At 37.8% G+C, this 57,671-nt stretch carries 57 protein-coding genes, 5 tRNA genes and 1 pseudogene (2 of these 63 only partly in view); 45 read left to right on the top strand and 18 right to left on the bottom strand.

Annotation, left to right across the window (positions count from 1 at the left end; genetic code table 11):
* Positions 1 to 511: the 3' portion of a lactonase family protein gene (locus ACJYYY_RS10020; RefSeq protein WP_035314879.1), read on the top strand. The gene continues 539 nt to the left of window position 1, outside the view; only the last 511 of its 1,050 coding nucleotides appear in the window; its start codon lies beyond the left edge, outside the window; it ends in the stop codon at positions 509 to 511.
* A 12-nt stretch (positions 512 to 523) separates the two neighbouring features.
* Entirely contained in the window at positions 524 to 997 is a 474-nt protein-coding gene (locus ACJYYY_RS10015; protein ID WP_035314878.1) for a hypothetical protein, read from the top strand.
* Positions 998 to 1,115: 118 nt separating this feature from the next.
* Here the strand turns inward: ACJYYY_RS10015 and ACJYYY_RS10010 are convergent, their stop codons facing one another.
* Positions 1,116 to 2,750, bottom strand: coding sequence for a LysM peptidoglycan-binding domain-containing protein (locus tag ACJYYY_RS10010; RefSeq protein ID WP_408868895.1), 1,635 nt, complete (start codon positions 2,748 to 2,750; stop codon positions 1,116 to 1,118).
* 282 nt (positions 2,751 to 3,032) lie between these two features.
* On the opposite strand from ACJYYY_RS10010, the gene ACJYYY_RS10005 reads away from it, so the two are divergent.
* Positions 3,033 to 5,441 (top strand): DEAD/DEAH box helicase, encoded by a 2,409-nt coding sequence (locus ACJYYY_RS10005; protein WP_408868894.1) that lies wholly within the window; start codon positions 3,033 to 3,035, stop codon positions 5,439 to 5,441.
* A 204-nt stretch (positions 5,442 to 5,645) separates the two neighbouring features.
* Here ACJYYY_RS10005 and ACJYYY_RS10000 read toward each other — a convergent pair whose 3' ends face one another.
* Positions 5,646 to 6,029: a hypothetical protein gene (locus ACJYYY_RS10000; protein WP_035314930.1), complete on the bottom strand. Its 384-nt coding sequence runs from the start codon at positions 6,027 to 6,029 to the stop codon at positions 5,646 to 5,648.
* A gap of 240 nt (positions 6,030 to 6,269) precedes the next feature.
* On the opposite strand from ACJYYY_RS10000, the gene ACJYYY_RS09995 reads away from it, so the two are divergent.
* The 9 genes from ACJYYY_RS09995 (at position 6,270) to ACJYYY_RS09955 (ending at position 17,300) form a co-directional block, all read left to right on the top strand.
* Positions 6,270 to 7,994, top strand: a complete 1,725-nt coding sequence (locus ACJYYY_RS09995) for an ABC transporter ATP-binding protein (protein ID WP_035314929.1) — start codon at positions 6,270 to 6,272, stop codon at positions 7,992 to 7,994.
* Complete coding sequence (locus ACJYYY_RS09990) at positions 7,991 to 9,805, top strand: ABC transporter ATP-binding protein (protein ID WP_035314928.1); 1,815 nt, start codon at positions 7,991 to 7,993, stop codon at positions 9,803 to 9,805. The genes ACJYYY_RS09995 and ACJYYY_RS09990 overlap by 4 nt, the downstream gene beginning before the upstream one ends.
* Before the next feature lie 132 nt (positions 9,806 to 9,937).
* Positions 9,938 to 10,648 (top strand): MurR/RpiR family transcriptional regulator, encoded by a 711-nt coding sequence (locus ACJYYY_RS09985; RefSeq protein WP_035314927.1) that lies wholly within the window; start codon positions 9,938 to 9,940, stop codon positions 10,646 to 10,648.
* A 155-nt stretch (positions 10,649 to 10,803) separates the two neighbouring features.
* Positions 10,804 to 12,126, top strand: coding sequence for a PTS sugar transporter subunit IIC (locus ACJYYY_RS09980; RefSeq protein WP_035314926.1), 1,323 nt, complete (start codon positions 10,804 to 10,806; stop codon positions 12,124 to 12,126).
* 79 nt (positions 12,127 to 12,205) lie between these two features.
* A complete protein-coding gene (locus ACJYYY_RS09975; protein WP_035314925.1) occupies positions 12,206 to 12,940 on the top strand; it encodes a MurR/RpiR family transcriptional regulator in 735 nt (244 codons plus the stop codon).
* A 285-nt stretch (positions 12,941 to 13,225) separates the two neighbouring features.
* Complete coding sequence (locus ACJYYY_RS09970; protein WP_035314924.1) at positions 13,226 to 14,674, top strand: glycoside hydrolase family 1 protein; 1,449 nt, start codon at positions 13,226 to 13,228, stop codon at positions 14,672 to 14,674.
* A 52-nt stretch (positions 14,675 to 14,726) separates the two neighbouring features.
* Positions 14,727 to 15,032 (top strand): PTS sugar transporter subunit IIB, encoded by a 306-nt coding sequence (locus ACJYYY_RS09965; protein WP_408868893.1) that lies wholly within the window; start codon positions 14,727 to 14,729, stop codon positions 15,030 to 15,032.
* Between the two features lie 39 nt (positions 15,033 to 15,071).
* Positions 15,072 to 16,409, top strand: coding sequence for a PTS sugar transporter subunit IIC (locus ACJYYY_RS09960; protein WP_035314923.1), 1,338 nt, complete (start codon positions 15,072 to 15,074; stop codon positions 16,407 to 16,409).
* A 15-nt stretch (positions 16,410 to 16,424) separates the two neighbouring features.
* Complete coding sequence (locus ACJYYY_RS09955) at positions 16,425 to 17,300, top strand: ROK family protein (RefSeq protein ID WP_035314922.1); 876 nt, start codon at positions 16,425 to 16,427, stop codon at positions 17,298 to 17,300.
* A 21-nt stretch (positions 17,301 to 17,321) separates the two neighbouring features.
* Here the strand turns inward: ACJYYY_RS09955 and ACJYYY_RS09950 are convergent, their stop codons facing one another.
* Entirely contained in the window at positions 17,322 to 18,170 is an 849-nt protein-coding gene (locus tag ACJYYY_RS09950) for an alpha/beta hydrolase (RefSeq protein ID WP_035314921.1), read from the bottom strand.
* A 20-nt stretch (positions 18,171 to 18,190) separates the two neighbouring features.
* On the bottom strand, positions 18,191 to 18,853 hold the full coding sequence (locus ACJYYY_RS09945; RefSeq protein WP_269479279.1) for an alpha/beta hydrolase: 663 nt from the start codon (positions 18,851 to 18,853) through the stop codon (positions 18,191 to 18,193).
* A 249-nt stretch (positions 18,854 to 19,102) separates the two neighbouring features.
* On the opposite strand from ACJYYY_RS09945, the gene ACJYYY_RS09940 reads away from it, so the two are divergent.
* Positions 19,103 to 19,726 (top strand): copper homeostasis protein CutC, encoded by a 624-nt coding sequence (locus ACJYYY_RS09940; protein WP_035314919.1) that lies wholly within the window; start codon positions 19,103 to 19,105, stop codon positions 19,724 to 19,726.
* Between the two features lie 43 nt (positions 19,727 to 19,769).
* On the opposite strand, the gene ACJYYY_RS09935 is transcribed toward ACJYYY_RS09940, so the two are convergent.
* The gene (locus ACJYYY_RS09935) at positions 19,770 to 20,774 is read right to left on the bottom strand and encodes a Gfo/Idh/MocA family protein (RefSeq protein ID WP_408868892.1); all 1,005 of its coding nucleotides are present in this window, start codon (positions 20,772 to 20,774) and stop codon (positions 19,770 to 19,772) included.
* A gap of 234 nt (positions 20,775 to 21,008) precedes the next feature.
* On the opposite strand from ACJYYY_RS09935, the gene ACJYYY_RS09930 reads away from it, so the two are divergent.
* From ACJYYY_RS09930 to ACJYYY_RS09895, 8 genes are all read left to right on the top strand, one after another.
* Positions 21,009 to 21,545, top strand: coding sequence for a YceI family protein (locus ACJYYY_RS09930; RefSeq protein ID WP_035314918.1), 537 nt, complete (start codon positions 21,009 to 21,011; stop codon positions 21,543 to 21,545).
* A 148-nt stretch (positions 21,546 to 21,693) separates the two neighbouring features.
* Positions 21,694 to 22,332 (top strand): response regulator transcription factor, encoded by a 639-nt coding sequence (locus ACJYYY_RS09925; RefSeq protein WP_051456976.1) that lies wholly within the window; start codon positions 21,694 to 21,696, stop codon positions 22,330 to 22,332.
* A 166-nt stretch (positions 22,333 to 22,498) separates the two neighbouring features.
* A complete protein-coding gene (gene pssA, locus ACJYYY_RS09920) occupies positions 22,499 to 23,020 on the top strand; it encodes a CDP-diacylglycerol--serine O-phosphatidyltransferase (protein ID WP_035314917.1) in 522 nt (173 codons plus the stop codon).
* Between the two features lie 43 nt (positions 23,021 to 23,063).
* Positions 23,064 to 23,864, top strand: coding sequence for an archaetidylserine decarboxylase (gene asd / locus ACJYYY_RS09915; RefSeq protein ID WP_051456975.1), 801 nt, complete (start codon positions 23,064 to 23,066; stop codon positions 23,862 to 23,864).
* Positions 23,836 to 24,387, top strand: a complete 552-nt coding sequence (locus ACJYYY_RS09910) for a DJ-1 family glyoxalase III (protein WP_035314916.1) — start codon at positions 23,836 to 23,838, stop codon at positions 24,385 to 24,387. Before asd ends, ACJYYY_RS09910 begins: the two co-directional genes overlap by 29 nt.
* Positions 24,388 to 24,649: 262 nt before the next feature.
* A complete protein-coding gene (locus ACJYYY_RS09905) occupies positions 24,650 to 26,380 on the top strand; it encodes a pyruvate oxidase (protein WP_035314915.1) in 1,731 nt (576 codons plus the stop codon).
* Positions 26,381 to 26,715: 335 nt separating this feature from the next.
* Positions 26,716 to 27,312: a TetR/AcrR family transcriptional regulator gene (locus ACJYYY_RS09900; protein WP_035314914.1), complete on the top strand. Its 597-nt coding sequence runs from the start codon at positions 26,716 to 26,718 to the stop codon at positions 27,310 to 27,312.
* A complete protein-coding gene (locus ACJYYY_RS09895) occupies positions 27,309 to 28,634 on the top strand; it encodes an MATE family efflux transporter (RefSeq protein ID WP_051456974.1) in 1,326 nt (441 codons plus the stop codon). The genes ACJYYY_RS09900 and ACJYYY_RS09895 overlap by 4 nt, the downstream gene beginning before the upstream one ends.
* 73 nt (positions 28,635 to 28,707) lie before the next feature.
* On the opposite strand, the gene ACJYYY_RS09890 is transcribed toward ACJYYY_RS09895, so the two are convergent.
* Complete coding sequence (locus tag ACJYYY_RS09890; RefSeq protein WP_156921189.1) at positions 28,708 to 28,881, bottom strand: hypothetical protein; 174 nt, start codon at positions 28,879 to 28,881, stop codon at positions 28,708 to 28,710.
* A 104-nt stretch (positions 28,882 to 28,985) separates the two neighbouring features.
* Here ACJYYY_RS09890 and ACJYYY_RS09885 point away from each other — a divergent pair, with 104 nt between their 5' ends.
* Positions 28,986 to 29,327: a hypothetical protein gene (locus ACJYYY_RS09885; protein ID WP_035314913.1), complete on the top strand. Its 342-nt coding sequence runs from the start codon at positions 28,986 to 28,988 to the stop codon at positions 29,325 to 29,327.
* A gap of 21 nt (positions 29,328 to 29,348) precedes the next feature.
* Positions 29,349 to 30,299 (top strand): NAD(P)-dependent oxidoreductase, encoded by a 951-nt coding sequence (locus tag ACJYYY_RS09880; protein ID WP_035314912.1) that lies wholly within the window; start codon positions 29,349 to 29,351, stop codon positions 30,297 to 30,299.
* Between the two features lie 14 nt (positions 30,300 to 30,313).
* On the opposite strand, the gene ACJYYY_RS09875 is transcribed toward ACJYYY_RS09880, so the two are convergent.
* Positions 30,314 to 30,802, bottom strand: coding sequence for a GNAT family N-acetyltransferase (locus tag ACJYYY_RS09875; protein ID WP_035314911.1), 489 nt, complete (start codon positions 30,800 to 30,802; stop codon positions 30,314 to 30,316).
* A gap of 193 nt (positions 30,803 to 30,995) precedes the next feature.
* Between ACJYYY_RS09875 and ACJYYY_RS09870 the strand changes: the two genes are divergently transcribed.
* The 12 genes and pseudogenes from ACJYYY_RS09870 to ACJYYY_RS09815 form a co-directional block, all read left to right on the top strand.
* A tRNA-Glu gene (locus tag ACJYYY_RS09870) sits at positions 30,996 to 31,067 on the top strand.
* A gap of 21 nt (positions 31,068 to 31,088) precedes the next feature.
* Positions 31,089 to 31,161: transfer RNA gene (locus ACJYYY_RS09865), tRNA-Val, on the top strand.
* Positions 31,162 to 31,203: 42 nt separating this feature from the next.
* A tRNA-Tyr gene (locus tag ACJYYY_RS09860) sits at positions 31,204 to 31,284 on the top strand.
* A gap of 9 nt (positions 31,285 to 31,293) precedes the next feature.
* A tRNA-Gln gene (locus ACJYYY_RS09855) sits at positions 31,294 to 31,368 on the top strand.
* Between the two features lie 6 nt (positions 31,369 to 31,374).
* Positions 31,375 to 31,447 (top strand) — tRNA-Lys (locus tag ACJYYY_RS09850).
* Positions 31,448 to 31,596: 149 nt separating this feature from the next.
* Positions 31,597 to 32,403, top strand: coding sequence for a diadenylate cyclase CdaA (gene cdaA / locus ACJYYY_RS09845; protein ID WP_035314910.1), 807 nt, complete (start codon positions 31,597 to 31,599; stop codon positions 32,401 to 32,403).
* The gene (locus ACJYYY_RS09840) at positions 32,400 to 33,521 is read left to right on the top strand and encodes a YbbR-like domain-containing protein (protein ID WP_408868891.1); all 1,122 of its coding nucleotides are present in this window, start codon (positions 32,400 to 32,402) and stop codon (positions 33,519 to 33,521) included. Before cdaA ends, ACJYYY_RS09840 begins: the two co-directional genes overlap by 4 nt.
* 42 nt (positions 33,522 to 33,563) lie before the next feature.
* Complete coding sequence (gene glmM, locus ACJYYY_RS09835; RefSeq protein WP_035314909.1) at positions 33,564 to 34,913, top strand: phosphoglucosamine mutase; 1,350 nt, start codon at positions 33,564 to 33,566, stop codon at positions 34,911 to 34,913.
* Positions 34,914 to 35,076: 163 nt separating this feature from the next.
* On the top strand, positions 35,077 to 36,261 hold the full coding sequence (deoB, locus tag ACJYYY_RS09830; protein ID WP_035314908.1) for a phosphopentomutase: 1,185 nt from the start codon (positions 35,077 to 35,079) through the stop codon (positions 36,259 to 36,261).
* Positions 36,262 to 36,615: 354 nt separating this feature from the next.
* Positions 36,616 to 38,421, top strand: coding sequence for a glutamine--fructose-6-phosphate transaminase (isomerizing) (gene glmS, locus ACJYYY_RS09825; protein ID WP_408868890.1), 1,806 nt, complete (start codon positions 36,616 to 36,618; stop codon positions 38,419 to 38,421).
* 152 nt (positions 38,422 to 38,573) lie between these two features.
* The gene (locus ACJYYY_RS09820) at positions 38,574 to 39,413 is read left to right on the top strand and encodes a heteromeric transposase endonuclease subunit TnsA (protein ID WP_035314907.1); all 840 of its coding nucleotides are present in this window, start codon (positions 38,574 to 38,576) and stop codon (positions 39,411 to 39,413) included.
* A pseudogene (locus ACJYYY_RS09815) lies at positions 39,410 to 40,486 on the top strand (transposase); the annotation flags it as partial. The gene ACJYYY_RS09820 and the pseudogene ACJYYY_RS09815, both read left to right, overlap by 4 nt.
* A 203-nt stretch (positions 40,487 to 40,689) precedes the next feature.
* Here the strand turns inward: ACJYYY_RS09815 and ACJYYY_RS09810 are convergent.
* From ACJYYY_RS09810 to ACJYYY_RS09800, 3 genes are all read right to left on the bottom strand, one after another.
* Positions 40,690 to 41,523 carry a Rep protein gene (locus tag ACJYYY_RS09810; protein WP_408868889.1) on the bottom strand — a complete coding sequence of 278 codons (834 nt, stop codon included), beginning with the start codon at positions 41,521 to 41,523 and terminating at the stop codon, positions 40,690 to 40,692.
* A 207-nt stretch (positions 41,524 to 41,730) separates the two neighbouring features.
* Positions 41,731 to 42,234, bottom strand: a complete 504-nt coding sequence (locus tag ACJYYY_RS09805) for a hypothetical protein (protein ID WP_035314906.1) — start codon at positions 42,232 to 42,234, stop codon at positions 41,731 to 41,733.
* The gene (locus tag ACJYYY_RS09800) at positions 42,231 to 42,560 is read right to left on the bottom strand and encodes a hypothetical protein (protein WP_035314905.1); all 330 of its coding nucleotides are present in this window, start codon (positions 42,558 to 42,560) and stop codon (positions 42,231 to 42,233) included. The genes ACJYYY_RS09805 and ACJYYY_RS09800 overlap by 4 nt, the downstream gene beginning before the upstream one ends.
* A 214-nt stretch (positions 42,561 to 42,774) precedes the next feature.
* Here ACJYYY_RS09800 and ACJYYY_RS09795 point away from each other — a divergent pair, with 214 nt between their 5' ends.
* The gene (locus tag ACJYYY_RS09795; RefSeq protein ID WP_035314904.1) at positions 42,775 to 43,629 is read left to right on the top strand and encodes a helix-turn-helix domain-containing protein; all 855 of its coding nucleotides are present in this window, start codon (positions 42,775 to 42,777) and stop codon (positions 43,627 to 43,629) included.
* A gap of 524 nt (positions 43,630 to 44,153) precedes the next feature.
* Here ACJYYY_RS09795 and ACJYYY_RS09790 read toward each other — a convergent pair.
* The 7 genes from ACJYYY_RS09790 to ACJYYY_RS09760 all read right to left on the bottom strand — a co-directional run bounded on the left by ACJYYY_RS09790 (position 44,154) and on the right by ACJYYY_RS09760 (position 50,190).
* Positions 44,154 to 44,291 (bottom strand): bacteriocin, encoded by a 138-nt coding sequence (locus ACJYYY_RS09790; RefSeq protein WP_156921188.1) that lies wholly within the window; start codon positions 44,289 to 44,291, stop codon positions 44,154 to 44,156.
* A 172-nt stretch (positions 44,292 to 44,463) separates the two neighbouring features.
* Positions 44,464 to 45,192: a LytR/AlgR family response regulator transcription factor gene (locus ACJYYY_RS09785; protein WP_408868888.1), complete on the bottom strand. Its 729-nt coding sequence runs from the start codon at positions 45,190 to 45,192 to the stop codon at positions 44,464 to 44,466.
* 1 nt (position 45,193) lies between these two features.
* Positions 45,194 to 46,441 (bottom strand): sensor histidine kinase, encoded by a 1,248-nt coding sequence (locus ACJYYY_RS09780; RefSeq protein ID WP_408868887.1) that lies wholly within the window; start codon positions 46,439 to 46,441, stop codon positions 45,194 to 45,196.
* Positions 46,442 to 46,575: 134 nt separating this feature from the next.
* On the bottom strand, positions 46,576 to 48,741 hold the full coding sequence (locus ACJYYY_RS09775; RefSeq protein ID WP_035314903.1) for a peptide cleavage/export ABC transporter: 2,166 nt from the start codon (positions 48,739 to 48,741) through the stop codon (positions 46,576 to 46,578).
* A 186-nt stretch (positions 48,742 to 48,927) separates the two neighbouring features.
* Positions 48,928 to 49,449, bottom strand: coding sequence for a PedC/BrcD family bacteriocin maturation disulfide isomerase (locus ACJYYY_RS09770; protein ID WP_198015744.1), 522 nt, complete (start codon positions 49,447 to 49,449; stop codon positions 48,928 to 48,930).
* 312 nt (positions 49,450 to 49,761) lie between these two features.
* A complete protein-coding gene (locus tag ACJYYY_RS09765; protein WP_035314902.1) occupies positions 49,762 to 49,944 on the bottom strand; it encodes a Blp family class II bacteriocin in 183 nt (60 codons plus the stop codon).
* Positions 49,945 to 49,956: 12 nt separating this feature from the next.
* A complete protein-coding gene (locus tag ACJYYY_RS09760; RefSeq protein ID WP_035314901.1) occupies positions 49,957 to 50,190 on the bottom strand; it encodes a Blp family class II bacteriocin in 234 nt (77 codons plus the stop codon).
* A gap of 542 nt (positions 50,191 to 50,732) precedes the next feature.
* Between ACJYYY_RS09760 and ACJYYY_RS09755 the strand changes: the two genes are divergently transcribed.
* Positions 50,733 to 51,074, top strand: coding sequence for a hypothetical protein (locus tag ACJYYY_RS09755; RefSeq protein ID WP_051456970.1), 342 nt, complete (start codon positions 50,733 to 50,735; stop codon positions 51,072 to 51,074).
* Here the strand turns inward: ACJYYY_RS09755 and ACJYYY_RS09750 are convergent.
* Positions 51,064 to 52,143, bottom strand: a complete 1,080-nt coding sequence (locus ACJYYY_RS09750) for an IS30 family transposase (protein WP_408868886.1) — start codon at positions 52,141 to 52,143, stop codon at positions 51,064 to 51,066. The two genes, ACJYYY_RS09755 and ACJYYY_RS09750, sit on opposite strands and share 11 nt — an antisense overlap.
* Before the next feature lie 82 nt (positions 52,144 to 52,225).
* On the opposite strand from ACJYYY_RS09750, the gene ACJYYY_RS09745 reads away from it, so the two are divergent.
* The 8 genes from ACJYYY_RS09745 to ACJYYY_RS09710 form a co-directional block, all read left to right on the top strand.
* Complete coding sequence (locus tag ACJYYY_RS09745; protein WP_408868885.1) at positions 52,226 to 52,678, top strand: hypothetical protein; 453 nt, start codon at positions 52,226 to 52,228, stop codon at positions 52,676 to 52,678.
* Positions 52,675 to 52,881, top strand: coding sequence for a hypothetical protein (locus ACJYYY_RS09740; RefSeq protein WP_035315676.1), 207 nt, complete (start codon positions 52,675 to 52,677; stop codon positions 52,879 to 52,881). The genes ACJYYY_RS09745 and ACJYYY_RS09740 overlap by 4 nt, the downstream gene beginning before the upstream one ends.
* Before the next feature lie 88 nt (positions 52,882 to 52,969).
* Positions 52,970 to 54,099 (top strand): IS3 family transposase gene (locus ACJYYY_RS09735; RefSeq protein WP_408868884.1). Its coding sequence is split into 2 segments (ribosomal slippage): positions 52,970 to 53,216 and positions 53,216 to 54,099, totalling 1,131 coding nucleotides; the frame shifts between segments, so codons are not numbered across the junction.
* A 240-nt stretch (positions 54,100 to 54,339) separates the two neighbouring features.
* Entirely contained in the window at positions 54,340 to 54,852 is a 513-nt protein-coding gene (locus tag ACJYYY_RS09730; RefSeq protein WP_408868883.1) for a hypothetical protein, read from the top strand.
* 10 nt (positions 54,853 to 54,862) lie between these two features.
* Complete coding sequence (locus ACJYYY_RS09725; protein WP_035314977.1) at positions 54,863 to 55,132, top strand: hypothetical protein; 270 nt, start codon at positions 54,863 to 54,865, stop codon at positions 55,130 to 55,132.
* A 121-nt stretch (positions 55,133 to 55,253) separates the two neighbouring features.
* Positions 55,254 to 55,940, top strand: coding sequence for a response regulator transcription factor (locus tag ACJYYY_RS09720; RefSeq protein WP_035314976.1), 687 nt, complete (start codon positions 55,254 to 55,256; stop codon positions 55,938 to 55,940).
* A gap of 4 nt (positions 55,941 to 55,944) precedes the next feature.
* A complete protein-coding gene (locus ACJYYY_RS09715) occupies positions 55,945 to 57,213 on the top strand; it encodes a sensor histidine kinase (protein WP_408868882.1) in 1,269 nt (422 codons plus the stop codon).
* 99 nt (positions 57,214 to 57,312) lie between these two features.
* A protein-coding gene (locus ACJYYY_RS09710; protein WP_035314974.1) for an ABC transporter ATP-binding protein crosses the window boundary here: on the top strand, positions 57,313 to 57,671 show its 5' portion. The gene runs 316 nt beyond the window's last position; only the first 359 of its 675 coding nucleotides appear in the window; it begins with the start codon at positions 57,313 to 57,315; the stop codon falls past the right edge of the window.

Raw genomic sequence — 57,671 nt, 5'->3', positions numbered from 1 at the left:
TGAAGTCAGCTCAGTGCTTAAAGTGAAAGCGGGCAGTGGTCCACGTCATCTAACATTTACGGCCGATGGTGAAACTGCCTTTATTATGACTGAGTTATCAAACGAAGTGTTGGTTGTGAGCTTTGATAAAGCAACGGGTGAAATGGCGGTTAAACAAACGATTGCAACGTTACCTGCTGATTTCACAGCAGAAAACACGGGTGCGGCGATTCGTTTATCACCAAATGAAAAAACGTTGTATGTATCGAATCGTGGTTACGATGGCATCACCGTTTTTGATGTATCAGCAGACCGCACATTAACATTAGCACAACAAATTTCAACCTTCGGTCAAGGTCCACGTGACATTAACCTTGATGCCACTGGTTCAGTGTTAATCGCAGCCAATGAAAATACTGGCACAGCGACAACATATAAAATCGATGCGGCTAATGGCCAATTAACAGTAGTCAATAAAAATGTTGAGGTACCTGAAACAGTAGCAATCACATTTTTAAATAACGTAAACTAAAGGAGTCTAACAATGTCTAATTTCAAAGGTTTTCATATCCAAGTATTACATCCAGCTGATGAAAATACTGTGCGTTCAGTGTTTGAAAAAGCACCACTTTATTTTCAAGCAACAAAACAACGTTTATTTACAGAAGCAGATGTTACACAAGTTCTCGGTACAGATAAACCCAACTTCAATAAATACACGTTCGCTTTATTAGATGGTGAAGATAACGCGAAAGGCTTGCTTGATATTTTACAAGATCCGAATGAAAGTAGCCGTTTTAAAATTGAATGGCTAGTTATTGCTGAGGATGTTGTTGAAGAAGGGCTTGATGAGCTCCTTGAAAAAGTTGCACATCAATGGGCCAAAGACGACGGTGGAAAACAATTTGATATCACGTTACCAAAAGGGTACGAAGCGGGTGTGTCATTTTGGAAAAAAGTGGGCTATGAGGTAACACAAGAAGATAGCGAAAATGTAACCTTAGTAAAAGCAATTTAAGAATGTAATCTAAGTCGCCAACTGTGCAAGCAGTCGGTGGCTTTTTTTGCGTCAAAAAACGCCAGCCGTATTACTTATTTAAAGTAATACGGCTGGCGTTTTCGCTAATGAAAAGGGATTAGTTGAAACTTGCAATTGAACCGAAACCAACTAAGTATTCGCCCCAACCACTTACGTGAATGTTATCAATCTTAACGCCATTATTTTGAGCGTTAATCATTTGACCGCCGCCGATATAAATGCCGACATGGTCGATTGAAGAACCACCATTGTATGAGAAGAAGACAAGGTCGCCAGGTTTAGCTTGGCTTTCAGATACTGATTTTGCTTGTGCCATTTGATCACCAGCAGTACGGTTTAATGAAATGCCTGAGTTTGCATACACATATTGGGTAAAGCCCGAGCAATCAAAACCAGCGGGTGTTGTGCCGCCATACACATATTGTGTGCCAGTGAATTGTTGCGCATAACTGAACAATTTACTGAAACTTGAACTTGATGTGTTTGTGTTGGCCTGTGGTTTTGGTGTTGATGGTTTGTAAGTTGTTGTGTTAGAAGATGTATTATTTGATTGAGCTGGTGTGCTAGGTTGAGACGAAGCAGCACCTGTTAATTTAAGCACTTGCCCAACGACTAAGTCATTAGCGCTTGCAAGGTTATTACGATTCACAAGGTAGCTGACTGATACATTGTACTGGGCAGCTATTTTACTTAAATAATCGCCCGATTTCACTGTGTAACTTGTAGCATTAACCGTTTCAGCTGGTTTTTCAGCAGCAGGTGCTTTTTCAACAACCGGTGCTTGTTCAGCGACAGAGCCTTTAACAGTTAATACTTGCCCAACTGCGAGCGTATTGTCATCAGCTAAATCATTTAAGGCAACAAGTTTAGCCACAGAAGTACCAAATAAAGCAGCGATGTTACTTAATGTATCACCTGATTGGACAGTGTAAGAAGACGCTGATGTATCGACAGCTTCTTCAGCAACAGGAGCTTCTTCAGCAACAGGAGCTTCTTCAGCAACAGGAGCTTCTTCAGCAACAGGAGCTTCTTCAGCAACAGGAGCTTCTTCAGCAACAGGAGCTTCTTCAGCAACAGGAGCTTCTTCAGCAACAGGAGCTTCTTCAGCAACAGGAGCTTCTTCGGCAACAGGAGCTTCTTCGGCAACAGGAGCTTCTTCAGCAACAGGAGCTTCTTCAGCAACAGGAGCTTCTTCGGCAACAGGAGCTTCTTCAGCAACAGGAGCTTCTTCAGCAACAGGAGCTTCTTCAGCGACTACAGACTGCTCTGTTGCTGGATCTGTTGGTGTTAAGTCTTTTGCAACAGGCGTTTCTTGTGCAGAGTCTGAGGCCTTTTGTACAACTGCCGTTGTATCAATTGTATAGTCAACAGGAGGGACAGCGATTTTTTGATTAACAAAGATAATAGTCGACTGAAGGTTGTTGAATGCTTGTAATTTCTCAACAGTCGTGTGATTTGTTTGGGCAATTTTCCATAACGAATCCCCGCTTTTAACAATGTGTGTTGTAGGTGTTGTTAACACTTGTAATGATTGTCCAACGTAAATCGTATCAGACTCCAAGTTGTTTAACTGTTTTAATTTTTCAACAGTCGTTTTATACTGTTTGGCTAACCCCCATAAGGTGTCATTGAGCTTAACAGTCACATTCGTGGAAGCAGATGCAGCCACAGGTGCAACAATAGATGTAGCTGCAAGACTAGCAGAGGCTAGTGTCAGTGTTAGTTTTTTCATCGATTAATCTCTCCTTTTCATTTTAAAATAAGTGTAGGTTACGTAATATTTACCTTTTAAAAACAGGTTACACTTTTAATAGTACCTTTTTTTATGCTGTTTTACAATGAAAGTCATTAAAAAACAGTGAGATAGCTACTTTTAGACTAAAAAACAACTAGTTTATTTAGTGTAGTGAAGGGACTTTACTGTCGAAGTAAAAAGACGAAACAGAGGATAAAACCACACAGACTGGTAACAATCTTGTATAATAAAGAAATAGCAATCAGGAGGATAATCCATATGAATCTTAGTACACACAACAATCAAATGACAGGATATCGTCGTTTAGCCCGACGAATCTTACAACAGAGTAAATTATATACTTATTTTGATGACAACGAATTTAAGGAACAAACAACATATTGGCGAGTTAAATTCAGCGCTGATGTTGATATAACGGAAGATGATCTTGTAAAAGCCTATGCTCTTTTGCGAGAGGCGATTCGCAGAGTTGTTGGATTTGAAGCAGCTTATGTCCAGTTAATTGGCGCATTGGCACTGGCAGATGGTTGCATTGCCGAAATGAAGACAGGTGAGGGTAAAACATTGGTATCGCTGTTTGTGTTATACAGTGAAGTATTACGAGGAAAAAAAGTCCATTTAATTACAGCTAATACGTATTTAGCAGAACGAGATCGGGATGAAATTGGCCGTACGTTGGAGTTTATGGGATTAACTGTAACCTTAAATAGCGATGAAGCAACAACGGCTGAAAAACAAGCGATTTATCAAGGGGATGTTATTTATGGGACTGCCTCAGAATTTGGCTTTGATTATTTACGTGATAACATGGTTAAACACGTAGAAGATCGGGTGCAAACCGGTCTTGAATTTGTGTTGATTGATGAGGCCGACTCAATTTTAATCGATGAAGCCCGAACACCCCTCGTGATTTCGAGCATTAAATATGAGGATCTTTCTCTCTATGCGCGAGCAAATCGTCTGTTGCTAACGTTTGTAGAAAATGATTATACTTTGGATCAATTGAATCATACGGTATGGCTAACTGAAGCGGGGATTCGTAAAACAGAATATTTTTGGCAAGTAGCTGATTTGTTCGATTCAATTAATCAAACGGTGATGCGTGCGACAATGACTGCCTTGCGAGCACATATTTTAATGAAGAAAGATGAAAATTATGTCGTAATGGATGAGCAAGTTATTATCGTTGACGAAAATACTGGACGAGCAATACCAGGACGTCGCTATAGCGATGGAATGCATCAAGCTTTAGAGGCAAAAGAAAGGGTTAAGATTAATTTTGAGGCAACGACATTAGCTACGATTACGATTCAGAATTATTTTAGAATGTATCAAAAAGTATCGGGAATGACAGGCACCGCGACAACGGAAGCCGAAGAATTCAAAATGATTTACAACTTAGATGTCGTAGTGATACCGACGAACATGCGCATTAATCGCCAAGATTTAGCCGATGAAATTTATGCTACGAAGGCAGAAAAAGGGCGGGCAATCGTACGAGAAATTTTTAATAATTTAAAAGAAGGCCGTCCTTCTTTAATCGGCACAAACTCAATCCGAGAAAGTGAATGGCTGAGTGAACTGTTGAACAGGGAAGGGATTCCACATAACGTTTTAAATGCAAAAAATCATCGTTTAGAAGCGGCGATTATAGCAAATGCTGGGACCCTTGGTGCAGTAACAATCGCAACGAACATGGCTGGACGTGGCACGGATATTAAATTAGATGATGCCTCATTAAAACGGGGTGGGTTATGCGTTATCGGAGCTTCACGTTTTGATAGTCGTCGCATTGATTTGCAATTAATTGGCCGTTCAGGCCGGCGTGGTAATCCAGGACATAGTAAATTCATCCTATCGCTAGAAGATGAACTGTTGAAACAATTTGATAGTCGTCGTTGGGAAAAGTTCCGGTCGAAAAAGCGGCCAGAAACTGATCGGCCCTTGAAGGGGCGCTTTGTAAAAAAAGTAATGCGTTATGCCCAAGAAGCACGTGAAGCACATAACTTTGATGTGCGTAAACAGTTATTGCAATTTGATGAAGTTTTACATTTGCAAAGTCAAAAAATCTACGCGGAACGGTTTAAAATTATTAGTTTAACGGATACAAAGACATTCACAGAACAAATAATTTGTGGGATTGTCTCACCTATTTTTGCTTTAGCGGCATCGGATGAACGTAAAAAAAGTGCCATCTACGAACTGTTTGATGGGATTGCTTTACCAAAACGAATTGTCTCCTTAACAAAGCTAAATGAAAATGAGGGGACAGCCTTTTTGTTACAATGGTATCGTGATAATCGGTTGCGTTTTAATATGTACTCAATTAATGAGATAGAACGCAATCTCTTTATTGAAACAATTGATGAACAATGGATAGAGTATCTCTATGAAGTTGAAACAATCAAAGAAGGTATTGGTTTACAAGCATACGGTCAGATTAATCCGTTAGTTACGTTTCAAAGTGAAACGAGTGCGATGTATAATCAATTTATTGAGACATGTAATAAAATATATGCCCGTAAAATCTTAACGATGCCAGCTCCTTCAAGTACAGATGAAACAACATTAGCATTGGATGTCAATGAAGTGAAACGTGTAATGCGTGAAATGGGACTCGAGTCTAACGAAGAAGTGATGGTGCATTTAAGTAAGCATAAATCCTAAAAAAAGCGATTGCCAACTCAGAAAGTGTACCATTTTGTAAATGTCCTTTAGAAAAAAAGGACAACTTGTTGAAAATGCTGTCTGTATTTCACAGGCGGTCGTTTTTTAGTGACATATCTTTTCATGATAAACAAAAATCCCTTATAAGAGACACTCTGTCGTGTCCATCTTATAGGGGATTTATTATCAGCGGGTAAATGCTTTTTAGGCTTGACGTTTTTTGCGTGCGTTGCCAGGATTTGCTCCACGAATGTAGAAGAAGGTTAATCCGAGGGCTCCGACAAAGATAACACCGAGGCCGCACGTTAAAATAATCATTGGAATTGATAATTGTAAAATCGAGGCAAGTAGCAAGGCGACAACAAAACCATAGGCCGCGCCGTATCCTACAAAATGGCCAGGTTTACCATGACGCAAGCCATAATAAAGTTCAGCTGCAGTGGCACCGATAAAAACAACCGGAGCACTAATAAGAACGGACATAATCAGTCCGAGTAAAAGGCTACCATCAAATAAAATGATATATGAAATAAAGGCAAGTACAATGAACTGTACGAGCGTTGCTAAAAAGGTGACGATAAAACGCATGATAATACTTCCTTTCAAAAAACCGTGATACTTTATATTGTAGACGAAATCAGTTGAAATCACAATCAGTTTTGATTTGAAAGATCGGAAAGAGTAATCAGTTGACCGGTTAAAAATAATAGTGTTAAAATGCTTATCAGATGATAAGTGTTTTTCAAAAAACAAAGATTAATTACTGTATCGAAAAAAATGTAAAAAGAAAAGAAAGTAAAATTGAAGAAATGATAGAGGTGAGAACGGATGTTTAAGTTGTTAGGTGGTTTGAAAAAGTACAAGGTTCCAATTAGTGTGATTATTATTTTGACGTTTATTGAAGTGATTGCGGAGCTTTACTTACCAACAATAATGGCAAATATTGTCGACAAAGGTATTGTTAAGGCAGATACCGCCTATATTTGGCAGAGCGGTATTCAAATGATGGGGTTAACGATTGCGACAATTATTTTAATGATTATTATCGTGTTTTATTCAGCTAAAGTATCGATGTCTTATGGGCGTGATTTACGCGCGCAAATTTTTGAGCGCGTGACTTCTTTTTCATTACAAGAGTTTAATAAGGTAGGCACGGCATCACTCATTACCCGAACATCAAATGATGTTGTGCAAATGCAAACCTTAACGATGATGATATTACGAATGATGCTAACTGCCCCAATCATGTTAATTGGTAGTATCGTGATGGCTGTGTCTCGTAATGCGAAATTATCGCTTGTTTTTTGTGTGGTGCTACCGATTCTCATGTTGGTAATGATTTTTATTGGGATGAAAGTAACGCCGATTTTCAAAAAATTACAAACGAAAACAGATGGCCTTAATCGCGTAATTCGTGAAGGTTTAAATGGTATTCGTGTCATTCGTGCGTTCAATAAAAGTGCGGATGAGCGTCAACGTTTTGATGAGGTTAATCAGGGCTATTCAGAAACAGCTATCTATGCCAATAAAGTAATGGCGTTTGCGATGCCAGTTATTATGCTAATTATGAATATTACGAGTATTGCGATTGTCTGGTTTGGTGGGAAATTGATTGGACAAGGTGAATTAGAGGTCGGTAATTTAATGGCCTTTATTCAATATGGGATGCAAGTGTTATTCTCATTTATGATGTTAGCGATGATGTTCGTACTCATTCCAAGAGCGGCTGCCTCAGCGCAACGTATTAATGATGTACTCGCATTAAAAACTGAAATTGTCGATCCAGTCAAACCACAGGTCTTGGATAATATTCAACATATCGCCTTTAATAAGGTGAGCTTTCAATTCGAACATGCCGAAAAACCTGCAATAGAACAGGTCAGCTTTACGGCTGATCGTGGTGAACAAATTGCCATTATCGGTAGTACAGGTGCTGGTAAATCAACGGTAATTAATATGTTGACTCGTTTTTATGAAGTGACGACAGGTGAAGTGTTGATGAATGGAGAGGATATTCGTCAAGTGGCGCAAGCTGATTTACGCAAACGGATTGGGCTTGTACCACAAAAGGCTTTATTGTTTAGCGGCACAATTGCTTCTAACTTACGCTATGGCAATGGCGAGGCAACTGATGCACAATTATGGCGCGCACTAGAAATTGCTCAGGCGGCTGAATTTGTACGCGAACTAGACAATCAACTGGAAGCAGTGGTCGAACAAGGTGGCGATAACTTCTCAGGAGGTCAAAAACAACGGTTGGCGATTGCCCGCGCCTTAGTTAAACAAGCTGATTTATATATCTTTGACGATAGTTTTTCGGCGTTGGATTTTAAAACAGATGCCAAGTTGCGTCAAGCGTTAGCTGTTTACGAACAAGATTCGATTATGATTACGATTGCCCAACGGATTACCTCAGTGATGGATGCCACTAAAATATTAGTGATGGATGAAGGGCAACTTGTCGGGATAGGAACGCATGAAACATTGAAAGCAACGAATAAGGTTTATCAAGAAATTATGCGTTCACAACTATCAGAGGAGGAATGGGCATGAGTCATGGACCAGGCGGACAAAAAATCGTCGAAAAACCAAAAGAGTTTAAAACAAGTTTTAAACGTTTGCTCACATACTTGCATCCGTATCGCTGGAAATTAATGATTGTGTTCCTCTTTGCGATTTTATCAACTATCTTTACAATTGTGTCACCAAAAATATTAGGTGAGGCGACAACATTGATTTTTAAAGGGATGATGAGTCCTGAACGGACGATTGATTACGGTGCAGTCGGTACGATTGTTATGTGGTTAATCGGATTATACGTGTTAAGTTCCTTCTTTAGTTTCATTCAACAGTATATTATGAGTTCGGTTGCACAAAAGACAGTCTACGATATGCGCAAACAATTAAAGGCGAAAATGGATCGTTTACCGTTAAACTATTATGATCAGCGTAACAATGGTGATTTATTGTCGCGGGCTGTCAATGATATGGATAACATTGCGAATACTTTGCAACAATCACTAACTACGGCGATTACAGCCTTAGTGACGATTATCGGGATTACGATTATGATGTTCACAATCAACTTCAACCTCACTTTAATCGTCTTATTGACAGTGCCCTTGAGCTTAATTGTTGTCGTACTAGTTGCTAAAAAGTCACAGTCGGCCTTTAAGCAACAGCAAAAAGAATTAGGCTTGTTAAATAATCATATTGAAGAGATGTATAGTGGCCATCAATTAGTGAAAGCATTTCAACAAGAAGATAAGTCGCTACAGTTGTTCAACGAAGGAAATGCGAGCTATTATCGGGCAGCGCGCCGAGCACAATTTATATCGGGTTTAATTATGCCGTTGATGCGTTTTGTTGGGAATCTTGGTTACGTTGGGGTTGCGATTGTCGGAGGATTCTATGCCTTGAATGGTCGTATCAACGTCGGGGATATTCAAGCCTTTATTCAATATGCTCGTCAATTTAGCCAACCCTTTTCGGATGTCGGTAACATTGCAAATGTGATTCAGTCAACGATTGCCTCAGCTGAACGTATTTTCGAAATGTTAGATGAAGAAGATGAGTTAGATATTATTCCATCAGCGACAGCTGACATCAAAGCAGCGTATCAAAACAGTGTTGCTTTTGAACATGTCTCATTTGGCTATGATAGCAAGGCGTTGCTGATGAACGATTTAAGTTTTACTGTTGCCCAAGGTCAAACAGTTGCGATTGTTGGACCAACTGGAGCAGGTAAAACGACCATTATTAATCTCTTGATGCGTTTTTATGATGTAACAGGCGGTAGTATATACATTGATGGTGTTAATATTCAAAGTATGACCCGTGAAGCGGTTCGTGCTAAATTTGGTATGGTGTTACAAGACACGTGGTTGTTCAATGGGACGATTCGCGAAAATATTCGTTACAGCAACAGTGCGGCAACCGATGCAGACATCGAAGCGGCGGCCAAAGCTGCCTATGCGGATGATTTCATCCGTAAATTACCTGAAGGCTACGATACAATTTTAGATGAGGATGGTAATAATATTTCGCAAGGACAAAAACAACTGTTAACGATTGCCCGTGCAATTATCGCTAATCGTGACATGCTTGTGCTCGATGAAGCGACTTCATCGGTCGATACACGAACAGAAGTGAATCTGCAACGAGCAATGGATAACCTTCGTAGTGGACGAACAAGTTTTGTAATTGCTCACCGCCTCTCTACAATTCGTGACGCTGATCTCATCTTAGTAATGCAAGAGGGTGCGGTTAGTGAGCGTGGAACGCATGAACAATTAATGGCACAGGCGGGTTTTTATGCAGACTTGTATAATAGTCAGTTCGGTACAGCTACTGATACTGAGTAAGCCGGCACTGAATTAAATAATGTAAAAAAGACCAGAAGTTGTTTCACTTCTGGTCTTTTATGTGTGCAAAAATGAACGCGTTTACAACGTTGGTTTGGTCCATAATAGAGTTAAGTAGAGGAGTGTTGCCAAATGATAGACGGTAGTCAGTTGAAAAAAATGACAGCAGTAGAACAGCGGTTATACGGGTATCTTTTAGCGAATCAGCAAGAGGTGAAGTATATGCGAATTCGTGAATTAGCGCAAGCAAGTGGTGTGTCAGCAACGACAATCGTTCGTTTTTCTAAAAAAGTGGGCTGTGAAGGTTTTGCAGAGTTCCGCCTAGAACTGCAACAGCGGCAGAAACAAGTGGATAACCACGAGCGTGTGTCTTACTCTCGAAATGTTGAAAAATTCCTTGGGCGAGTGAAAGGAAAGGAATATCAACAAAAAATAGTGGAGGCGCTCACGATTATTTCACAGGCACGTATTATTGTTTTTTTTGGAGGTGGTCAATCGGCTCTTTTAGCTGAATATGGTGCGCAGTTGGTTGGTAAAAAAAGGCCGATGAGTTTTTTTGCAACAGAAGTATTTCAGCTCGGACCAGCGCAACGAACAGATGAGCTTGTGGCAATTGTAATCTCGGCCTCAGGTGAAAATGAAAAAGTGATACAGCAACTAAAGGCATTCAAACAAAATAACCATCAAGTTATTAGCATTACAAACACACAGCACAATACACTTGCCCAGTTATCCGATGTAACTATCGCTTATTATACGGAATCGGTGTCAGTCATAGATGAACAACGCCACTCACAAGTACCGGTGCTTTATATCATCGAGGAACTTGCTGGAAGTTTGTAGCCAACAACATGTTAAGGTTGGTACAAGTTGTTCCTATTCAGGTAAAAATATCATGCGCAAGGTAACTGAATCATAATCGTTAATTGGTATTTACCAATCTAAAGTGAACGGTTACATTTGGAGTGTCCTAACAAAGGCAGAAAAGGAGTGAGGAAATGAGTCGAATAATGACAAAACTAGAGAATGGTATGGAACGGGTGCTTGTGCCGGTGGCGAATAAATTAAATTCACAGCGACACATTGCTGCTATTCGAGATGCTTTTATTTTAGTATTTCCCCTAATAATGGCGGGGTCGATTGTGACGTTACTTAACTTTGCAGTATTATCACCTGATGGTTTTATTGCGAAAATACTATTTTTACCGAAGTTGTTTCCTGATTTAGCGGGAGCGCAAGCAATCTTTTCACCTGTTATGCAAGGGTCGACGAATATTATGGCAATATTAATCGTCTTTTTAGTTGCCCGCAATTTAACGATATCATTCAAACAAGATGATCTACTAGCAGGGTTGACGGCGATTGGGGCATTTTTCATTATTTATACACCTTACGAGGTGATTGATAATCAAGCCTATCTGACCGTTAAGTTTTTAGGGGCGCAGGGGTTATTTGTTGCTATTATCGTTGGTATTATTGTCGGCGAAGTATTTAGTCGTTTAGCTCGCTCACCGCGTCTATTAATCAAAATGCCAGAGCAAGTACCACCGGCGGTTTCCCGCTCTTTTAAAGTGCTTATTCCGATTATAATGATTACGGTATTATTTTCAGTGCTGAATTTTGTGATTACGAAGGTATCACCTAATGGAATCAATGATTTGGTTTATTCTGTTATTCAAGCCCCATTAAAAGATATGGGAACAAATGTGTATTCAGTTGTTATTTTAGGTTTAGTCTCCAATTTACTATGGGTACTCGGTATTCATGGACCTAATACAATTGCAGCTATTAGAGATACGATTTTTACAGAGCCTAACTTAGAGAATTTATCTTATGTAGCTGCCCATGGAAATTCATGGGGAGCACCGTATCCCGAAACATGGGGTAGCTTGGCGGACGCCTTTGCTAATTATGGTGGTTCAGGCATGACGTTAGGTCTACTGATTGCGATCTTTATTGCCTCACGTCGGGCCGATTATCGTGACATTGCTAAACTTTCAATTGGACCGGGAATATTCAATATCAATGAGCCGGTGATATTTGGTCTTCCGATTGTATTGAATCCGCTTTTAATTATTCCATTTATTGTCACACCGGTTGTTAATACGGTTGTAGGGTATTTCTTCGTGACAACCAAATTGATTCCACCGGTGGCTTATCAAGTGCCATGGACAACACCTGGTCCGTTGATTCCTTTCTTAGGTACCGGTGGTAATTTCGGTGCGTTGGCAGTAGGTCTGCTTTGTTTAGCAATAGCAGTATTAATATATTTACCATTTGTTATTGTCTCAAACAAGGTGAAGATGTCAGCGACCGATTAATAACTGACTGTTTCTTTTTTGAGTTCCCTTTCATTCCGATTATTCGCTATAATTGAAATAGGGAACAGGGGGGATAATGATGTTTACAACTGCAGTAATTAAACAATTTACCGAGATTGAACAGCAACTTTATCGTTACATTAGAGATAATCGGGAACAAGTAATGTATATGCGCGTACGTGAATTAGCAGAGGCAACACAGGTATCAGCCGCTACCATTGTCCGTTTTACACGGAAAATCGGTTGCGAAGGTTTTTCCGAATTTAAACTGCGCTTAAAAGAAGAGGCTAAGTTGCCTGTACCGGAAAAGTTAAATAATACAGTGAAGGTTGCCAATGATTTTTTTAGTCGTGATTTAACAGCTGACTACGAGGCGGTTTTTGAACAAGCAGTTGCATTAATAAAGACCTCAGAACTCGTCGTCTTTTTTGGCATCGGAACTTCGGGGATATTAGCGGAGTATGGTTCACGTTATTTTTCTAATTTAGATCAGCGAACCTTCTTTGTAAAAGACCCCTTTTATCCAACGGTGGGTCGTCCTTTTAAGAAATCCGTGATGATTATTTTATCGGTTTCAGGTGAAACTGAACAAGTATTGGAACAAGCACGTAACATGCTAAGTAATGGCAGTAAGGTTATTAGTATTACGAATACAGCCCATAATACATTGGCATCATTATCGGATATTAATTTATCTTATTACGTGCCTCAAGAAAAAATGACCCATGCGAACATAACGACACAGTTACCTGTCTTATTTTTGTTGGAGGCCTTAGCTAAACGAAATTATGAAGAACTTTACAAAGAAAAGTGAAAACAGCTCGTTAGAAGCAAACGAGTTGATAGAAAAAGGGAGGCGACTATTTTGCGGAGATGAGGTATTTTTGAACTCACCCGACGACCTTGCTAGTAGACGCTAATATCAATCTGAGCCGAGACACTTACACGTCTCGGTTTTGTTGATGAAACAAAGTGTTTCATTGTTGAAATAAATATCAAACATGTGGTACATCGGTCTTATAAGATGAAAAGTATTTACCTATTGAGTGAAAGCGTATACATTTGATGTATAGACAAAATAAAGTATGGAGGTCATGATATGGAACATAAACGTTTAAGTCCGTTTCCAGCTGATTTTTTATGGGGTTCCGCCTCGGCAGCTTATCAAGTTGAGGGTGCTTGGGACCAAGGTGGCAAAGGGCCATCTGTTTGGGATAACTTTGTTCGCATCCCAGGGAAAACATTTAAAGAAACAACGGGAGATGTTGCAGTAGACCATTACCATAAATACAAAGAAGATGTGGCCTTGATGGCAGAACAAGGCTTAAAAGCCTATCGTTTCTCGATTGCGTGGAGCCGTATTCTCCCTGAGGGTAGTGGGGCAGTGAACGAAGAAGGTTTACGCTTTTATGAGAATTTGATTGATGAACTGTTAGCTCACCAGATTGAACCAGTCGTGACTTTATATCATTGGGATATTCCTCAAGCCTTGCAAGATCAGTATGGTGGTTGGGAATCACGTCAAGTGATTGCTGACTTTACGAACTATGCGACGCTTGTCTTTAACCGCTTTAAAGGAAAGGTAAAACATTGGGTTACCTTAAATGAACAAAATGTATTTATCTCACATGGTTACATGTTAGCGACACATCCACCTGGTGTATCTGATCCAAAACGCATGTACGCAGCAAATCATCATGCGAACCTTGCGAATGCTTCGGCAATTAAAGCCTTTCGTGAGTTGGGCGTTCCAGGCAAGATTGGACCAAGTTTTGCTTACGGACCAAATTATGCCATCGATTCGAAACCAGAAAATGTATTGGCGGCTTTGAATGCAGAAGAGTATAACGCTAACTTTTGGATGGATGTTTATATGTGGGGTGAATATCCGAAGGCGGTATTTACTTGGTTAGAAGAACAAGGCTGGGCACCTGACATTTTACCAGGTGATACCGAATTGCTTAAACAAGGGGCACCTGATTTTATGGGCTTGAACTACTATCAAACAGCGACAAACGCCTTTAATCCAATTGATGGTGTCGGTCTAGGGAAGATGAACACGACCGGTGAAAAAGGCACAACCGAAGAACAAGGGATTCCAGGCTTGTTTAAAAACGCAGCTAACCCTTATTTAGAAAAAACAAACTGGGATTGGGAGATTGACCCAACCGGTTTACGCATCGGTTTACGTCGGATTGCCAGTCGTTACCGCGTGCCAGTCTTCATTACTGAAAATGGTCTCGGAGAATACGATAAGTTAACAGCCGAGTCTGAGATACACGATGATTATCGGATTGACTATCTTCGTCGTCACGCACTTGCTATTCAAGAGGCAATTTCTGATGGTGTCGAGATGATTGGATACTGTACTTGGAGTTTTACCGATTTACTCAGCTGGTTAAACGGCTACCAAAAACGTTACGGTTTTGTATTTGTTGACCGTGATGAAGCGGATGAGAAAGACTTAAAACGCTATAAAAAAGATAGTTTTTATTGGTACAAAAAAACAATTGCAGCCAATGGTGCTAATTTAATTGATGAAAAATAACACGGAGAGCTGGCGGATGAGTCCGTTAGCTGAGCCGCTAGGAGGAAATAGCATGAAGGAAATATTACTTGTTTGTGCAGCGGGAATGTCAACGAGTCTCTTAGTTAACAAAATGAAAGCGCACGCAAAAAAAATCGGTATTGATGTTGAGATTGAAGCGTTATCAATTTCTGAAGCATCATCAAAAATTGATACAGCAGACATCATTATGTTAGGACCACAAGTACGTTATCAAAAACCACAGATTGACAAGGCGGTCGCTGGCCGTATTCCAGTACTTGTTATCGATATGAAAGATTATGGTATGATGAACGGCAAAGGGGTATTAGAAACAGCTTTCAAAGCAATGGAAGCCTAATAATAGAAAGTCGATAAGAGGATATGGGAGGGAATAAAAATGAGTATAATGACTAAGTTTGAGAGTGGAATGGAAAGAATGTTGGTGCCTGTAGCTAATAAATTGAATTCACAGCGCCATATTGCAGCAATTCGTGATGCCTTTATTTTAGTGTTTCCGTTAATTATGGCAGGATCAATTGTTACCTTGTTAAATTTTGCGGTATTATCACCTGATGGCTTCATTGCAAAAATATTGTTTTTAGGGAAACTATTTCCGAATTTAGCATCAGCCCAAGCACTATTTACACCAGTTATGCAAGGGTCGACTAATATTATGGCAATTTTGATTGTGTTCTTAGTCGCACGAAATTTAGCGATTTCCTTTAAAGAAGATGATTTACTGGCGGGGTTAACTGCTGTCGGTGCCTTCTTTATCGTCTATACGCCGTATGAAGTAGTGGATAATGCTTCTTACATGACTGTTAAATTTTTAGGGGCACAAGGTTTATTCGTCGCTATTATTGTAGGTATTATCGTTGGTGAAGTATTTAGTCGTCTTTCACGTTCACCACGTTTATTAATCAAAATGCCTGATCAAGTGCCACCAGCAGTCTCACGTTCATTTAAAGTCTTAATTCCCATCGTTATCATTACTATTTTATTCTCAGTCCTTAATTATGTTGTTACATTAGTGTCACCAAAAGGGATTAATGACTTGGTTTACACAGTCATTCAATCACCATTAAAAGATATGGGAACTAATATTTACTCAGTTGTGTTACTTGGATTTATCTCAAACGTATTATGGGTTTTAGGTATTCATGGTCCAAATACAATTGCAGCGATTCGAGATACAATTTTTACAGAACCAAACTTGGAAAACTTATCGTATGTTGCCGCTCATGGTAGTGCTTGGGGCGCACCGTATCCAGCTACTTGGGGTGGATTAAATGATGCCTTTTCTAACTATGGTGGTTCAGGGATGACACTTGGTTTATTGATTGCTATTTTCATCGCGTCACGTCGTACAGACTACCGTGACATTGCGAAGCTATCGCTTGGACCGGGCTTATTCAACATTAATGAACCGGTTATTTTCGGTTTACCAATTGTGTTGAATCCGATTTTAATTATTCCATTCATTATTACACCAGCGATTAACACTGTTGTTGGGTATCTGTTTGTTGTAACAAAAGTAATTCCACCGGTAGCTTATCAAGTCCCATGGACAACACCTGGGCCGTTAATTCCTTTCTTAGGAACAGGAGGTAACTTCGGTGCCTTAGCAGTTGGTTTACTCTGTTTAGCGATTTCAGTTGTCATTTACTTACCGTTCGTGATGGTATCGAATAAGGTTAATACATCAGCAGGAGTTGAAGAAGAAAAGGTCGCCTAAGAGGATGTGATTGACATGGATAAAGACATTGCTGCTTTCGATATTGGCGGAACTAATTTGAAAATGGGGATTGTTCAAACCGATGGACAATTACTGGAAACGAATGAGGTTGCCATCGTAAATTTTGATGGTTTGCAAATTTTAGCCGAAATGAAAAAATGGGTGAAAAATCATCCTGATGTCACAGGCATTGCCATGAGCGCTCCCGGATATGTCAATCCACAAACAGGGTTAATTACAATGGGAGGTGCGATTCGAGACTTTGACAATTTTAACATGCTGAAATGGGCTGAGGAAGAACTTCACTTACCAACTGCGATTGAGAATGATGCCAATTGTGCATTACTCGCTGAAAAATGGCTTGGTAAGGCTCAAACCCTTGATAACTTTTTATGTATGACGATTGGTACGGGTGTTGGCGGTGGTATTTATGTCAATGACAAGCTCGTCAGAGGGGCTCGTTTTAGAGCGGGGGAGTTCGGTTATATGTTTACCGAACGACCGGGAGCGAGTCAACCGTCGACACATACGGTCAATGAGCAAGCAACCTTGTATCAGTTGCGTAAACAATATGCAGCGCATCTGCAAAAGCCCGTTGCTGAAGTGAATGGCGAAGAAATTTTTGCCGGTTATGATGCAGGTGATTATATGTGTACACGGTTGGTGACCGAGTTTTTTAATGGGATATGTATGAGCCTCTACAATCTTATTTATTTATTCGATCCGTCGCATATTTTTATCGGTGGTGGAATTACCCAACGGCCAACCTTTATTGCCGAAATAAGGGAGCAACTGGCGTGGTTTGGTGCACGCGATACAGTGATAGCTGCGACAACGCATCATAATCAAGCGGGGATGCTTGGGGCAGTTTATCATTACTTGGAAAACTAAAATGCAGTCTCAAACCGACACTTAATTTGTGTCGGTTTTTGTTTCGTCGTCAATATAAGACATAAGCGCTTGTTGAACAAGCGAATCACTTAAAATATGCTGATGTGAGTACTGCGGGCCGATAAATATTTTTTCGCGATAATTGGCGATGTTGCGATAAATCAACCGACCGCTGAGCGCGCTATTAACTGGAACGACTTGATCAGAAAGATGATTTGCTGCGACATCACCAGTAATATTTAAATAATTCAATTCAGGCGGTAGCGTTTGTTGGTGAGCGATTAAAAAAGAAAGCGTCTCGGTCACTAAAGGGGGGTGGTCGATAAAGGCGGATTCCCCGTTATCGACCAAACTTAAGTCATTAAAGGGTGTAGCAATCGTAATTAAATCAGTCATCTTAAAAGGAGACTGCGGATATTGTTCAAGTAAGTGTGTTAAAACAAGTCCGCCGTTAGAGTAGCCAACAGCAGCAAAATTGGAGTAATCGTAATCAGTGTGTATCGCTGTTAGGGCGGTATGAAGCCAGGCCGATTGTGTTAAGGTGCCATCTTCTGAACTATCTTCAAAAGCAATCACAATGAAGGGGCGCGTCGTTGTAATAGGTAAAGGCTTATCTAAATAACTCAACTGATGGTCAGGATGAACAATTAAACGCAAGACATGCGGTGTGTAGTTATAAAAGGCACCGATGTTTTTGATGAAAGCATCGAAATCGGTGGCCCGCCCATTAGTACCTGGAACAAGTATAATTGGTGCGATACTCTTACTTGTTAAGGTACCTTGAGTGTTTTTTGAATGGGAGACAGTGTGACAGCCAACGAGTCCAACAAGTAGGCATGAGATGAGTACTAGCTTAAATTGTTTAAACATAAGTCCTCCTTTTTGATAGCTTAACGATAAATAAATTCAATAATCGCTTCTTTGGTGGCATCATCTTCTAAAATATCACTATGGCCAGCACCTTTACCGGTTACGACTTTTTCACGGTAAGACTGAATGACATCTTTATAAATAAGGCTACCCGACAAGGCGCTGTTAACAGGCACAATACCATCAGATTCATGATTATCTTTGATATCGCCAGTGATGTTCAACAGGGTAATACTTTTAGGAATAAAGACATTACGATCAATAAAATTCGTCAACAGATGTGTTTGGGTTGGGATTTTTGTGATATCACTGTTCGTGCCGTTATCTGTTTGTTTTGTGTCGTTATAAGGAGTAGCCACTGTGACTAAATGACGTAACTGCGATTTAATTTCACTGCTGTGATATTCTAAAAAGTTAGTTAAGACGAGTCCGCCATTAGAATGACCGACGGCATCAAATTGTTTAAAATGATAGCGTTGAAAGAGATCTTCTAAGGCGATAACGATAAATGGCCGATGGGTATCGGGTGTTAATTTTGCGCCGCTATAATCCAAGGTTAAGTCTTTCATAACAGTGATTTTCATTGTTGTCGCTTGATGATGATAGCTAGTAGATAAATCGGATGTAAAGGCATCGAAACGATCTTCAGTTGCATGTGTTCCAGGTACAAGTATGATTGGAATCGCCGTTTCTTTCCGCGGTGAAAAGGATTTATCATATGGTTGACAACCAGTTAATAAAAGAAGCGCTATACTAGCTAATAGGATGAATATTTATTTGATAGAAACACCTCCGCTTAAGTAAAGTACTTAACCGTTAGAATGAAACGGAAAATAACTAACTATAAAATACTAATTGGTTTGTTAAAAAGTATTATATCAGAAGAAGTTGTTTTATAATAAAGAAGAAGTCTATATCGAGGAGGAAAAGAGATGTTATTAAAAGAAGTCTGTGTTGAGAATTTCGAACGAATACCAGCAATTATTGCAGCGGCTGATCGAATTGAGCTATGTGATAACTTAGCAGAAGGTGGTACCTCGGTCAGTTTAGGGGTAGCGAAACAAACAGCTGCTTTTTGTGCACAACATAAGGTGCCGGTGATGGCGATGGTGCGTCCTCGAAAAGGTGACTTTGTCTTTAATGAGGCAGAATTAGCGATGATGTTAACCGATGTGCAGGCGTACAAAGACTGTGGGATAACCGGGCTTGTATTTGGTTGTTTAACAGCAGTTAACACATTAGATGAAGAAAAGAACAAAGCAATCATCGCTGCAGCAGCAGGTATGGACTTAACATTTCACATGGCATTTGACGAGCTCTCTGATCCGTTTAAAGCGATTGATTGGCTTGCTGACCACGGTGTAACACGGATTTTGACACATGGTGGTCCATTAACTACTGCGATTAGTGATCATCTTGCTGTTTTAAAAGCTTATCAAAATCATGCCAACGAAAGGCTAGTGATTTTACCCGGTGGCGGGATTACAAAAGAAAATATGCATAACATTGCGCACATCCTTGAAGTAACAGAAGTACATGGTACACGACTTGTTTAAACAAATCCCCCTCGCTGTTTGAGCGAGGGGGATTAACTTCTAATTATTTTTCAGCGTCATAGATAATACCGGCATCTTGCCTTAACTGTTCGATTAAGGTAGTTACTTGTAAGCTTAATTCAGACCAGTAAGCATAGCGAGCCAGTGCTTGTTCATCTGTTGGGTGGTTGATGACAGAGGCAAATGCAAGAGCCTCATCATATAATAACAGCTCAGGAGCTGCCACAGCATGTTGCGTCTCACTATTTGTTTCACGATGCCAGACTGCAATATCAGTAATAGCATTAACTGCATCTAGTTTAATGGTGGTTGTGTTTGTATATATTTCTGACGGTAAATAAGATTGAATAATCTTACCTGTGAGTAAGGTGACATTAAATGAGGGGTACTGCAAAATAATTGTGCCTGAACCATCAACACCGGTACTGATTTTTTTGGCGAAATAATGAGCTTGGTCGGGAACACCAAACCAAGCGACTGCGGAATATACTAAATAAATGCCTAAATCGACTAAGGCACCGCCAGCAAATTTGGTTGTGAAAATATTAGGTTCTTCACCGTTAAGTACTTGATCATAACGTGATGAGTATTTTGAATAGGCAAAGGTGGCGCCTTCAATTTCAGGGCTGTTACCGAGTAAGTCTTTGACGACTTTAAAGTTTTCTTCATGGATATGTCTTGCAGCTTCAAAGATAAAGACGCCATTTTCTTTCGCGATTTTTTGAGCTGTTACGACTTCAGCCGCGGTTGGAAAAATTGGTTTTTCAACGACAATATTTTTTTTTGCCTGTAATAAGGCAATCGCTTGTTGAAAATGAAGGCTGTTCGGTGAGGCAATATAGACGGTGCTAAAACGATCATCTCCTAAAAAGGCGTTCCAGTTTGTTTCAATCGGTACGAAAGCAAGTTCTTCAGCTGTTAAGAAGTGTTCTGCTTTTTCAACCGAACGGGAGTAAAGCACCGTTAAGTCCCATTCATTCGTGGCTTGTGCTGATTTGATAAACTGACCTGATATCATACTTGTGCCAATCACTGCATAGTTAATCATTCAAACTCCCTCATTTCCTATTTTATTTAAGAATATCATATAATTAGTGAAAAAGCGCTGTCATTTGAGCTGTGCAAGGGAATTTTTTTAATAGATGATTGATTTTGTAGTAGATAGGGTAAGTTATATAAGAAAACGAATAAAAGTTACTTAAAATAACTTGATTACAAAAAGTAAGTGTGGTAAAGTATAAATAGAAGTTAAGCGAAACCAACTATTAGGAGGAAATGAAAAATGACAAACAAAACATATAAATTAGATGCAGCCCATTCTTCAATCGATTTTCAAGTGAAACACATGATGATTTCAAAGGTTAAAGGTACGTTCCAAACTTTTTCAGCCGAGTTAAATATGGACGTAACTGATTTGACGACTGCTGATATTAAATTTACAATTCAAGCAGATAGTATTAAAACCAAACAAGAAGCACGAGATGAGCATCTTAAGAGTGCCGACTTCTTTAATGTTGAAAACAATCCAACGATTGATTTTGTCGCAACAACTATTACGAAAACAGCTGAAGATGAATACAAAATGATAGGTGACTTAACCCTAGTTGGCGTCACTAAACCAATCAGCTTTGATGTTGAATTTGCAGGTCAAAGTAAAAATCCAATGGATGGTTCAATTGTGGCTGGTTTTTCAGCAGATGCAAAAATCAGCCGTAAAGCATTCGGAATTGAGTATAATGCTGCACTTGAAACAGGTGGTGTTTTAATCGGGGATGAGATTAAAATCTCGGTGGAACTTGAAGTGATTGCAGAGCGTTAAAGGTAAGAGATTGATAAAAAATAAGGAAAGCACTCATGGGAGTGCTTTCTTTATTTTTTTATAAAATACTGGTAAACTAGTTTATGATATGAAAAAAAGGGAATTGGATACAGATGGAAGAAAGATTGTTTTAAAGGGAGGCTCATAGATGATATATATTGAATTAAGGGGACGTAATATTTTTTGCGAAGGCTTAAAGACAATGTTAGCGAACGTTGAACATGTTATTATTCAAGAAAATGATAACAAGACAGCTGACTATGAAAATTATAAAACATGTACACCTATACCGCTTAAACTATGTATTATCGATGCGGAGTATAACGACTATAAACATACTGTATACACAGATTTTAAAACGAGGTATTTATTATTTTCAGAGTCATTTAATTCACGAGCGTGCAGTAAAAAAATTAAAGGCTTCTTATCTTATAGTGTATGTGAAGAACATTTGACGGCTGCCATTCAAGCTGTGCTGAATAACGAGACTTACATCGATCCGTTTTTTGCCGCGAATGTGATTGATATTAAGGCAGAGCGAGGTATTAATGGAGCCTCTCGTTATAAGTTAACGACGCGAGAAACAGAAGTTTTACAGTTGATTATCAAACGTGAGAATAATCAACGAATTGCTCAATTTTTAGGTTTAAGTGAGAATACGGTTAAAAATCACGTGAGCCATATTCTCCAAAAAATGAATGTCAAAAGTCGCAATCAAGTGCTGTTGAAATTAAATGCAACGATGCAACAGGCAGTTGAAAAGCAGAGTAACGTCTATTCCATCTAAGCGACAGACAATCTTTGCGAAGATGGGATTGTGACAGAGAAAGATAAAAGAGCCGGAAACAGTTGTTATGTTTTGGGTTCTTTTAATGTTTTCTAACTAGTAATAGGTAGGAAAGTAAAACATAAAGGTATATAATGAAACTGAGAATAGAAAGGAGGGAACAACGATGAAGTATATTCCTTCAATCCTTACAATTAGTAACTTTTTGGCCGGATTTTTTGCCATTTTAGTAGCAAGTCAATCCTATATTTTTTATGCGGTCGTGTTGATTTTAATCGGGATGTTATGCGATTGTTTTGATGGATACTCTGCGAGACGATTGAATTCTAGTTCCACCATAGGTAAAGAGCTTGATTCATTGGCGGATGTTGTGACTTTTGGGGTTGCGCCAATGGTAATTCATCTTACAGTTAACGGGTTGCATTTTTGGACATTAGTCAGCACAGTCGTCTATTTGATTTGCAGTATTGTGCGACTGGCCCGTTTTAATGTCAGTCAATCCGGGCTTAATTATTTTATCGGTTTACCCGTTCCAGCAGCGGCGTTGACAACGTTATTAATTGTCCAAATATTACCGGTCTTTTTAGGTGGTATTATTATAATCTTCCTTGGCTTTTTAATGGTTAGTCAAATTCAAGTCAGAAAATTAGGTCATTCAAAAGAAGATGTTGAAATAGAAGAGGTGTAAATTACGTGTTGTGATGCTACAGCCTTATTTAGGAGTTAAACATATGAAGAAAGTGCAAGTAATGATTATGAGAATATTAGCGTTACGATTAGTATCAGCACCTTTGAAAAGATTCACATGTTCTCGATTAAGCAAGCCGTTGATTAAACTGTTTGCTAAAAAATATCGGATAAATCAAGCTGAAATGACAGCGAAAGTCTCATCTTATCAAACGCTTGCCGCCTTTTTCGCCCGACCGATTAATCTGAAAAAGAGACCGTTAGCTGCCACTGATTGGGTATCTCCAGTAGATGGTTTTATTCAACAGTCTGGTATCATTACAGCTGAGCAAACATTTGAAGTTAAGGGGACGACCTATCAATTAAAGGAATTACTAGGTGAATCAGTTGCCGCTACAGTTGGCGGTGGGGGCAGTTTTATCATTTTATATTTAAGTCCAAGTCAATATCATCGCTATCATTCTCCGATAGCAGGGGCGATTCGTCGTGTGGGGGAACTAGGACGTACGAGTTTTCCCGTCAATGAGTGGGGCATGACTAATATTTCACAATTGTATGCTAAAAATCACCGGGTAGTCTATCGAATTGGTGAGGATACATTATTGGTAGCGGTCGGTGCGTTGAATATTAATTCAATTGTCGATACTTTTTCTGGAAAAGAAATTGAAAAAGGCGCCGAATTGGGTTATTTCAACTTCGGATCGACGGTGGTGATACTTTCGCCTGCTAAGAAGATCGATTTTTCCAAGAAGAAAACAGGTGATTTTATCGCCGTTCGTAGTAGCTTAGGTAACTACAAAGAAAGGATGATTGCAGATGACGAAAATATTAGTACTACTGGCTGATGGTTTTGAAGAAATTGAGGCGATTGCAGCGATAGATCTCTTTAGACGTGTGGATATCGAAGTGGTAACAGCTGCGGTCAACAATCAACTTGCGGTTCGAGGTGCTCATGACATTATTGTTGAGGCCGATTGTCTTATGAATGATGTGGCTAACACCGTTTATGATTGTCTTTACTTACCCGGAGGTGGTAAAGGCGCCGAAACGTTACGTGATAATGCTGTTGTACAACAGATAATTAAAAAACATTATTCGTCGAAAAAGTTAATTTCAGCAATTTGTGCGGCACCAATTGCACTTGAAAAAGCAGGTATTTTAGAGGGGCATACGGTGACGAGTTTTCCGGCAGTCAAACAAGATATAACGACTCCGTTATATTCAGATAACAACGTTGTTATATCAGATGCAATCATCACCTCACGTGCTGCTGGGACAACGATTGAACTTGCATTAGCGGTTGTTGAGCGACTCTGTGATCAAAAGACGGCAACTGCATTGGCGTCATCCATTTTACATGGGAAATAATGATTTACAAGGAAACGACAGCCTACAGAGCTGTCGTTTTTTTGTTCATTAAAACCGCTGATTTCGTGTTATAGTATAGGTTTGATTAGTTATTAAGTACTTGCAAAAGGTGAAAAAAATTGTTGAATTTCTGACACATTATGTTAATATTGGTATTGCATTCAAGGAATGATAAAAATGTAAATCTGTTTGTTTGATAAAGAAGAGCAGAACAAACAGCACTACGCGTAAGCGTCAGTGAAACCAAGGAGGATATAATATAATGGGAAAAATCAATGCCGGTTCAGCAGTAGTAAACGTCCTTAAAAACTGGGACATCGACCATGTTTATGGTTTACCAGGTGATTCAATCGATAACATCGTTGATGCCTTGCAAAAAGAGCAAGATTCAATCAAATTTATCCATGTTCGTCACGAAGAAGTTGCATCACTTGCAGCAGCGTCTTACACAAAATTAACTGGTAAAATCGGTGTCGCTTTATCAATCGGTGGACCAGGTGCATTACACCTTTTAAACGGTATGTATGATGCGAAAATGGACAAAGTACCTCAATTAGTACTTGTTGGTCAAATTCCAAGTAAATTTGCTAACACTGATTACTTCCAAGAAGTCGACACAGCAGCAATCTTTGATGACTGTGCTGTCTTCAATAAAGAAATTACTCGTCCTGAACAATTACCAATCGTTGTCGATCAAGCGATTCGTGCAGCTTACGAAAAACGTGGCGTTGCGGTTGTTATTATTCCTGATGATGTGCCTAAAAACATGATTGCTGATACAGTTGAACGTCTTGATGCACCAAAACAACCAACTCGTACAGGCTTAAACGTTGCTGATTTAGAAGCTGCAGTTGATTTAATCAATGCTGCTAAAAAACCAACAATGCTTATCGGTACTGGTACTAAAAAAGCCAAAGCTGAAGTAACTGCTTTCGCTGAAAAAATGGGTATTGTTGTAATGTCAACATTACCAGGTAAAGGTATCATGGCTGATATGCACCCTAACTACGTTGGTAACATTGGTCAAATCGGAACTAAGCCTGCTTTCGAAGCAATGCAAGAATCAGATTTATTAATCTTAGCAGGTACTGATTACCCATTCCGTAAATACTTACCGGCTAAAGCTAAATGTATCCAAATCGAAATCGACGCAACTCGTATTGGTAAACGCCATGCGGCAACTGTTGGTATCGTTGGTGATGCTAAAGAAGCATTAGCATACTTAACAACTCACGCTAAAGAAGTGAAAGATCGTCCATTCTTGAAAGCATGTAACAAAAACATGCAAACATGGTGGAAATGGATGGATGAGCACATGGACAAAACAACGTCTCCAATCGCTCCTCAAGCCGTTATCAAACAAATGCAACGTATTGCTGACGAAGACGCTGTCTTCTCAATCGACGTCGGTACATCAACTGTTTGGAGTACACGTTACTTGAAATTAGGTCATAAAAATGACTTCTTAATCTCTGCTTGGTTAGGTACAATGGGTTGTGCACTTCCTGGCGCAATTGCTTCAAACATGGCGGATTCTAAACGTCAAGTTATCTCATTACAAGGTGACGGCGCGTTTGCAATGGTTATGCAAGATTTTGCAACGGCAGTACATTACAACTTGCCAATGATCAACGTGGTGTTAAGCAACCAACAATTATCATTCATTAAATATGAACAACAAGCACAAGGTCAATTAAACTACGGTATCGATCACTCTGACATCGACTTCGCTAAATTTGCTGAAGCGTGTGGCGGAAAAGGTTATCGCGTTACTAAATTCGAAGAACTTGAAGCTGCCTTTACTGCGGCTAAAGCAGATAACTGCCCAGTTATCATCGATGTTGTGACTGACCAAAATGCAGCGCCATTACCAGGTAAAATCGTAATGGACGAAGCAAAAGGTTTCGCTCGTTTTGAAATCCGTACAGCATTAGAAGAAAAAAGAATTGCACAATTACCACCACTAAAAGATATCATGCGTCAATTCTTCTAGGATCTAATCAAGTCTTATCACCTCGTAAATGAAGACTGTTTAGACTTTGTTTACAATCTGAGCCCTCCAACATTGTTGGAGGGTTTTTTGCGGGAATAAGTAGCCAAATAGTTCTCTTTTGATGTTAGATTATGTTAAAGTTATCTTTTTTTAGCTCAGAAGCTAGCAAGGGATGAGTTGCAGTTCTGCTATTTGCGGAGTTGGGTGAGCTGATTTCACTTTCAAAGTTTCAGTTCTACTAGCGTACTTTCATTTTTTTTCTGCTTTAGTTGACTTATTATTCTCACTCAACTAAACTGAACAAATGGTCAGTTTTTTCGCGAGGAGGAATGAAAATGATGAAGGTAACTAAAAAACAATTGATTTTCACTGCAGCGCAGCATCTGTTTAGTGAAAAAGGCTATAATGATACCTCTTTACAGCTGATTGCTGAAGCGGTCGGTACAACTCGTAGTAACATATTGTATCATTACGAAAGTAAAGGACACTTATTCGAGATAGTCTTAAAACAGTGGGAAGAGCAGTGGTATAAAAGTTGGCATGTCATCAGAGATACCATCACGAAACCAAGTGAACAGTTAATGGCTTATTTTAAGGCCTTTATCTACGAAGATTTACGTCACCCTTTACGAAAAGCGTTAGATGAATATTTACTTGAAATCAATGGGCAGAAAGAAGAACGTGAACGCTGGGTTGCCTCTGATCGGGCAGCGTTTGAGCTCATTTTACGCAACGGTATGATGCAAGGAGTGTTTCGTATTAATCCAGCCGCGATTCGTGTCCAAGTTGATGTGTTGGTTGGTTTTATTTACGGCGTATCGGATACAATGGAGAATAAGACTGAAGCTGAATTGTTGGCGGCCGTTAACTTTTTTTTGAAGATGTATTTGCTAACAATCACAACAGGATTTTCTGAGGAGGTAAACAGATGAGTAGTTTAGCAGCAATCAAACATAAGCACCCCTTGCTCGTGTTTGCCAAATATGCGATTCCATCGATGTTGGGCATGATGTTGATGGCGGTTAATGTAGTAATGGACGGTGTCTTTGTGGGGCATGCTCTTGGTGCGACCGCTTTGGCGGCTGTCAACATCGTTATTCCTGTCTATAGTTTTTATGTGGCAATGTCACTATGGATTGGTGTTGGTGCAACGACACGCTATTCGAGGGCGATGGGGGCAGGAGATACGCAAACGGCACGGCGAATTTTCACTCAGGCGGTAATGCTCTTGCTTGCCGTATCGGTGGTTGTGAGTACTGTGCTTGGCATGTTTGGTGATAAATTACTTACGATGCTCGGTGCAAATGCAGAGATCACACCGATGGCAGCTGAATATTTACATATCTTTTTATTGTTTGGTTTTGTATTAACATTAGAGAATATGCTCAGCTTGTTTGTTCGGAATGATGGCTCGCCGGTTCTGGCGATGGTTGCGTTAATTATGACGGCGATTGTTAATATTATTTTGAACTATTACTTTTTATTTGTATTAAATTGGGGCATTATGGCAGCCGCGCTCGGTTTGATTATCTCAGCAGCAGTTGGTATCTTAGTGATGCTGACGCATTTTCTGCATAAAAATAATAATCTGAAGTTGACCTTCTCATTTGGTAACGTTTGGTATTTCAAAAGTTTCTTTTATATTGGCTTTCCGAGTTTCTTAGCGGAGATGGGGATTTCGGTCTTTACGATTGCCTATAATATCGCAATTGTTAGTGTGGCTGGAACGATGGGAGCGGCTGCTTTTTCAATCGTGAATTACACACATAGCATCGCATTGCTGCTGTTTTTAGGGTTGAGTTCAGCAACACAGCCGTTGATTTCTTATTATCAAGGCGCTAAGATGCCAAAGCAACAGTGGCAAATTGTTAAATACGGGATTGTTTCGTCGTTGGTAATCGGCGTGTTAATTATTGCTGTTGGTCGAGTGTTTACCACGCAGATTATTGGCTTGTTCGGTCAGTTCACACCGGAATTAATCGCCTTAGCGACTGAAAGTATTCGTTTGTTCTTTATTGCCTATCTCTTTATGGGAACGAATTTTGTGCTGATAACATTTATGCAAACGAGTGGACGCGTGAATTTCGCTATTTTCATTACCGCAATTCGTGAATTTGTCTTAGTCGTGCTCTTTTTGGTTATTTTAACACCACTGTTTGGTACGAGTGGTGTTTGGTTAGCTGTACCCGTTGCAGAAGGGATTATTTGCTTGTTGCTATGTGTTTATCTGTTGCAAGAAAAGCGACAACACTAAAAAAGTGTCTCCCTCGATGAGGGGACACTTTTTTAGTTAGTCAATATATCAGATGGAACGATTACTGTTCATGTTAAAAATAGCGATTTGTTCTCTTAGGTTGCTGCTTAAACAATAAGATGGTACCAATGATGAATAGACAAAATCCTACAACACAAACGATGAGGCCCGTGATGTGTGAAATGCTAAACGAAATTGAGATGGCGGCAAGACCAATGATTAAAGATAGAATGCCCAACCATTTCATACGACTCCCTCCTCTTAGACAGGTTTGAACTGCTTATCTTGATGTTGTCATACCCATAATCATAAGGTATATACCGATAATTGTCAAACTGAGAGGCAACGCATTTGCTATCAGTGTTTAAGGTGACTTATAATGAAGCTTATAAAGAAAAAGGGGTGGATAATATGCGCGTAACTGAAGCGGCACAACAATTTTTAACGCCGATTTTAGCGGCTTATCCTGAATTAAATACAATTTGTCTATTTGATAACAGCTGTGAATGTGGCAATGAAGAACATCATCAAGGTCATCATCATTTTGCTTTATCACTTGAAACACCGTTAGCTGATGATCACATTGAAAAAATCAATGATCAGCTTAATGTGGCTTGGTCAGCTAACCTAAGTGAGCGGATGGTGGGTGTTGTGATTGATTACAACGAGACAGGATTATTTATTCAAGAGTAGTCATGAGGGGAGCGTGGGTAGATGAAAGAGATCATTGTTTATCAGCCAATCCCATTGGCATTGCTAGAGCAGTTAAAGAGGACGTTTAAGGTTACATATGTGCCTAACTATCGCACAAGTGAACGTGAGCAGTTTGAGGCGGCTTTACCGACTGTTCAAGGGCTGTTGGGTGCGGGTCTTTTTATCAGCGAGGCAGAACTGGCAAAAATGCCACAATTAGAAGTGGTGAGTCAAACGATTGCCGGTTTTGATACGTTGGTTGTGGAGGACTTTGTTGCACGAGGGGTGATGATAACAAATGCGGCAGATGCTTTAACTGACACGGTGGCCGATTTGACACTGGCACTTACGTTAGCCGTGGCACGCCAATTACCAGCTGTGGATCGTGCCATCCGCAGGGACGAGTGGTTCAAGGGACCGTTAGATACAGCAGAAGGACTCTACGGCACAGATGTATACGGTAAAACAATCGGTATCATTGGGTTAGGGCGAATTGGCACAGCCGTGGCAAAACGGGCGCATGCTGGTTTTGGAATGAAAGTCATTTATCACACGCGTTCTCACCATTTGGAGGCTGAACAATTATATGATGCTGTCTATTATGCTGACTTAGCGGGCTTACTTTCGACCGCGTATTTTGTCATAATGTTAGCACCTTATAATGATGAAACCCATCAGTTGATGAATGAGACTGCCTTTAAAACAATGAAGAAGTCGGCTTATTTTATCAATGTCGGTCGAGGGAAAACCGTCGATGAAACGGCTTTAATTAAGGCGTTGCAACAAGGCGAATTAGCAGGTGCTGCACTCGATGTGTTCGAACAAGAACCGATTGCCGCCAATCATCCCTTACTACAGTTGCCTCAAGTCGTTGTATCAGCGCATATGGGATCGGCCACTGCGGCGTCAAGAGCGCGGATGATCAGTGATGCGGTGACTAATTTGACGGCTGCGTTGCGAGACACCGCCTAACAAAATAGTGTAGGTTAATCCGTAATAAAATAGCTTAATAAATAATCATCGACATAATGACCAGCGATAAAAAATTCATCCTTTAAAATCCCTTCGATTACGAAATGATGTTTTTTATAAAAGCTGAGAGCTTGTGGATTTGTTGCTAAAGCACGTAATGTAATTTTACGGTAGTTATGTTGCTTCGCATACGTTTTAATGTGTTGCATTAAGGCGGAACCAACGCCTTGATGTTGCGCATCGTTTGCGATTGCAATGCTCATGCTTAATGTATGGTTACTAGCGGGTAAGGCTGTCGCGTGATGATACTGGACGATACCAAGAACCGTTTGATGAGCGAGAGCGACGAATTGCGTGCCGACCGGGTAATATTGTTGATAATCAGCCACAGAAGCATAAAATACCTGGCTAGGTGTATTCGTTTGATTCCACACGCTATTTTCGATGGCTATCAGTTGGGGATAGTCGCTTTGTTTGATGGGACGAATTTGTAAATGTGACATAAAAATCACTCCTTTAATAAAAATAGTATATCAAAAAGAGGAAATAAACTGTAGAAAAGATAGTGATAAAGCCGTTTATAAAAATAAAAAGATTTTTTTGTAAAAAGTTTGTTGAAAAGGGTTTACAAATGCTTCGATTCTTTATATAATAGATTTTGTGTTAAGGAAACAACATACCAGTTTTTAACAGTCAGGCCCGTTGGTCAAGCGGTTAAGACACCGCCCTTTCACGGCGGTATCACGGGTTCGAATCCCGTACGGGTCATTACTATAGAGATATAGTTGAGGGGGTTTAGCTCAGCTGGGAGAGCATCTGCCTTACAAGCAGAGGGTCGGCGGTTCGAGCCCGTCAACCCCCATATGTTTTCGTAATTAGAAAGCATCGTAGAACAACTCAATATGGAGGAGTAGCGAAGTGGCTAAACGCGACGGACTGTAAATCCGTTCCTTAGGGTTCAGTGGTTCGAATCCACTCTCCTCCACTCTTATAATGGGGTGTAGCCAAGCGGTAAGGCAATGGATTTTGATTCCATCATGCGTAGGTTCGATCCCTGCCACCCCAGCCATTATAAGAGCCGTTAGCTCAGTTGGTAGAGCATCTGACTTTTAATCAGAGGGTCGCTGGTTCGAGCCCAGCACGGCTCATAACAAGTATCTCGGCAATAGCTGAGGTATTTTTTTGTGTTTAAAATGAAGTCTGAAGGTTGTCAGCCGTAAAAAACAGCGAGGTATGATATACTAGAGTTGGTTTTTAATCAGTTGTAGGTAGACTAACAGAAATTGGAGGAAGGCTTATGTTGCTATCACATTTACCGGGTGTTGCGGGAATTATTGATATAATTGTCGTCTGGTTTGTGATTTATAAAATCATCTTACTTGTGCGTGGCACAAAAGCTGTACAATTACTCAAAGGGATTCTCATTATTGTTATTGTGAAGTTACTAAGTAACTTTTTTGACTTGAAAACGATTGAATGGCTCGTCGACCAAGCGTTGACTTGGGGCTTTTTAGCCTTTATTATTATTTTTCAACCGGAATTACGTCGCGCATTAGAACAAATGGGACGCGGTAACATTTTTGGTCGCAAGCGCAGTCAGGCTGAAAAAGAACGGTTGAATTTAATTGGCTCAATTGAAAATGCAGTGGCTTACATGGCAAAACGTCGGATTGGTGCATTGATTTCAATTGAACGCACAACCGGATTAGATGATTATGTTGAAACGGGCATCTCAATGGACGCTAACATTTCAGAACAGCTCTTAATTAATATCTTTATTCCAAACACGCCACTACATGATGGTGCTGTTATTATTCAGCAAAATAAAATTGCGGCAGCAGCTGGTTATTTACCACTGTCAGAAAGTCCCTTGATTTCTAAATCGTTAGGAACTCGTCATCGGGCAGCGATGGGGATTAGTGAGGTGACCGATGCTTTAACCGTTATCGTCTCAGAAGAAACAGGTGGTATTTCGACAACGATGGACGGTGAGATGCAACAGGAATTAAGTGTGGCGGACTTGCGCCACTATTTAGAACGCACGTTTGAAGCACCAACTAAAGAGTCGTTTTGGAAGTTTCCGAAAAGGGGGCGAAAAAAATGATTGATCGTATTTTATCGAGTCGATGGGCATTGCGAGTTTTAGCACTGGTGTTAACACTCGTCTTGTATAGTGTCACGACCGATACAGCCAAAGAAACGGACAGTTCTTTATCTTTATTAGGAAATGATACCGAAGTAATTACCGACGTGCCTGTAGAGGTAATTAACGACTCCAAAGATGTTGTTGTTTCAGGTGTGCCTGAGGCTGTGACCATGAAGGTGACGGGGTCACGTAACGTTATTAAAGCGATGGAACAACAAGGTGATTTTAAAGTGGAAGTTAACTTGCATAATGCATCAGTTGGGACGCAAGTTGTGAAGCTGGAAGCGAAAGATTTACCAGAAGGCATCAAAGCTGTGATTACCCCTAAAGAAGTGACTGTCACGATTCAAGAAAAAATTACGAAAGAGTTTATTGTTGAACCAGAACTATCGTCTGGTTTAGTTGCGGCGGGCTTTAAAGCAGGCACGCCAACGACGGATGTGTCAACAATCAAGGTAACCGGACCACGAGATACGATTCTCAACATTACGACCGTAAAGGCGAAGGTTACTGCTGAAAGAGCTTTAACTGAAACAACAACAATCAAAACAAATGTGACCGTACTCGACAATAATTACAATAAAATAACTAATGTAGAATTAAATAAAACGACAGTGGAAGTCACTGTGCCGGTATCACAGTCGGGAAAAAGCGTTCCGATTAAACTAATACAAAAAGGCATTCCGAAAGATAATGTAACAATTGCGAGTTTAAATGCTAATATCAGTGAGGTAACGCTTGAAGGTGATGCGAAAGTGTTGGATGAAATCGATGTGATCGAAGTACCGGTTGATGTCAGCGATGTCACAGGAACCATCATAAAAAAAATCGAATTAACAGTGCCTGCTAAAACAACTTTAATCTCGTCACCAGTCATTAATGTGACAATTAGTACCGGCCAAAAAGTTAAGACAGTCAAACAAAATAAAAAAACGACTGTCGAAAAGAAGGACACATCTAACAACGAAGTAACCAGTGAGAGTGAATTGTTTTCCTCGAACGAAAAAGCAACAAGTGACTCAACTGAAGTAGAAAATACAGATGCTGATGTAACAGAAGATACAACAGAAGAGTAGTTGACTGATTATATGAGCAAAATTGAAGGAGCGAAAAAGAAAATGGGTAAATATTTTGGAACAGATGGTGTACGTGGTGTCGCAAATAAAGAGTTAACACCGGAGCTTGTATTTAAATTAGGACGTTTTGGCGGTTATGTGTTAACACAACATTCAGCTACGAAACATCCGCGCGTGCTCGTTGCTCGTGATACACGTATTTCAGGTGTGTTACTTGAACAAGCATTAATTGCTGGTCTCATCTCAGTGGGCTGTGAAGTCATGCGTCTCGGTGTCATTTCAACACCAGGTGTGGCTTACTTAACACGTGTCCAAGAAGCAGCAGCGAGTGTAATGATTTCGGCCTCGCACAATCCCGTACAAGATAATGGCATTAAATTCTTTGGACCAGATGGTTTTAAATTGAGTGATGAGGATGAGTTGGAGATTGAACGTTTATTAGATGAACCAACAGACAACCTCCCGCGTCCAAGTGATGATGGTCTTGGATCAGTCGAAGATTTTTATGAAGGTTCAGCCAAATACATTCAATTTTTACGTTCGTGTGCAAGTGAGAACTTAACAGGGATGAAAATTGCGATTGATATGGCGAATGGGGCAACAAGCCAATTAGCAAACCGTTTATTCGCTGACCTCGATGCAGATATTTGTACGATGGCTTCAACACCAAATGGTTTAAACATTAATGATGGTGTCGGTTCAACGCATCCGGAAGCGTTGGCGCGCTTTGTAGTTGATAACGAAGCTGACCTTGGCGTTGCCTTCGATGGTGATGGTGATCGTATTATTGCAGTTGATGAAAAAGGTAATATCGTTGATGGTGACCAAATTATGTTTGTGATGGGTAAATACTTGTCTGAAAAAGGGTTATTGAAAAATAACACAATCGTTTCGACGGTCATGAGTAACCTCGGTTTTCACCGTGGTCTTGAAGCCGCAGGTATTAACGATGTGATGACTAAGGTTGGTGACCGTTATGTTGTTGCTGAAATGCGCGAAAACAACTTTAACTTTGGTGGTGAGCAATCAGGACACATTGTGTTGCTTGACCATAATACAACCGGAGATGGGATGTTAGTGGCTGTTAAATTAGCTGATATTTTAAACCAATCAGGTAAGAAAATGTCTGACTTAGCAGGCGAAATGGATAAATACCCACAAACGCTCATTAACGTGCGTGTCACAGATAAACACCACGTGACTGATAATGAGAAGGTTGCGGCTGTTATTGCCGAAGTCGAAGAGCTGATGGGCGATAAAGGCCGTGTGCTTGTAAGACCTTCAGGAACAGAACCATTAGTGCGTGTAATGGTTGAAGCGGCCAGTGAAGAAGACTGCGTTAATTACTGTGAACGAATCGTTGCAGTTGTTAAAGACGAAATGAGTCTTTAAGATATAAAAAATCAGAAGAACAGGGCGGAAGATGAAACTTTCGAACTGTTCTTTTTTTGACAAATACAAGTTAGAAAGTGGGTTGTTCTCGCTTTCATTCGCCTGATGCACATAGTATAATTATCACGAAAGAAAGAGTCATATCAGAGAGGGAGTTTTTGTAATGAGTGAAAAATTCAAACGGATACATGTAATTGTAATGGATTCAGTCGGTATTGGTGAGGCGCCAGATGCCGCTCAATTTGGCGATTTTGATGTCGACACATTAGGGCATATCGCACGTGAGAAAAAGGGCTTGAATTTACCTAATTTAGCAAAACTCGGGTTATCAAATATCAAACAAATAGAAGGTGTGCCTCAAACAGACACACCCTTAGGTTATTATACAAAAATGCAAGAAACATCGGCTGGTAAAGATACGATGACCGGTCACTGGGAAATTATGGGACTTTTTATTGATACACCGTTCCGCGTGTTTGAAAATGGTTTTCCCGCCGAATTAATCGGAAAAATCGAGGCGTTTTCTGGGCGGAAAGTTATTGGGAATAAACCTGCGAGTGGGACTGAAATATTAGAAGAACTCGGTGAAGAACAGTTGCAGACAGGAGCTTTAATTGTGTATACCTCAGCAGATTCAGTATTACAAATTGCTGCACATGAAGAAGTTATTCCGTTGGACGAACTATATCGTATTTGTGAGTACTGTCGTGAAATCACACGTGAAGATCCATACATGCTCGGTCGAATTATTGCACGTCCCTACTTAGGGACATCAGCGGCAGATTTTACTCGTACGCCAAACCGTCACGATTATGCGCTGAAACCATTTGATAAAACAGTAATGGATCACGTGAAAGACGGTGGTTTAGATGTGGTAGCAATCGGTAAAATTGCAGATATTTTTGATGGTGAAGGTGTGACAAAAGCGATTCGGACGCAGTCAAATATGGATGGGATGGATAAGTTTGTTGACGTGTTAAAATCCGACTTCCACGGCATGAGTTTCTTAAACCTAGTCGATTTTGATGCGGTCTATGGTCATCGTCGCAACCCCATTGGTTATGGGGATGCATTAGAAGCATTTGATGCCCGCTTACCAGAAGTGTTTGCCAACTTAGCTGAGGATGACTTGCTTATTATTACAGCCGATCATGGTAATGATCCGACCTATAAAGGGACTGATCATACCCGTGAGTATGTGCCATTGCTCGTTTACTCAAAAGCGCTTAAAGAAGCGGGTGAGTTGCCATTACGCGGGACGTTTGCTGATTTAGGCGCAACGGTAGCTGCCAATTTTACTGTTAAAATGCCTGATTATGGTACAAGTTTCTTGCCAGAATTAAATTAACCCCGAATTGAACTATACCAATTATAGTAAACTAACATCTTTTAACAGATGTTAGTTTTTTTGTTCCCTTTAATTGTTAGGTGTTGACGTGATATATCGCTCTGTAGTATGATTAGTTATGTTAGAAAAAAACGAATAGAGGACTGTACCAATTTATTAAAAGCTTAATTGCTAGCGCCAGTACTTAGAATGTTTAAGTAGACGAGGAGAAAGTTATCGAGGATTCGGCGGATACTTTCCGGCCTGTTGGGGTCGATACACAAGGTTAAAACAAGCGGGTGACTACTTGCACAACAACCACGTGAACAACGGTCGTTCTTGAAGCGTTTTAATACACTTTAGGAGGAAATGAATATGTGCGGAATCGTTGGTTATATCGGGAAATTAAATGCAACAAATGTGTTGTTAGATGGGTTAGAAAAATTGGAATATCGTGGCTATGATTCAGCGGGCATTGCCCTAGTAGCAAATCATACTGTGACAACGACTAAAACAAAGGGACGGATTGCTGATTTACGTGCAGCTGTTACAGCTGAACAATATGGAACTTGTGGGATTGGTCATACACGTTGGGCAACACATGGTGTACCGAGCGAAAGTAATGCACATCCACACCAATCACATTCAGGCCGTTTCACGTTAGTCCATAACGGTGTCATTGACAACTACCGTCAGTTACAAGCAACGTATTTAAACGGTGTAAACTTGAAAAGTGATACTGATACGGAAGTCGTTGTGCAAATGATGGATGTGTTTGCAAAAGACGGTCTCTCGACTGAGGAAATTTTTCGTGCGGTACTGAATGAATTAGCAGGGTCATATGCCTTTGGTTTAATCGATATGCAACGTGAAGGCGAATTGTTTTTTGCGAAGAACAAAAGCCCACTCTTAATTGGTGTTGGCAACGACGCGATGATGTTAGCGAGTGATGCAATGGCAGTTATTCGTCAAACCGATCAATTTGTTGAAATTAACGACCGTGAAATGGGTGTGTTAACGGCTGAGTCGTATCATTTGTTTGATGGTGATACAAATGAAGTGGTGGTGCGTGCCCCTTATACAGCGGCAATCGATGCCGATGACGTTGAAAAAGGAATGTACCCACATTACATGATGAAAGAAATGGATGAGCAACCTGGTGTGATTCGTCGCATTGTTCAAAAATACCAAGCAAAAGACGGCTCGTTTACAATTGATGCCGACTTGATGGCAGCAATTAATGCAGCTGATCGCCTCTATATTGTGGCCTGTGGTACGAGCTACCATGCCGGTTTAATTGGACGCAAACTGATTGAAGAAAAAGCCGGGATTCCGGTTGAAGTCGTTGTTGCCAGTGAATTTGGTTACGATATGCCGTTGTTGTCTGCGAAACCAGTATTCTTGTTTATCTCACAAAGTGGTGAAACAGCTGATAGTCGCCAAGTACTCGTTAAAATTAAACAACTTGGCCACACTGCAATCACATTAACAAATGTGGCCGGTTCAACCTTATCACGTGAAGCAAGCCATACGTTATTGTTACACGCAGGCCCTGAAATTGCCGTTGCTTCAACGAAGGCATATACAGCCCAAGTTGCTGTCTTGAGCATTTTAGCTGAAACGTTAGGTAAGGCAAACGGCCATACTCAAACGAACGACATGGTGCATGAATTAGGGATTGTTGCCAATGCAATGCAAACAATCATTGATGAAAAAGAGCAGATTCAGCAGTTGGTGCATGATTATGTAGCGACAACACGAAATGCCTTCTTCTTAGGCCGTGGTGTTGATTACTTTGTGTCACTCGAAGCGGCTTTAAAACTGAAAGAAATATCATACATTCAAGCTGAAGGCTTTTCAAGTGGTGAATTGAAACACGGGACGATTGCTCTCATCGAAGATAACACACCTGTGATTGCCTTAATTACACAACCGCATACACAGCTCCAAATCCGTAGCAATTGCTCAGAAGTGCAATCACGTGGTGCACATGTTGCAACCGTTGTGACAGAGAGCTTAGCTCAACCAGAAGATACGTTTGTAATTCCGAACACAGCCTTAGAACTGACACCACTTGTGTCAGTCGTGTTCACGCAATTGTTCGCTTACTATGCGGCATTGGCGCGTGACTGTGATGTGGATAAACCACGTAACTTGGCAAAATCAGTAACAGTTGAGTAGTGAAAGTTAATTCAGCTCATTCAATGTAGCTTTTAAATAAAGTTGCGACGTTTATAAAAAAGATACGATGTTTAAAATAAAGTCGCGACGGTTGTAAAAAAGTTGCGATGAAACACCCCTTTAGATTATATTTGTCTAAAGGGGTGTTTTTTATGTCTAAACGAGCAAGAACATCTAAAATCGAAAAGTGGATTAAAGAAGGTCGCGGTTCTGGCGTTGGCTCTGAGTATAAACCTTGGCTAAACATTCAAGACGTTGCTTCAAAAGGGCGTTCCACACGTTTAAAAGGCATTAAAACAAACAGACAGCATGAATTTCTATCAGATTTGGAACGAAACCACTTTTATTTAACTGAATACTCAGATTTTGTTGTTGATATTCGAGAGCAATTTCCTTTACTACCGTTGGAAGAAACAATTGTCATTGCAGATGAGTTAGGAATTAAACATCCTACAGACCCAAAAACGCATGAGCCTATTGTGATGACAACAGATTTTTTATTAACCGTAGATAAAGGTGAAGGGCTTGTTGAACTTGCTAGAACAATCAAAATGAAGGACGAGCTATTAAAAGAACGTGTCATTGAGAAATTTGAGATTGAACGTGTGTATTGGGAAAGAAGGCAAATTGATTGGGGCATTGTAACGGAGCTAGAAATCCCGAAAGAAATGGCGAGAAATATTAGCTATATTCATGATTATTACAGCCTTGAGCATTATGACGCTTTTCAAAGCTTAAGCGGTCAGTATATCGAAGACTTGTCTATGGCATTATTACAGCGCCTTTTAACGAATGATGAAAGTATTCGAGCTATTACGAATGCATTTGATAGGGATACGCATTTGCCTTTAGGTAGTGGAATGACATTGTTTTATCATTTACTCGCAACGAAAACAATTCGAATTGATATGTTAGAACCGCTAAACGTAGAGCAACCACTTGTTATTCAATCAATTGATGAAAGCAAGCTGAAGAAGGTGAAGTACGGATGATTTATATTAACCAAGTATTGCAGTACACAGCTGATTCACAGCGCATTCGCATTATTGAAATTGAACAATCCTATGTCTATGTCGTAAACATCGATACAACAAGCGCTATGCCAAAAAGAGAGCTATACAGTCATTTAGAATTAGAGCTTAATCAAGGGGATTTACTTATAGTGACCGATCCATTTGCGAGAGCAATCCCAGATAGTGAATTAACGGTTATACAAAAAAATAAGCGTGATGAAGATTGGGAAACGGTTGAAAAGTATTTACTACCAAATATGAATGAGCTTTTGAAGAAACAAGGACGCGAAGCGAAAATTAGAGAGATTTCAGAACAGAGTGGACTAGGAAAAACGAAGGTAAAAAAATTACTCAGCCGGTATTGGCAGCGTGGCATGAATAAAAACGCGATGCTTCCTGATTATGCAAATTCAGGTGGTCGAGGTAAGACAAAAAAATTAAGTGCTGAAAAAGTAGGACGTCCACGTAGGGTGACAGTTAATGGAGAGTATCGAAGTGGCATTAACATTACAGATGAGATTAAAACGCAATTTGAACACGTGATAAATAAATATTACCGTAAAGCAAATAACTATTCATTAAAGGACGTATATGGATTTATTTTGCGGGACTTTTACTCAGACCGCTATAAAGAAAACGGAGAAATCCATTACCGTATTTGGGAGCCGAATCGAATTCCATCATACCACCAGTTTTATTATTGGTTTAAGAAATTGGAAGACCCTAAGAAGGACATCGAATTTCGCAAAAGTGCAAAAGAATACGATCTAAAGCATCGTCCCTTATTAAGTAATTCTGAGGTTGAAACAAATGGACCAGGCACACGTTTTCAAATTGACGCAACGATTGCAGATATTTATTTAGTGAGTTCTTTTGATGTAAATCGAATTATTGGTAGGCCTGTAGTTTATGCCATTGTTGATATTTATTCGCGTATTATTACAGGCATTTATGTAGGTTTAGAAGGACCTTCATGGCAAGGCGCGATGATGGCTTTAGATAACATGGTTGCCGATAAAGTTGAATTTTGTAAGCAATACGGCATTGATATTAATTCGAGGTAGTCCTTCTATAATTAATTTATAAATAGTATTATTGGAAAGATTGAGATATTGGCATAATTGTAGCTTTTTAAGATATCGCTTATTTAATCCTAAATCAGTTTGAAATTGTGTGATTTCAATTTCTAATAGCTGGTGGATTGTTTCCTGTAACCCTTTCTTTTGAGAGTCAGACAATAAAATAGTGAGTTCGTTCATTTATGTGTTCCTCCATATTTTTTTATTTTCGTATAGCGAACGTTTTGTTCTTCAAAGCCCATTTCTTTACGAGGGGCACCTTGTTCATCCCAACTCTGAAAGAAGACAGGACTTTTCCTTACATAATTGTTTGTAAATAGTATTTCTTGATTTTTTACTTCATAAGGTTTATTTGTGAGCTTTTTAGTTTCAATAGGTTTCTTTAGATTTTGAGACTTGAAGAAAGCTTTTTTCTTATGTTCCTTTAGTTCTAAATCTTTATCGAAATATTTACTCACATATCGACCTCTATTCTCAGCGCTATCAACATCAATTCGATTGATTCCTATAATTCCATGTCCCCAAATTTGAACAAGTTGTGAATGAGGTAGGTAAGGAAATTCGAATAAGACAATATGGTAGTGAATAGCACCACGTTTTTGTTTCTCCCACGTAGCCAAATATTTGATTTGGGATTTCTTTGTTTTGTATAGTTGATAATTAAGTCGTTTCATAAATTTTTTAAACTCACTATTTGTATAAGATATGTCCGTTATATTCTCTTTAAAGGTTAGTGTTAAGAATTTAGTTTGGTTATCAAAGTTTGTATCAATTAATCGGGCAACGGCAAAGCGTTGGCTTTTATAATGTTTTTGTTTTCTCTTTAGGCTATCATATTGTCCTTTTGCAGTTAATTCATCAAATGTGTATTTTGTATTTTTCAACCAGTCAGGTTTTTCTTTTTTTTCATCATTCACAATTTTTCTTTTTGCTAGTATTGGTTGTTCATATTCCCAAATTTCAATGTACGTAGGAGTTTCAATGATTTTTTGATTGTATCCATGTAGCAATCGTAATCACTCCTACCGATAGAAATTGAGTGTTCTTATTTAGTATTTAATTATCAAAGAACGATTTTTATAAACCCTTTTGTTTTTTCGCCAGATAGTGTTCTATAAATCAAGTTAAGTAGGAAGAAAGTCTGCGCCTTTCTTCCAGAGCAATCATCCATCATGTGGTTGATTTTCGAGCGGAAAACGGCGTGAGCTTTGATAGCTCTACCGCTTCCGTCGAAACCACCCGCTGGAAGTTTGCTCCTGTGTAGCGGGGACTTCCTCAAGCTGAATGAAGCGTTGTTCCAATGCTTGATATTGTCTTTCTAATCGTTGAACCTGTTGTGTTAAGGTTTGGAATGATTCTTCTCTAGTTTTCAACCTTACTTCAACTTGCTTGATGATTTCAGTCATTAGATCACTATGCTTCATGGCGTCTAAATGATGCTTCTTATCAAAAAAAATCCGCAAAGAATTGTCTCTGCCAAGTGTTGGAATCAATTCAACTACTTTTTGAAACTTTTGGATTTCTTCTACTGTAAACATTCTAGTTTTGCGATGATTGATGTTTTTTTTGGTGCTGGTGTGACTGGCAAAACGAATATAATCATAGTGGAATTGGTAATCACATTTTTTTTGGATAAAATTCGCCCACTTGTTCAAAGTAGAGAGGGAATTTAACCCCTCTACTTTTTCTAACACGTCATGAGCGGTGAAATATTCGGTCATTTATTTGGAATGAGTGTGGCTTTGTTGGCAACAGCGGCTAATCCATAGCTAACAAATTGCCCATTTACACGTCCCCAAGGCGTAATCAGGAGGTTGTCAAATCGAATGATTGCCATTCCTTGTTCATCCAGTGCGTCTTTAGTGATTACAGGAGTTTCGCTTTTAACTTTGACGCTGATTTTTTCAAATCGTAACTTTGGAAGTACGCATTCATACGTCCAGCCAAGCACTTCGCCGTCTTTTTGCCACCGTGAGACTTGAACAACTTGATACTCTGTTTCTAGTTTTTCTTTTGGTAATGTTAGATCATTAATTTTTACTGCCATGCAGGTTCTTTCTTTCTTTACACGTTTTTATACACGATTTGGTTAAATTTTTTTGTAGGGTACCGCTACAAATTTATCATACACGAATTTATATACGTAGTCAATACTTTTTCGAGAAAAATATATACGAAAATGTATACGATGTGCTATAATCAATTATGAGCTACTACAAAATATTGTTAGATACCATGAAATGACGCAGGAGGAACTGGAAATGTTTGGATTATTAAAACCGAATAAAGAGCAGGTTGGAAGCCGTTTGAGAGAAGTGAAGGATGAACTAGGGCTTTCTTTTAGTGAATATGGCAATCGCTTGGGGCTAATTAAGACAACGATTAACTCGTATGTTAGAGGGTATTCTTTAGCTCCATTAGAAGTTGTTGAGAAGGTTTCAGTGCTTAGTGGTAAACCAGTTGGCTGGTTTTATTTTGGTGAAATAGAAGAGTATATTCAAGCCTATTTATTGGTACGAGGACAAGAAGCATTATTAAAGGATCATCCTGAGGTGCCATTAAAAATGAAAGAAGACTTTTTAACTGGAGACTTTAAAAATACGGGATGGGAAACGGATTTTGGTTATCCAGTAGAAGGCTTTATTGATGATTGTTATGCGGAAATCCATTCTAAGTTATTACGAGAGCATATTCAAGGGCTAGCATTAACTTATCTTAAAGAGCGTACCTCTTTAGACGAGAGTAAGAGAGAGGATGCGACTATTTTCCTTAGCTCGGAAGTAATGGGTTACTACGAAGCAACCAGAGATTTTGACTATGGGGATACAGAAAAGATTATGACTGCCATAGAAAATTATTACGAGGGAACGTTAAAAGAGAAAGAAATCTCTTTTGATGATGGATATCTTGTTGGGAAGCTAATTAATATTCTTGCAAATGAAGAGGAAACAGAAAAGCTTATTTCTGATTTGTCTGAAGAATTGACAGGAAAACATTTCTCGACTTTTTTTGGGGGAAATGAATTAATACAAGTGTTCCAATCACTACGACCAAAGTTATTGAAACTATATGCAGAAACAACTTCTGACGATTATTATGATTGGTTTGAAAGATAGAAACAGATGTCTAATCAAGTAACCCAAATAAAGAAGTCAACAGCAAAGAATGCTGTTGACTTCTTTATTTGAATTTTTATATTAATGGAAAGTATATATTCTGATGTGCAATTTATTTATTTTTGGTTACGAACGGTGGTAACGAGTATCTAAAATTCAATAAAATTTAGTGAAACTATTTCCCTTAAAAGTTTGCTGTAAATCCCGCTTTTATAGTGTTTTTCAACTTTATAAAATTTCAGAACAGCCATCCAGGAAATAATCAAAGTATTTCAACTCTTACACCCAGAGCTATTGAAACTATATGCGGAATCAACTTTTGATGATTACTATAATTGGTTAGATAAATAGAGTATGAAGTAATTAAAATGAATTACTCACACTCTATACATATCTAATCAGTGGTAAAGAAAGTACATAATAGATTTATTTACCACTGACTGAATTATTTTTGTATTTTCAGATATTAACAAAAATTTGGAGTAGATAAAAATGCTCAATATAATTTTTGGTGACAAAGCATATCATTTAAAGTAATTTCTAATAGAATTCAAAATGTTTTGAGCAGCATTTGGTCCAGCAGTAACAAAGTCAAAGCCTCCAGGGGTTCCTCCCATAATTGTTTTCAATTCTTTTTGAGATAATGTTTTTTTCTTTAGCATTTGATACCCTCCTTTATTGATAACAAAATTATAACTAATTCTAATTAGTTAGTGTTTTATACATCGTGAAACAGCAAAATTCAATCCTCAAATACTAGATGACGGTAATTTAAGCAGAGTTGAAAAAATGTAAATACAATAGATGATTTATGAAACTGTTTTTCTAAATTATTTATAGCTTTTTTAAATATTTTGATTTTGCTAAAGAAAAGTTACACATATATTCTTCTGGAAAGATAATTGTACGAGTTTTGAAATCTATTGATTTGATGTGGCTTGGATTAACTAAAAAAGATTTATGAACACGTAGAAGCTCTTTATTTTCTTTTTCCAAATCATTCATTTTACCATAAAATTCGTACATAATATTATCCCCGTATAAGATGATTTTATGGGGAGTAATTGATGTTTCTAAAAAATAAATAGAGGAAACATCAATACGAATATTTCTTGATCCTATCATAAAAGATAGATGTTGCTTGTTGGAACTGTGATCTATAAAGGTTTTAGTGTGACGTCCATCCAGAATATTTTCTATTTGTTTTTTTTCAGTTTTGTCATCTTTAACTATAAAGTCCAAAGGAGATATTTGACGTTTCAAGGTTTCTAAAGCCAGCTCTCGATGAGAGGTAATAAAAACAATTTGTGCAAACTCATTCTCATTTCTGATGTGTTGCGCAATGTCTATTCCATCCAATCTATTTCCTAAGTCAATATCTAAAAAGAATAAACTATTGGTTATCTTATTCTTAGAAATGTAAAGGGAAATATCATCTGGATCAGTGGTAGATAACACTAACTCCATATCGTAATCGTTAATCATAATCCAGTTTGTTATTATTGTTTTATAGTGAGACATTAAAATAATGTCATCGTCACAAAGAATAATTGGTAGTGTCAAATTACTCACTCTTTCGTATAGTTAATATAGAAACAAATATATCGTTATCAGCATAGTGATTGAATGCTACTTGTTTGTTTTCATTGAGAATATCTTGAATATTTGAGAGGCCTAAGCCTCTATTTTTTCCTTTTGTACTATAGCCTTCTTTGTTCATTGCTGAGAAATCTACAAGGTTTCCAAAGTATGAGTTCTCAATTGAAATTTCTAATGAGTCTGGTGAATCTATAAATAAAACGGTAATTTTTTTCTGTTGTGACTTTTCTGAAGCTTCTATAGCGTTATCTAGAAGAATACCTAAGACACGAATAAGTTTGACTTCATTAAAGTTGATATTATTAATCGGCGATAAGCATTCAAACGTGATAGTTAATCCAGTCTGTTTAGCTTGTGAAAGCTTAGCAATTATCAGTGATTTAATTGAAGGTATTTTTATATTTTGAATATCAGAAAAACGCATAATATTTGTATCAATAATGTGATAAGAATATTCTATCATTTTATTTAAATACTGATGATTGATTTCTGAAGTATTCTGAGTTGTTTTTAAAGCGAGCAACAAATTTTTGTAATCATGGCGGAATTTTTGTAATTCTTGATAATTTCTTTCAATATCTTTTGTATAAATATTCATCATAGCTATTTGTTCTTTTAAATTTTCTAATTCAGTTCTATCTCTATTTTTTTTAAAAGAAAAATAGGTTAGGAACATAGTAAAGGAAAATTGAGCAAATAAAAATCCAACCATAATATTTTGAAGTGTACCTAGGACCTGCATTTTTCTCAATATTTCAGCGAATAAGTAAACAAAGGCTAAAAATACTACAAGCTGTATTGTAAAAATTTTTTTTTCAGAATTAAGAAAAGAACCTTTTAAAAATTTTTTCTTTATTAAATAGGCAATTCCAATCGCAAATAACCAATCTAATCCAACCATTGTACTAACTACTAACAATCCGTTTTGCGCTAAAGAATCCATTTTCAGATTCAAACAACTGGTTACAATGATGGATGAGAGAAGAGGAGCAATTGCATAGAGTGATAAAGAAATTAAAAAACCAATTAGCTCATCAATTCGGCTAGTTGAAGATTTACTCCATGATTTTATTCTTAATAAAACAAATAGAAAAGTTATTGATATTCCGGTAATTAGAACGTCTGTTACAGAAAGTAAAGTAAGGGGGAATATAAGCGCCGATAAAATAACGTAGAATGATTTATTCTTTATATTTGTTAAAATACGGATCAATAAGAACAATAAAATCAAATCAAAAAAATCTTTAAAAAAGTAGGAGACTAAATCAAGAAAAATAATCTTAACCACATCCTGTTATTAGACTTATCTTAATTATAACAAGAAAAATTAAAATTAGGTAGTTGCATTCATGCAATCGTTAACATTCTCCATAATTTTTCATACGTACCTTTTGAAACACTAAGTTGATCGTGAGTTCCGAACTCAACAAGTTTTCCATTTTCCAAAACGATTATTCGATCACATCCTTTTGCAATTGAAAGTTGATGAGCTATGAATAGAATAGTTTTATTTTTTAGATTCATTAAGTTTTGGATGACCGCGTACTCTAAGTGTGTATCTAACCCGCTTGTTGCTTCATCGAAAATGATTATGTCAGATTTTTTTAATAAGGCTCTTGCGATAGCTAACCGTTGTTTCTGCCCACCTGAAAGGTTACTCGCATCTTCTTCAATAACGGATAAGTAAGTTAGAGGTAAGCTCTCTATATACTCTCTAATCATAGCTATTTCACATGCCCAAATAATCTCTTCCATAGAAGGTTCTAACTCTAATCCAAAAATTAAGTTCTTATATATACTATCACTGAAGAAAAAGGTTTCTTGTGATACATAACTAATCGAATTTCGGAGTGTTGCTTTCGGTATTTCTTGAATAGGAATTCCATGTATATGGATAGTGCCGCTTTGAGTTTCGTAAAAATTTACTAATAATTTTGCCAGTGTTGATTTGCCAGATCCACTCATTCCCACAATCGCTATTTTTTCATTAGGTAGTATTGAGAATGAGATGTTATTAAGCACATTTTCCTCAAATCCGTAAGCGAATGATAGGTTTGTTATATCAATTAAGTTTTTTTCCATGCAGCTAGTAGACAGGCTTAATATGGAATCTTCGCATAAATGTTCTTGTTCTAAATAGAATATTTCATTTAAACGATCGTTTGCTACCTTGGCAGCTTGGATTTTGACTTGTAAGTTGATAATATTTTGTAAAGGTGTTGTAAAATATGCCATTAACGCATTATAAGTTATAAGTTGCCCGATAGACAATTGTCCTTTAAGAACAAGTGATGTTCCTATCCAGAGTAAAATTGTTGTACTAGTAGCTTGTAATGCCATTTTTAAATTTGCTTGTAAGTTATCCAGATTCTCTTTTTTTAATGATTTCACCATCATATCTTGAAACTGATCTTTTATATTACTGTATATTTGATCTGTCGCATTAAATGATTTTATCGTCTCAATTCCTTTTAGACTTTCTATAATATGAGAATTAAGAACTGCCCCAGCTTCTAATTGTTCTTCGTTCGATTGATTAAAGGGTTTTATAAAAACATAGACTATCAAGGTATATATGGGTACAGTGGTAAAACTTATTAAAAATAGAAGGTTATTCTGTATAAAAAGTGAGGCTCCAATTATTAACAACATTGAAACATCAAGAAAAAGGGATAGTGTACTATTTGCTAGAGCATCAATAACTTTAGTTGCATCTAAAAATCGAGAGATAATCTCTCCAGATTTTCTTGTTGAAAAAAAATTCATAGGTAGTCTTAATACGTGTCGAAAGTATCCTAACATGATTATAGAACTTAAGCGTTGTCCAAGTTTTATCAAGAAATATTGTTTTATATATTGTAAAATTGCTTGTGTTATATAAATAGTTAAAAGACTTATAGAGATGATAGATAATAGATTTATTGAGTTTGATGGGATAATCTTATCTATAATAATTTGAAAGTAATACGATCCAACGATTCCTATTCCAGTTAGTACTAAAGACAGAAATATAATAGCCATAATCATTTTTTTCTGTTCTTTTAACAGAGGTAGATAATGAAATAATCCATGAGAGCTATCTCTAATAGCTTTATAATTAGGTGTTGGCGATGTGGATAGTACGATGCCTGTCCATTCTTTTCCAAATTCATCTGGAGTTTTTGTTAGCTTTCCTTTAGCTGGGTCAGCTAACAAAATTTTTCCATTTTTATATCCATAAATTACGACATAATGCAAAAATGACTTATCTATGACAACATGAGCAATAAAGGGAAATATCAAGGACTCTTCTTTCCAAATAGTACTATCAGTCTGGTAAACTTCACTTTCAAATCCCAATGTTTCTAACGCGCACACCAATCCAAGGGCAGACGTACCTTGACTATTTGTTCCTGCCATATTTCTTAATTTGCTTATTGGAATTTTTGTTCCATACGTATTTAAAATCATTGATAAGCAAGCTACGCCACAATCTTTTTCATCATGTTGTTTAATTAGTTTAAATTTTTCCATTTAATATTCTCATCCTTCTGAAAATTTCATTTCTTATCAGAAGGATAACCTTTAATTGGATAGAAACGTGTAAAAAATCATAAAATCGTTAATTTTAATCTTAAAGTAAAAAAACTAAAATAAAACGTCTCAAAAAGATAATTCTTTAATCACGTTTTATTTTAGTAAATATATTTGTTATTTGCTTTAGCTGTTAATACTTTGTAATTGTTGTATAGTTGTGCTACCGCCGATGAATCCGGAAACTGGGGTTTTGTGTTCGATACGTACAAATGTCGGCGTATACAAGGCTCCAATTTTTTTATCAAAAAACAACTTAAATTCAGTAAATTCCTCAGATGATAAATCAGTACTATAGTTTATTTCAAGATCAACATAATAGATGGGAAATGAATTTTGTGTTTTAAAAGAGGACAGGGTTCTAGAAAATTCTCTACAATAGGGACAGGATTCATAACCTATATATAGAAAATAGGTTTCGTCTGAGTGCATAATGTTGAGTAACTCCTTTCCTGTAGGAGCTTTGATTCCTTGTATATTTGATAGATATTGTTCCGCTGAGACATCGGTAATAGATTGTGTTTCTTTTTCGTTTAATACGACATTAGATTCTTCTGCATAAATATTTTGAGGAAAGTATGATAATACAAATATTATGCTCAAAAAATACTTAAAATACCTGTGAATATTTTTTTCAAATATAATCACCTCATAAATTAAAATAATGAATCATAATTCCATTGCTTAAAAGACATATAATACAAACTGCATCATAAAGTATCCTGAAATAAAATATGATGCAGATGAAATAATTATATATATTATTGTTATATAATTATTTAACACATATAGATATAGCTTTGTACTAGTTAGAGAATATAATCCATAGAAAATCATAGATAATTAGAAAGACAGCAATAGAACCTGTTAAAAATAATTTTTTTTTTGAAGACACATCTTTTTTTATTAAAAAGTTACATAATGCAACGAATGAAATTACAACCGAAAATAGTATAGTTTTTACCATTGATCCCAAATACTTCCGATAGCTCCTGTAATGCAACCTCCGCCAGCTCCACCTAGTCCACCGAGGGCGCCTCCAATTACTGCACCTCCAACACAAGAACCGCCAACATTTCCCCAATTTATTTTGCCGCCGATAATTCTACTCATTTCATTTTTATTCAATAGTTCTTTTTTCATAAATATAACCTCCTAGTTACCTAATAATCCACCAATGCATGCGGCAGATCCGCCGATTACTCCAAAATGTGCTCCAACGAATGCTCCTGGGATAGCACCTAATCCTGCAGCTAGGCCACCGCCGGCTGCCCCAGCTACTGTACCAGCACCAATTCCTTTACCAATATCTTTTAGACAATCTTTTGAACTGTAACCTCCCACGATCTGTTGTAACTCTTGATTGTTTAATTTTTTTACCTTGTGCATGATGAAACACCCTCCTTTAAATAATTTTTATTACATACAAAAGATAGCATGATAATTTTTACTATTGGTTAATATTTCTCAAAATAGCTTTTTTTTGTCGTGAAATGAAATTTTAATTGATGGAAAGGGTATAGTATTATCAATAGTTTCTTATATTATAAAAGTATCAAGTATAACGTATTCTTAAATAAAGCTAGGTAATTAAAAAAAGTAATGAAAAAAATCCTTGCCAACCGTTTTTTTGTTGAAAGTTAAACGCAATGTTTAAGATGAATGATGGTTATAGAAGTAGTCTTGTTCTGATTCACATGTATTTTTGGGTACGTATTAAGGTGCGAAGATATTAAAATGTAGTGAAATTCAATAAAACCGCACCTACTGAAATGTTGCTTAATTCATTGCTATTAAAGGATTATTCAACTCTTTCAAAATTTCTGACACAGAACCAGGCTTTAAAAAGAAAGAATCATCCGTACGATTTATTAATAAAAAATAAATATATAAAACAAACCATGGAAGAACTTTTTTAGGGGGGGTAAGTATTGGCTAAAAGTCAGTTACTAAAAGATTTTGTGAAAAATGAAGGGAATTTAGAAACGATTTTACTTCGTTTAAAAGTTATTTTAACAGATTTACAAGATGAGACAATTTTAAAATGGGTAGATGGGGAACTTTCGGGATATAAAGAAGACGTTCCAGAATATCGTATTTTAACAGGTATTCCAATAGGCACATTTGTAGTCAACGGAAGTGTACAATATACAGAAGCTAATGTGCCATTGAGCGGAAGAATGTCAAAAGAAGATATTGAAACCATGAATTGCAAGAATAAGTTAGCCACCACGTGCCGAATCATGATAGTAAGTTTACTTTTTAATTTGTGAACAGCTGAAGTTTTGTAATTTCTTCTAAAAATAGCTCTTTTGGTGTTTGAAATCCTAAAATCCGACGTGGCAAATTATTCATCCATGTTTGAATCCTTTGGACAAGTTGATCACTTACATCACTGACAGAACGTCCTTTTGGAATGAATCTTCGAATGATTCCATTATGATTTTCATTGGTGCCACGTTCCCAAGAGGAATAAGGATGTGTGAAATAAATAGCCAGTGTATCTTTGAGCAACTCATTGATGCCTGAAAATTCTTTGCCATTATCCGCAGTAATGGTTTTAAAGAGGGCTCCAAAATATGATCCACACTGTTTCTTAAGGTGTAAGAGGGCTTTATTCACAAAAGATGCTTGTTTTCCTTCGACTTTGAGTATGAATTCAAATCGTGTTTTACGCTCAGTCACTGTTAATAAAACAGCGTCTGCTTTATTTTTCAGACCAACAACAGTATCAATTTCCCAATGCCCTAATTCTTCTCGGACATCAACGATGTCTGGACGTTTTTCAATTGATTGTCCTAATATACGCTTGTTCTTACGACTTTTTTGTTTCTTAATTTGTCGTGATACCTTTTTATTCAAGTCAATGTTTTTGACGCCTAAGAAACCAGCATCAATCAGATGATAAAGTGTTTTTACTGAAAGCATTTCATCGTCTGAAAAAAGCTGATGGCGTTTGGCATAGCCAACGATTGCATCAGGTGACCATTTATCAATTGCTATTTTTCGAGTGACATATTCAATGAAGGCAACGCAGGAAATCCATTTGTATTTACGGCCACAATTTTTGCGCTTGAGTTCATAACAAGCTTGTCCCTTTTTGTGCGAGTAAGAACGAACAAGAAAGACGGTGCTTTGTTTTTTGTTTACTTTCAATCGAAATCTTTTCGTGATTATTCCCCTTTTAACTTCGTTGTTAATTGTTTGAGGTGACCGGTTGAGTAAATAAGCAATTGACCGATGTGATTCTTTCTTGCGGAGTAACATTTGTATCATCCTACGTTCGGCAACAGAAAGGTGTGTATGTTTTGTTTTAAATGTGTTATTCTTTATGAGTGTCATAGCAAAATCATCCTTTATTGTTTGGTGTCGTAACCTCAATAATACATGATTTTTCGCTAAGGCACTTTTTTTATAAATTCAGGTGGCTAACTTGATTATACAATTCGCCGAAGATATTGAAACTATAACAACTATGGAGATGACAGACAGTGTTAATGCTATTAATAATTTAATCAATAGTAAACAAAAAGACAATATAGCTCGTCGTATTCCAACAGAAATATGCCACTCTATTTCAGATTATGAGCTTCAAATTGCAAGTATGCGTATAGCTTTTTCTTTTAATCAGTTAGATGGAATTATATCTTCTGTTAAGTCTAAGATTCTCGATGTCATTATGCTTCTGGAAAAAAACTTTGAAAATATTGATGAACTTGATATCTTATCTCAAGTTGAAGAAAAACCTCAAGTAACTCAAGAAGTAATATATCATATTCAACAAGTTGTTTTTGGGGATAGTACACAAATAGAATTAGGGAATAAAAATAAAATTAAAGATTCGATGATCGGGAAATTATTTAGGAGAGACAGATGAAAATCAAAATAGGGGATAAAAATAAAATTAAAGATTCGATAATAGGTAAGCAAAATATTGTAGGTAACGAAGCCAAAAATAACGAGGGTTTTTTTCACAAACATCCAGTATTAACTGCATTATTAACTTCATTTGTCATAGGCTTTTTATTATTGTTTTCTTTTTGGGACGATGTAATTAATTTTATTGAAAATATTTTTTGATAAGTGGGGGTGGATAGGCTACACTAAGTTAGACAGAATAAATGAGGGCTTGTAAACTAAGACTACTAATAAAAAGGAGTGTGCTACTATGCCACGTCAACGTCGAACATTTACGCCTGAATTTAAACTGCAAATGGTGAAGCTTTATGAAAATGGAAAGTCACGTGCTGATATTGCTCGTGAATATGATTTAACCCCTTCGGGATTAGATAAATGGATTAAAAATCATCAAGCTACTGGCTCGTTCGCAGCTAAAGATAATCGAACAGAAGATGAAATAGAACTAGATAAATTACGTAAAGAAAATCAGCGGTTACTAATGGAGAATGATATTTTAAAGCAAGCGGCGCTGATCATGGGACGAAAATAAATGTGATTCGTAATAACGCTCACCTTTATTCGGTATCAGCAATGTGTGCCGTCCTCGAGATTAAAAGGAGCACCTATTATTATCATATAAATTTAGATGCCACTTCGCAGCGAAAAACAGAGGACATCGCACTTTCAAAAGAAATTGAACGGATTTTCAAAGAAAGCCGTAATAATTATGGTACGCGTAAAATCAAAAGAGAATTATTAAAGTTAGCTGAACCTAAACATGTATCAAGACGCCGAATTAGCCGCATAATGCATTCGTTAGGTTTAGTTTCAAACGACACTGTGGCTCAATTTAAACCGCAAAAATCACGTTCGAATGAGGCACTTATAAGAAACGAGTTAAAACGTGCGTTCATTCAAGAAAAAGAATTAGCTGTCGTTGTAAGTGATTTAACATACGTTCGTGTCGGTGGAAAGTGGCATTATGTATGTTTATTTGTAGACCTTTTCAATCGTGAAATTATTGGACATAGTGTAGGAGAAAACAAGACTGCAAGTCTTGTCTATGAAGCATTAGCAAGCATTTCTGCAAATTTAAATGACATACAGCTGTTTCACACGGATCGAGGGAAAGAATTTGATAATCGGTTGATTGATGAAGCGCTTGAAACATTTAATATTCAACGTTCACTAAGTATGAAGGGTTGTCCTTACGATAACGCTGTAGCGGAAGCAACATTCAAAGTGTTTAAAACAGAATTCGCAAACCAAGCTCACTTTTCCAATCTTAATCAGCTGGAACTTGAATTAAATGATTACGTTCATTGGTTTAACAACATCCGTATTCATGGAACATTGGGTTATTTAACGCCTACCGAATTTAAATTACAGCCCTTATAATTTTTGTTCAATTTACTGTTGCCATTCCAAATTACCTATAGTATGTGTACTAGATGACGGTGTTAGTTTTCCTGCCAATTTAAATAATTGTATAGTAGATTCATGGTATGCAAATGGAGTACATGGTAGTACTTGTGAGCATGGGACAAAAGTTGCGAGTAGGGTTATATTTGGCGATAAATTAGATAAGCAAGAAAACACTGATGTACATCAATATATATTAACTCAAACAAAATAAAAATGATTAATGCTGAAGGTGTCAGATATATAAAAGAAAACATCAATCGGACAGCGAATGGACAACGGGTGGACAGTGAACGGACAACTACAAAAAGCATTGAAGACAACGCTAGCGAATTATTCGGAGAAGACAAAGAAAAAATCCGGACAGAAGACGGACAAGTATCGGACAGCGAGCGGACAACTTTTTTTATCAAACAGATTGAACAAAAAGATGTACAGATTCAGTTGCTACAACAAAGTATTGAAAAAAATCAAAATCTATTAGATCAACAACAACGTCTAGCCTTACAAGATAAAAAGCTACTGGAAGAATATAAAGCTGAGATAAATGAGCTGAAATCTCTTAAAGCGCCGGAAGATGATATGAAACAAGAGAAAGAAGGAATACTAAAAGAAGAAGTTGAAAGGCTTAAAAAACAATTAAATGATTTAGAAGAACAAAAGTTGGAAACAGAGGAACAAGAAGAATTTAAACCACTACCTAAAAAATGGTGGCAACTATGGAAATGAGGGAGATACAATGGGGCATTCTGAACAAATGATTGAAAATCAATTCATTCAAATTTTAAGTGAAAAAGAGAACCAGTGGACTTATCGACCAGATCTTAAAACAGAAGACGCTTTATGGCAAAATTTTAGAGGTCATTTAAACAGAATTAATTTATCGTTATTAGAAGATAAATTATTAACAGATAAAGAATTTAACCAAGTGAAAGTAGAGTTTTCACGTTTAACTGGTACACCATTTTTAGCGTCCCAACGGCCCATTACTTCATTCTTATACGACTAAAAATGCCATGGATGATGGGGCTGTTTTAGGGTTTCAAGTAGAATATCATTTCATTGCTATGATGGAACAGTTAGGATATTACATTAACTTACATATGTAAAACGCTATTAGGGGTGATATTATGTCAAGTATATTGGTTTTAGAAGATGATGTAAATGTAAATCGAGGAATAACATTTTCTTTGGAGAAATCTGGAAATATTGTTTTTTCTGCTGAAACAATACAAGCTGCAAAAAGTGTAGCTGTTGTTAATAAAATTGATCTCGTTATTTGTGATATGAATCTTCCGGACGGAAATGGGCTTGATTTTATAAAGTGGATGAGGCAGCAAAATAAGGCATATATTATTTGTCTTACTGCATTAGACCAAGAGATAAGTCAGGTAATGGGGTATGAAGCGGGTGCTGATGATTATATCACGAAACCTTTCAGCCTATCCGTACTGCTTCTAAAAATTGAAGCCTATTTCAATCGTATCAAAAGCAGTAATGAAGAAAATGAAATAATATCAAGGGACATTCGAGTGCTTCCAAGAGAGATGAAAGTTCTGGTCAAAGGCAAGGAAGTGGTATTGACGAAGAACGAATGGAAGATGCTTACTTTATTTTTGAAATATCCAAAACAGGTTCTTTCTAAAAAGCAGATATTAGAAAATATATTTGATATTGATGGAGAATTTGTAGATGAGAATACAGTTGCCGTGAATGTGCGGAGGCTTCGTGAAAAAATTGAAGAAGATCCAGCAAAGCCAGTGTATTTGAAAAACATACGGGGACTTGGTTATGTATGGAATCAGGAAGTGGGTTAATCTGGTGGCAAGAGGAAAACGAAAGAAACAACAAATCCTACAGCTAATAAGCATAGTCATGTTTGCATATATTTTTAGCAACTGTTTGACAACATGGGTATATTACCAGAATTACAATAACAGCATGAACATCTTGGCAGAGATCGCTACTAAATCTGGGCAAGATGGAGTTGATATTGTGATAGATATTCTAAAAGATAACAATTTAGATTCGATAGAACAAGGAAAACAGTTGCTGGAGAAGTATGGTTATTTGAAGAATGTTGAGAATGTTTTATATCAACAGTTCTTACAGAACATAGCGGTAACAGCGGGTGGCACATTCTTTTTGTTTGTCATACTTTTTTCTTTGTTATGGCTTTGGCAAAGAATGATCCTACAAAAGGATAAAGCCAGATTTTTGCAAATAGAAAACACACTTGTGAATTTTCGAGAAAACAATTATGAAGTAAAACTGGAACTAGACGATGACGATGAAGATGAGCAGGAAAAAATCAAATATCAATTGGATGTACTTGGACATTATATGAAGTTGCTGAAAGAAGAAGCGCGATTGGAAAAGGAAGGAACGAAAGAGCTGGTTTCTGATATATCGCATCAATTAAAAACCCCCGTCGCAGCATTAGATGCCTGTTTTAGTGTATTGCTTCGAGATAATCTAAGTGAAGAAGAACAAAAAGAGTTTCGAATAAGGTGTAGAAATGCATTAGACGGTTTGGAAGTACTGCTGCAATCATTATTGCAGATTTCAAAAATGGAAGTAGGATTAATTCAAATTGATAAAAAAAAGCTTCCTCTTTTAGAAACAATAATTACTGCTGTGAATCGTGTCTATCCGAATGCAATAGAGAAGGACATTGAGCTAGTTTTTGACTTTGATGAAACATTAGAAAACTATGAGATTATGCAAGATAAAAAATGGTTGAGTGAAGCACTTATCAACATTTTGGATAATGCTATTAAGTACAGCCCGACTCATTCCGAAATAGCGATTCGATTACAAAAAAGAACTGGGATTGTACGTATTGAGATTGAAGACCAAGGGATTGGTATACCGAAGGAAGAATATCATAAGGTATTTCAACGCTTTTTCAGAGGCTCCCTGCCAGAAGTAAAAGAAGAAAGTGGTTCTGGGATTGGATTGTTTCTTTCAAGAGAAATTATCGAGCAACATCATGGGACGATAACAGTGTCCTCTAATTTCGACATGGAAGTTGGATTTAATCATAGACATGGCAGTAAGTTTGTTATTCAACTGCTAGAGAAAAAGTAGAAGTCTTACGAAACCGTAAGACTTCTACTTTTTTTGAAAGTGAAATGAAAGATTCACTTGATAAGATAGGAGCAAAATTAGAACATGGAGGACTGTTAAATGAGTGTCATATTAGAAACAAATCAACTTAGTAAGTTTTATGGAACAAATAAAAATCAAGTGAAGGCAGTAAATAATGTAAGCACTAAGATTAATCGGGGGGAATTTGTTGCCATTGTAGGTAAATCTGGCTCTGGCAAAAGCACACTACTCCATATGCTTGGGGGACTTGATATGCCAACGGAAGGCAAAGTTCTATTATCGGGAAACGATATGTATCAGATGAGCGAGGATCAACTGGCAATTTTTCGTAGAAGAAAAATCGGCTTTATTTTTCAAGCATATAATTTGGTTTCAGCCATCAATGTTTGGGAAAATATCGTGTTACCTTTAGGGCTGGATGGAAAAAAAGTCGATGA

This window comes from Brochothrix campestris, assembly GCF_046058945.1.
GTDB lineage: Bacteria > Bacillota > Bacilli > Lactobacillales > Listeriaceae > Brochothrix > Brochothrix campestris.
This window is presented reverse-complemented; position numbering and strand designations above follow the sequence as displayed.

Coding starts and splice junctions, on each gene's coding strand:
- ACJYYY_RS10015 (WP_035314878.1), top strand. CDS start 524: ATGTCTAATTTCAAAGGTTTTCATATCCAAGTATTACATCCAGCTGAT.
- ACJYYY_RS10010 (WP_408868895.1), bottom strand. CDS start 2,750: ATGAAAAAACTAACACTGACACTAGCCTCTGCTAGTCTTGCAGCTACA.
- ACJYYY_RS10005 (WP_408868894.1), top strand. CDS start 3,033: ATGAATCTTAGTACACACAACAATCAAATGACAGGATATCGTCGTTTA.
- ACJYYY_RS10000 (WP_035314930.1), bottom strand. CDS start 6,029: ATGCGTTTTATCGTCACCTTTTTAGCAACGCTCGTACAGTTCATTGTA.
- ACJYYY_RS09995 (WP_035314929.1), top strand. CDS start 6,270: ATGTTTAAGTTGTTAGGTGGTTTGAAAAAGTACAAGGTTCCAATTAGT.
- ACJYYY_RS09990 (WP_035314928.1), top strand. CDS start 7,991: ATGAGTCATGGACCAGGCGGACAAAAAATCGTCGAAAAACCAAAAGAG.
- ACJYYY_RS09985 (WP_035314927.1), top strand. CDS start 9,938: ATGATAGACGGTAGTCAGTTGAAAAAAATGACAGCAGTAGAACAGCGG.
- ACJYYY_RS09980 (WP_035314926.1), top strand. CDS start 10,804: ATGAGTCGAATAATGACAAAACTAGAGAATGGTATGGAACGGGTGCTT.
- ACJYYY_RS09975 (WP_035314925.1), top strand. CDS start 12,206: ATGTTTACAACTGCAGTAATTAAACAATTTACCGAGATTGAACAGCAA.
- ACJYYY_RS09970 (WP_035314924.1), top strand. CDS start 13,226: ATGGAACATAAACGTTTAAGTCCGTTTCCAGCTGATTTTTTATGGGGT.
- ACJYYY_RS09965 (WP_408868893.1), top strand. CDS start 14,727: ATGAAGGAAATATTACTTGTTTGTGCAGCGGGAATGTCAACGAGTCTC.
- ACJYYY_RS09960 (WP_035314923.1), top strand. CDS start 15,072: ATGAGTATAATGACTAAGTTTGAGAGTGGAATGGAAAGAATGTTGGTG.
- ACJYYY_RS09955 (WP_035314922.1), top strand. CDS start 16,425: ATGGATAAAGACATTGCTGCTTTCGATATTGGCGGAACTAATTTGAAA.
- ACJYYY_RS09950 (WP_035314921.1), bottom strand. CDS start 18,170: ATGTTTAAACAATTTAAGCTAGTACTCATCTCATGCCTACTTGTTGGA.
- ACJYYY_RS09940 (WP_035314919.1), top strand. CDS start 19,103: ATGTTATTAAAAGAAGTCTGTGTTGAGAATTTCGAACGAATACCAGCA.
- ACJYYY_RS09935 (WP_408868892.1), bottom strand. CDS start 20,774: ATGATTAACTATGCAGTGATTGGCACAAGTATGATATCAGGTCAGTTT.
- ACJYYY_RS09930 (WP_035314918.1), top strand. CDS start 21,009: ATGACAAACAAAACATATAAATTAGATGCAGCCCATTCTTCAATCGAT.
- ACJYYY_RS09925 (WP_051456976.1), top strand. CDS start 21,694: ATGATATATATTGAATTAAGGGGACGTAATATTTTTTGCGAAGGCTTA.
- pssA (WP_035314917.1), top strand. CDS start 22,499: ATGAAGTATATTCCTTCAATCCTTACAATTAGTAACTTTTTGGCCGGA.
- asd (WP_051456975.1), top strand. CDS start 23,064: ATGAAGAAAGTGCAAGTAATGATTATGAGAATATTAGCGTTACGATTA.
- ACJYYY_RS09910 (WP_035314916.1), top strand. CDS start 23,836: ATGACGAAAATATTAGTACTACTGGCTGATGGTTTTGAAGAAATTGAG.
- ACJYYY_RS09905 (WP_035314915.1), top strand. CDS start 24,650: ATGGGAAAAATCAATGCCGGTTCAGCAGTAGTAAACGTCCTTAAAAAC.
- ACJYYY_RS09900 (WP_035314914.1), top strand. CDS start 26,716: ATGATGAAGGTAACTAAAAAACAATTGATTTTCACTGCAGCGCAGCAT.
- ACJYYY_RS09895 (WP_051456974.1), top strand. CDS start 27,309: ATGAGTAGTTTAGCAGCAATCAAACATAAGCACCCCTTGCTCGTGTTT.
- ACJYYY_RS09890 (WP_156921189.1), bottom strand. CDS start 28,881: ATGAAATGGTTGGGCATTCTATCTTTAATCATTGGTCTTGCCGCCATC.
- ACJYYY_RS09880 (WP_035314912.1), top strand. CDS start 29,349: ATGAAAGAGATCATTGTTTATCAGCCAATCCCATTGGCATTGCTAGAG.
- ACJYYY_RS09875 (WP_035314911.1), bottom strand. CDS start 30,802: ATGTCACATTTACAAATTCGTCCCATCAAACAAAGCGACTATCCCCAA.
- cdaA (WP_035314910.1), top strand. CDS start 31,597: ATGTTGCTATCACATTTACCGGGTGTTGCGGGAATTATTGATATAATT.
- ACJYYY_RS09840 (WP_408868891.1), top strand. CDS start 32,400: ATGATTGATCGTATTTTATCGAGTCGATGGGCATTGCGAGTTTTAGCA.
- glmM (WP_035314909.1), top strand. CDS start 33,564: ATGGGTAAATATTTTGGAACAGATGGTGTACGTGGTGTCGCAAATAAA.
- deoB (WP_035314908.1), top strand. CDS start 35,077: ATGAGTGAAAAATTCAAACGGATACATGTAATTGTAATGGATTCAGTC.
- glmS (WP_408868890.1), top strand. CDS start 36,616: ATGTGCGGAATCGTTGGTTATATCGGGAAATTAAATGCAACAAATGTG.
- ACJYYY_RS09820 (WP_035314907.1), top strand. CDS start 38,574: ATGTCTAAACGAGCAAGAACATCTAAAATCGAAAAGTGGATTAAAGAA.
- ACJYYY_RS09805 (WP_035314906.1), bottom strand. CDS start 42,234: ATGACCGAATATTTCACCGCTCATGACGTGTTAGAAAAAGTAGAGGGG.
- ACJYYY_RS09800 (WP_035314905.1), bottom strand. CDS start 42,560: ATGGCAGTAAAAATTAATGATCTAACATTACCAAAAGAAAAACTAGAA.
- ACJYYY_RS09795 (WP_035314904.1), top strand. CDS start 42,775: ATGTTTGGATTATTAAAACCGAATAAAGAGCAGGTTGGAAGCCGTTTG.
- ACJYYY_RS09790 (WP_156921188.1), bottom strand. CDS start 44,291: ATGCTAAAGAAAAAAACATTATCTCAAAAAGAATTGAAAACAATTATG.
- ACJYYY_RS09775 (WP_035314903.1), bottom strand. CDS start 48,741: ATGGAAAAATTTAAACTAATTAAACAACATGATGAAAAAGATTGTGGC.
- ACJYYY_RS09765 (WP_035314902.1), bottom strand. CDS start 49,944: ATGAAAAAAGAACTATTGAATAAAAATGAAATGAGTAGAATTATCGGC.
- ACJYYY_RS09760 (WP_035314901.1), bottom strand. CDS start 50,190: ATGCACAAGGTAAAAAAATTAAACAATCAAGAGTTACAACAGATCGTG.
- ACJYYY_RS09750 (WP_408868886.1), bottom strand. CDS start 52,143: ATGACACTCATAAAGAATAACACATTTAAAACAAAACATACACACCTT.
- ACJYYY_RS09740 (WP_035315676.1), top strand. CDS start 52,675: ATGAAAATCAAAATAGGGGATAAAAATAAAATTAAAGATTCGATAATA.
- ACJYYY_RS09730 (WP_408868883.1), top strand. CDS start 54,340: ATGATTAATGCTGAAGGTGTCAGATATATAAAAGAAAACATCAATCGG.
- ACJYYY_RS09725 (WP_035314977.1), top strand. CDS start 54,863: ATGGGGCATTCTGAACAAATGATTGAAAATCAATTCATTCAAATTTTA.
- ACJYYY_RS09720 (WP_035314976.1), top strand. CDS start 55,254: ATGTCAAGTATATTGGTTTTAGAAGATGATGTAAATGTAAATCGAGGA.